The organism is Pseudotabrizicola sp. (assembly GCF_030656345.1).
Lineage (GTDB): Bacteria > Pseudomonadota > Alphaproteobacteria > Rhodobacterales > Rhodobacteraceae > Pseudotabrizicola.
Map to the genome: position 1 here is coordinate 282,553 of NZ_JAUSNR010000015.1, position 57,671 is coordinate 340,223.

The window sequence follows — 57,671 nt, forward strand, 5'->3', positions numbered from 1 at the left end:
AGTTGCGCTTGACGGTAAAGCTGACCAGATCCTCCAGCGTGAACCCGTCATGCGCGGTCAGAAAATTCACCGAACTGGTCGCCGACCGCCCGGAATGGTCAAACCGTTCAGCGCTGCCCAACAGCCGCTTGGCCAGATCCGGCGTCATCCCCGGATCGCCGCGCCAGAACCGGCGCACCCCGTCGCGAAAGCGGTCGTTCCATTCATGGAACGGATGCGGATACCCGCCCAGCTGATAGCCGCCGGGGCCGATATCCCACGGCTCGGCAATCAGCTTGACGCGGCTCAGCACCGGGTCTTGCCTTATCGCATCGAAGAACCCGCCATTGGGGTCAAACCCATGCGGCTCGCGCCCCAGCACGGTGGCCAGATCGAAGCGGAAGCCGTCAACATGGGCCACCTCCACCCAGTAACGCAGGGAATCCATCACCATGCGCAACACCATCGGATGCGTCAGGTTCAGCGTATTGCCGGTGCCGGTGTCATTGACATAATGCCGCCCGCCATCGGCCAGCCGGTAGTAGCTGGCGTTGTCGAGGCCCCGGTAGCACAGCGTTGGCCCCCACTGGTCGCCCTCGGCGGTATGGTTGTAGACCACGTCCAGAATAACCTCGATGCCCGCCACATGCAGGCGGCGCACCATGGTCTGGAATTCCCACAGCGCCCCCTTTGTCATATAGCGCGGCTCGGGCGCGAAAAACGCCAGCGTGTTGTAACCCCAATGGTTGCGCAGCCCCTTGGCCACCAGAAAGCGATCGTCGGGAAAGGCCTGCACCGGCAGCAGCTCGATCGCCGTCACCCCCAGCTTTTGCAGATGCGCGATCACCGGATCAGAGGCCAGCGCCAGATAGCTGCCGCGCAACGGCTTGTCGACGCCGGGGTGCAGCTGGGTCAGCGCCTTGACATGCGCCTCATAGATCACCGTCTCTGATCGCGGGGTGCGCGGCGCGGCATCATCGCCCCAGGTGAACGAGGTGTCGGTCACCACCGCCTTGGGCACGGCAAAGGCACTGTCACGCGTGTCAAACGACAGATCGCCGCGCGACGAGCCGATCTTGTAGCCCATCACCGCATCAGACCAGCGCAGCCGCCCTTCCAGCGCGCGGGCGTAAGGGTCGAGCAGCAGCTTGTGCGGGTTGAAGCGATGCCCCCGTTCGGGCGCATAAGGCCCATGCGCGCGAAAGCCGTACACCGTTCCCGGCGTCAGCCCGCCGACATGCATGTGCCAGATATCACCGTCGCGCTCCCGGAACGGCAGCCGCGCCATCTCCTTGCGCCCGTCGGATGAGAACAGGCACAGCTCAATCAGCTCGGCATGGGCCGAGAACACCGCGAAGTTGACGCCATCGCCGTCCAGCGTGGCCCCCATCGGCCAGGGCCTGCCCGCCGACAGCGCATGGCCCGGCAGGCGCGCCGCCAGCGGTGCCAGCCCCGGTGTCACCCGCGCACCTTGTCATAGAGCGCCGCATAGGCCGCGGCCGAGGTTTCCCAGCCGACCGGATGGCTCATGGCGTTCTGTCGCATCCGCGCCCACAGCTTGGGCTGGGCGTAGATCTCGACCAGCTTGGTCAGGGCTTGGCCAAAGGCCAGCGCATCGGTGGGCTGGAACACCACCCCCGTCGCGACACCCGCCGCCAGCGTGGCAGGCGAGGCCCCGATCACCGTATCGGCCAGACCCCCGGTGGCCGCGACCACCGGCAAGGTGCCATAGCGCAAGCCGTACATCTGGGTCAGCCCGCAGGGTTCGAACCGCGACGGCACCAGCACGGCATCGGCCCCGGAAAACAAAAGGTGGCTCAGCTCCTCGTCATAGCCGATCTTCACCGCGACCCGGCCCGGATGCGCGTCGGCCAGCCAACGCATCGCGTCTTCCATCTCCGGATCGCCCGTCCCCAGCACCACCAGCCCGCCACCGGCGGCGACAAAATCGGGCACCACCTGCGGCAGCAGGTCAATACCCTTCTGATGGGTCAACCGGCTGACGACAATGGCCAGCGGCCCGGGCACATCAACCCCAAAGGCCGCGCAAAGCGCCGCCCGCGCCTTGGTCTTGCCGCCGGGCTGCTTTGCGCTGAACGGCACCGGCTCGGTTTCCGGCGACCAGACCCCGGTATCCACCCCGTTCAGAATGCCGCAGACCCGCGCGGCGCGCGTCGCGATCACCCCCTGCAGCCCCATGCCGAATTCAGCGCGCATCAGCTCGGCCGCATAGGTCGGCGATACGGTGGTGATCCAGTCCGCCGTGACCAGCCCGGCCTTCAGGCTGGACAGCCCGCCGTAATATTCCAGCCCGTCGGGATAAAACTGCTCTCCCGGCAGGCGCAATTCATTGAGCAGATGCACCGGCGCCCAGCCCTGAAAGGCAATGTTGTGCACCGTCATCACCGATCTGACCGCCCCCTTGCCACCATAGGCAAGGTAAGCCGGGGCAAAGCCCGCCTGCCAGTCATGCGCGTGCAGGATATCGGGGTGCCAGCCGGCAATCCCCTCCTGTGCCAGCCGCGCGGCCACCCAGGACAGGGCGGCAAAGCGCTGCGGATTGTCCCACCACTCGCCCCCCGGCCCGCCATAGGGCGTGCCCTCACGGTCATACAGATGCGGCGCGTCCAGCAGCAGCAGCTCCACGCCCTCCACCGTGCCCGCATAGACAACGCCCTCACCGCCGAACAAGCCATGCTCGGTCCAGACCGGGGTCATCTGCGCGCACAAGGGGCGCAAGGCGCGGTAGGCCGGGATCAGCACCCGCATGTCCCAGCCGACAGCGGCCAGCGCCGAGGGCAGCGCCCCCACCACATCGGCCAGACCGCCGGTCTTGACAAAGGGCACGCACTCCGACGCGACTGACAGAACCCGACCCTTCATCTGTGCCCCTTCATCTTGACTTAAATACTCTCGGGGGGTCCGGGGGGCAGACAGCCCCCCGGCGGTTCCCGAAAAACCGCCCTATCCCAGCTTGTTCGCCCGCACATCCAGCATATCCTGCGTGATCAGCACGATCCCGCTTTCCGTCCGGCGGAACCACTTGCCATCTTCCTCCGGGTCCTGCCCGACCACAAGTCCCTCCGGGATGATAACCCCCCGGTCGATCACACAATTTTTCAGCTCCACCTTGCGGTTCACGCAAACCTGCGGCAGCGCCACCACATGGTCCAGCGTGCTCCACGAATGGGTGCGGCAGCCGGTGAACAGCAGTGAATTCCGCACCTCTGAGCCTGAGACGATGCAATCGCCCGACACCAGCGACGAAATCGCCGTGCCGCGCCGGCCATCGGTGTCATGGATGAACTTGGCGGGTGGCAGGATCTCGGCATAGGTCCAGATCGGCCAGCTTTTTTCATACAGATCCAGCTTTGGCACAAAATCGGTCAGGTCGATATTGGCCTGCCAGAACGCATCAATGGTGCCGACATCGCGCCAATAGGGTTCATCCTCCAACCCCGCCGTCACGCAGCTGTCGGCGAATTTATGCGCCACCGCTTTGCCGTTCTTCACGATCTGCGGAATGATGTCATTGCCGAAATCATGGCTGGAATTGCTGTCCTCGGCATCGCGGATCAGCAGTTCGCGCAGCAGATCCCAGTTGAAGACATAAATCCCCATCGAGGCCAGTGCATGATCAGGATCACCCGGAATGCCGGGCGGATCGGCGGGCTTTTCCAAAAACTGGGTGATGGTCATCTGGTCATCGACATGCATCACGCCAAAGGCCACAGCTTCCATCCGGGGCACCGTCAGACAGCCGATGGTGACATCTGCCCCGGAGGAGACATGCTGTTGCAGCATGATCTCGTAATCCATCTTGTAGATATGGTCACCAGCCAGGATGATCACATATTTGACCTTGTAATCATCCACGATATCAATGTTCTGCGTGACCGCATCGGCAGTGCCCAGGTACCATTTCGTCTCGTCCACCCGCTGGCTGGCGGGCAGGATATCAAGGTATTCGTTGCGCTCGGCCCGGAAAAACCCCCAGCCGCGCTGCATATGGCGGATCAGGCTGTGCGCCTTGTATTGCGTGGCAATCGCCATCTTGCGGATGCCGGAATTGAGCGCGTTTGACAGCGCAAAATCGATGATCCGCGTCTTGCCGCCAAAATAGACCGCCGGTTTGGCGCGCCGGTCGGTCAGTTCCTTCAGGCGGCTCCCCCGGCCCCCCGCCAGAACAAAGGCCATGGCCTGCGACGACAGCCTTGTATTCGGTTTCGCCTTCATCTTCCCCCCTTTTCTTGCGGTTTACGCAAGACCCCCCTGTTTCAGATAGACCGCCGACAGCGGCGGCAGTGTGACAACCGCCGACCATGGCCTGCCGTGGCACTGCACCTCCTCTGCAGTGACCCCGCCCAGATTGCCGCGATTGCCCCCACCATAGGCAACGGAATCCGTGTTCAGAAGTTCCGCCCAATCGCCGCCCGCAGGCAGGCCGACACGGTAGCGCCGGTCGACCGGCGTCATGTTGACCAGCGCCACCACCATCGCATCGCCTTCCGAACCCTTGCGGATCCAAGCGTAGACGCTGGCCTCGGCATCACTGGACTCGATCCACTCAAACCCCTCGGGCCGTGTGTCATTCACATGCAACGCAGGCGTGTCGCGGTAGACCCGGTTCAGGTCGCGCACCAAAGCCTGCATCCCGGAATGCTGTGGGTTTTCAAGCTGATGCCAATCAAGGCTCTGATTATGGTTCCACTCTGCGCCTTGGGCAAATTCGCAGCCCATGAAGAGCAGTTTCTTGCCCGGATGCGCCCACATGAACCCGTAATAGGCGCGCAGGTTGGCGAATTTTTCATCGCCGTCGCCGGGCATCTTGGTCAGCATAGACCCCTTGCCATGCACCACCTCATCATGGCTGATCGGCAGGATGTAATTTTCCGACCACGCATAATGCAGGCCAAAGGTCATCTTGTGGTGGTGATATTTCCGGTGAATCGGGTCTTTTTCCATGTAGGACAGGGTGTCATTCATCCAGCCCATGTTCCATTTGAACCCGAAGCCCAGCCCGCCATGGTTGACCGGACGGCTGACGCCGGGGAATGCGGTGCTTTCTTCGGCCACGGTCATCACGCCGGGGGATTCGCCATAGGACACGATGTTCATGCGTTTGAGCATGGCAATCGCTTCATAATTCTCGCGCCCGCCATCGCGGTTGGGCACCCATTCACCCGGCTCGCGGCTGTAATCGCGGTAGAGCATGGAGGCCACGGCATCGACGCGCAACCCGTCGATGTGAAATTCCTCCAGCCAATACAGCGCGTTAGAGACCAGATAGTTCTGCACCTCATTGCGCCCGTAATTGTAGATCAGGGTGTTCCAGTCATTGTGGAACCCTTCGCGCGGATCGGCATGTTCATAAAGCGGGGTGCCGTCAAACTGGCCCAAGCCATGCGCATCGGTCGGAAAATGCCCCGGCACCCAGTCGAGCAGCACGCCAAGGCCCTTTTTATGCGCCGCATCAACAAAGGCCCGGAACTCCGGCGGGGTGCCGTGGCGGATGGTGGGGGCGAACAGGCCGACCGGCTGATACCCCCATGACCCGTCAAACGGATATTCGCTGACCGGCATCAGCTCGATGTGGGTGAAGCCCATATCAACAGCATAATCAACGAGTTGCTCGGCCAACTCAATGTAGGACAGCATCCGGTCGCCCGGGGCGCGGCGCCATGACGCCAGATGCACTTCGTAGACCGAGATCGGGGCGTCGATGGTCTGGCGGGCGTGGCGGGTCTGCATCCACTGCGCATCATCAAAGCCGCCCGAAATTGTCCTGACAACAGAAGCATTTGCAGGCGGATGTTCAGACCCGAAGCCAACCGGATCGGCCTTGAGCGGCAACAGCTGCCCCCACGGGCCGCGCAACTCGTATTTATAGGTCGCCCCTTCGCCCAGATCGGGCACAAAGGTTTCCCAAACGCCGGTAGCACCCCGTCGGCGCATCGGGTGGCGGCGGCCGTCCCAGATGTTGAAATCGCCCACCACCGAAACCCGCTCGGCATTCGGGGCCCAGACCGCAAAATGCGTGCCCGAAACACCTTCATGGTCAATCACATGCGCGCCCAGCACCTGCCACAACCGTTTGTGGGTGCCCTCGCCAAGCAGGTATTCATCCAGCTCGCCCAGCACCGGGCCAAAGCGGAACGGATCTTCAAATTCCCATGTGGTGCCATGGCCGGTGGCGCGCAGCCGGTACGCCCCCTTGCGCGGCAGTGTGGCGATGAAAAGCCCCTGCCCCCAATGGGTTGCCTGCACATCCTGACCTGATTTCCCGGTCAGGACCCACAGCTCGTCTGCGCCCGGCACAAAGGCTGTCACCACCCATTTGCCACCGCGTTTGTGCTGGCCCAGGACTGAGAACGGGTCGCCGTGCCGCGCCTCGACGATGGCAAAAGCCACGCCGTCGTCGATCAGGTGTTCGGCCATGCTGGCTCCTCCCAAAGTCAGCGCGCCCGGACCGGCCCCGGCGCTAAAGCGCCGATGACAGGTTCCAGACGTCTTTCATATAGCTGCGGATGGTGCGGTCAGAAGAAAAGAACCCTGACCGCGCCGTGTTCAGGGCCGCCATTTTCACCCAGTTGTCGCGGTCGGCATAGGCGGTATCAACCCGCGCCTGCGCAGCATCAAAGGCGTCGAAGTCACTGGCAACAAGGAAATAATCGTGATGCCAGACCCGGTGGACCAAATCATGATAGCGCCCTTTGTCCTGCGGGCAGAACCGACCTTCGGCGATCATCTGCAGCACATCCTGCAAGGTCTGGCTTGCCTCAATCGCCTTGCGGGCGTGGTCGGGGTCTTGCCGGCGGGCCATCGCCTGTTCGGTGGTCATGCCGAACAGGAAGAAGTTCTCTTCCCCAACCTCTTGCAAAATCTCGACATTCGCGCCGTCCAGCGTGCCGATGGTGGGGGCGCCGTTGATCATGAACTTCATGTTGCCGGTGCCCGACGCCTCTTTCCCGGCGGTCGAGATCTGTTCGGACAGATCCGCCGCAGGGATCAGCCGTTCGGCCATCGAGACGTTGTAATTGGCCGGATAGACGATTTTCAAAAGGTCCCCACTGATGGGGTCGTTGTTAATAACCTCGGCCACATCATTGATAAGGCGGATGATTTCCTTGGCCACCGCATAACCGGGCGCGGCCTTGCCGCCAAAGATCTTGACCCGCGGCACCCAAGGTGCATTGGGGTTCTGCTTGATCGCTTCCCAATGACCGATGGTCTGCAGGATGTTCAGCAGCTGGCGCTTGTATTCGTGAATCCGCTTGATCTGCACATCGAACAGCGCATCGGGGCTGACGGTGATGCCTTCGTGGCTGGCCAGCCAGTTCGACAGCGCCACCTTGTTCGCCCGTTTGGCTGCATCAAAGTCGGCTCGGAAGGCTTTGGTCTTGATGGGTTTTTCCAGACCTTTCAACAGATCCAGATCGGCTTCCCAGCCAGACCCGATGGTATCGGTGATCAGACCCGACAGCGGCTTGTTGCACATTTTCAGCCAGCGGCGCGGGGTCACGCCATTGGTCTGGTTCACGATGCGGTCAGGGTGCAGGGCGTGCAGTTCGGGGAACAGGTTCTTCTTGATCAGGTCGGAATGCAGCGCCGAGACGCCGTTCACCTTATGCGCCATGATGAACGCCAGCTCACCCATCCGCACCTCGTGGTGCTTGACGATGCCGACGTAATGCGGGCGGCTGTGGTGTTCGGTTTTGTGCCAGTGGTCGATCTGTTCTACGATCTGCATATGGCGCGGCAGGACGTTGCCGAAGGTGAAGGTGGCCCACCGCTCCAGCGCTTCGGGCAGCAGGGTGTGGTTGGTATAGCCAAGGCAGGCCCGCGCCACCGGCAGCGCCTGATCAAACGGCATGTCATGTTCATCGACCAGCAGGCGGATCAGCTCCGGCCCGGCAATCGCCGGGTGGGTGTCGTTCATCTGGATCGCCACATGATCGGGCAGCTTGCGCAGGTCGGTTTCCGAGGCGAGAAAGCGGCGCAGGATGTCCTGCAGCGCGGCAGAAGTCAGGAAAAATTCCTGCTTCAGCCGCAGCTCTTTGCCCTGATAGGTGGTGTCATCGGGATAGAGCACGCGCGACAGCGTGCGGGCCAACGCTTCGGGTTCCGCCGCCGCCGCGTAATCGCCCCGGTTGAAACGGTCGAGGTCGAACATCGCGGTGGGCAGCGCGCCCCACAGCCGCAGCGTGTTGGCCCATTTGCCCTGCCAGCCGACAACCGGCGTATCATGCGCCGAGGCAACCACGGTTTCGCCCGGCACCCACAGATCGCGGCCGCCCTTGTGTTCCACGTGGCCCTTGAACGGGATCACATAGGCGGCTTCGGGCCGGGTAAATTCCCAAGGGTGGTCCTGCTTGAGCCAGTCTTCCGGCGCTTCGACCTGACGCCCGCCTTCAAAGCGCTGGCGGAACAGCCCGTGTTCGTAGCGGATGCCGTAGCCATAGGCCGGGCAGCCCAGTGTGGCCATCGATTCCATGAAACAGGCCGCCAGCCGCCCCAGCCCGCCGTTGCCAAGGGCGGCGTCCGGCTCATCCTCGATGATGGTGCGGAAATCCTGCCCGAACCCGGCCATCACCTCTTCGGCCTGATCGCGCAGGCCCAGGTTGACGGTGGCATCTTCCAGAATCCGCCCGATCAGGAATTCCATCGACAGATAATACACCCGCTTGTGCCCGGTGGCCCAGGTCTTGCGGGTCGAGGCGAACCACGGTTCGACAATCTGATCACGGATCGCGAAAGACAGCGCCATCCGCCAGTCGTAGGTGCTGGCGTGATCTGCGTCCTTGCCCAGCGTAAAGGCCAGATGCCGCAGGATATTGGCTTTCAACGAGGTCGGAGCGGAGCTGAGATCGTTCATCGGGTTCCACAGGTTTGGGTTGCGGCAGATCAGGTTCAGGCTAGACCCATGACAGCCGGGGTCAAGCGCCCGCAGTTTGCCATTGGCCGTCCCCCGGCGCTGTGTCGCAAAGACTGTCCTGAGAATTAGCGCAAAGAGCGGGTGAAAGCACGGGTTTAAAACGCTTTGCTTTCAAGTATTTAATTTTCTCAAAGCGCTTTGAAGGCGCAGGCCCGGGCCGGAGTCCATTGCCTGCGGGCAAACCGCTGCAACCGCAGCACCGCTCAAACGATGGGCAAAAGGTCTGTTTGCGCAGCACAGTCCATGCGCGACAGAACCCCTTGCGCCGTTAACGAATTGATCTGGATCATGGCCCGCAGTGCTGCGTCTGCGCATCCTCCGGCACACCCTCAGCCCCCACAGGCCCGCAGATGCGACTGACCACCCGCACCAATCTTGCCATGCGCACGCTGATGTTCTGCGCCGCCAATCCCGACCGCATCGTGCGCAAGCGCGAAATTGCGCTGGCCTGCAACGCCAGCGAGAACCATCTGGCGCAGGTGATCCATCTGCTGGCACAGACCGGCTATCTGCGCACGGTGCGGGGCCGGACCGGGGGGTTGATGCTGGGGTGCAGCGCGGACGACATCACCGTGGGGGCCGTGTTTCGCCGGTTCGAATCCGGCCTGCCCTTTGCCGAATGTTTCTCGCCCGGCGAATGTGCCTGCCCTCTGGTCGGGTCCTGCCGGTTGAAGACAACCCTCAGCACGGCGCTGGATGCGTTCTATGCCGGGCTGGACAGCGTGACGCTGACCGACCTGATGCGCGACAATGCGGATCTGAACCGCCTGCTGCAGGTCTGCTGACCGGCCCGGTTAGTGCGCGGGTTTGCCGGTGAGCGCCGCCCAAAGCGGCGCGATGACACGGGTGACGACCGGAATCAGCACCAGCCCCAGTGCCAGCCCGAAGATCCCGTCCATCACCGCCTTGGCGATCCATGTCACGGCCGCACCGGCCTGCGGCAGCATGGCCCCGGCGATGGCCGCAAGGTCGTGGATATGGTGGCCCAGCCAGCCGAACCCCAGCTCCTCCATCCCGTGAATCACAATCGAGCCACCGACCCACAGCATGGCCAGCGTGCCCACCAGTGACAGCACGGAGAGCAGGTTCGGCATCAGCCGCACCAATCCGCGCCCGATGCTGCGCAGGGTGCCGCTGCGCCCCGTGGTGGCCATGTGCAGCCCGACATCATCCATCTTCACGATCAGCGCCACCGCGCCATAGACCGCGATGGTGATCACGATGCCGACCACGGCCAGCGTGATCGCCTCAAGCCAGATCGTGCTGTCGGGTATGGCGGCAAGCGCAATGGTCATGATCTCGGCGGACAGGATGAAATCGGTCTTGATCGCCCCGGCAACATTCGCCTCTTCCAGCTGCGCCGGGGTGCCGGTGGCGAAATCCGCCTCAACCTCTGCATCGGCGTGCGGAAACAGCGCGTGGAACACCTTTTCCGCGCCTTCAAAGCACAGATAGGCCCCGCCCAGCATCAACAGCGGCGTGATTGCCTGCGGCAGAAACGCCTGCAACAAAAGCAAGCCCGGCAGCAGGATCACGATCTTGTTGCGCACAGACCCCAGCGCGATGCGCCAGATCATCGGCAATTCGCGGTCGGCGGAAAAGCCGGTGACATATTTCGGCGTCACCGCCGCATCGTCGATCACCACCCCGGCGGCCTTTGCCCCCGCCTTGGCCGCCGCCGCCGCGATATCATCGACTGACGCCGCCGCCACCTTGGCGATGGCGGCCACATCATCCAGCAAGGCCAGCAAACCGCTCATCATCGCACCCCGTACCAATGGTGCATGCTTATCCGATTCCATGGCCGCCGCAATCGCCCCGATGCAAAGGCAGCTGAAGTGCAGACGTTACAAAACCTTCAGCAAACCAGTGCGTTGCCGTCATGAAACCGAGGCAAGTGTCCTTGCGTGAAACATCCGGCCGCAATGGCGGCCATTTGCCCTGTTATCAAGGAGATCGCGATGATCCGACTGACCGCCCTGTCTACCACCGCCCTTGTGCTGCTGGCCCTGCCACAGGCCGGTTTTGCCGCGCCCTGCACCTTTGGCCTTGATCCGCTGGCCCCCACCATCACCTGCAGCGCGCCGGACAGCAATCCTGTCAGCGCGTCGCAAAGCAATCTTGCCATTGCGGTCACCCCGACCGGCAGCGTCACCAGCACCAACCGCAGCACATCGCCCTTTTCCGTTTCCGGCACCGATGTCAGCATCGTCAACCAAGGCACCATCGCCAACACCGACACCCGCAACAACACCAATGCCATTGAGGCGACCGGCACCGGGCTGACCATTGAGAATTCGGGCACGATTTCCAGCGGCGACCGCGCCATCCATGCGCTGATCGGATTTGGCGGCGGGCTGGTCGTGACCAACACGGCAGACGGCGTGATCGAGTCGCGTCGCCAGACCATCCGCACCGAAGACAATGCACCGGGGTCTGTGGTGACGAACTACGGCACCATTTCCTCGCTGGAAGGCCGGGCGCTGCAATTGCGCGGTCAGGGCACCACCGTGACCAATTACGGCACGATGACCGGCGGCGAAGAGGTGATCGAGGCGCGCGATGATTTCACGCTGACCAATTATGGCACCATCATCCTGCGCGATGGCATCTATGATGAAGATGGCGTGCAGTTCGCCTCGGGCACCGTGAACAACCATGGCACCATTCAGGGCAGCGATGACGGCATCGACATCGACGAAGGCTTCATCCACAACCACGCCACCGGCCGCATCATCTCGACCGGAACCACCGGCCATGGCATCGACATCGACCCGGTGTTCGACAATGGCCGGGATGCGATCCGCCCGTCGGGCACGGTGACCATCGTCAACGAAGGCTATATTGAGGGCCCCGCCGCCATCGGCTCAGACGAAGCGGCGGCCAACAGTGTTCATGTCACCAACAGCGGCACCCTTGTGGGGCGCGATGGATACGCCATCAAGTTCGCGCCGGTTCAGGGCGACAGCTTTGTGTCGCTGACCGGCAACAGCGTGGTGACCGGCGGCATCCTGTTCGGTGCGGGCAATGATGTGCTGGAGATCAGGTCGCTGACCTCTGGCCTGCTGTTTGACGGGCTGGCCGATGGTGGTGCGGGGCAGAACACGTTGCGTTTTTCCGATTATCTGCTGGGCGATCTGGCCACCTTCAAGGTGCTTGATGGCATCGTGTCCTTTGGCCTGAACACCGTTGCGGGTCAGGTCTTTGCGCAGGTCACCAACTTTGACAACTGGATCTTTGGCAATGGCCAGAGCTTCGCCACCGCCGAACTGGCAGGCACCTTTGCCCCGGTCCCGGTTCCGGTGCCGGCCAGTCTGCCGCTGTTGCTGGGCGCTTTGGCGGGTCTGACTGCCCTGCGCCGCCGCAAGCGCTAGGCTCGCACTGGCTGCCCCCGGATCGCCCCCGGGGGCAGACTGCCGCCCAAACCCGCAGCATCGTTAGCGCAAACACCGCAGGTTTGCGCTAACATCATGATAGTAATGTGTTTTTGATCTTTGCACGCCCTGCCCTGCCCTGTATCCCACCCAAGGATCGTTCAGTCAGGAGAGTGCCATGACCATCACCGTCGCCATCAATGGCTTTGGCCGCATCGGGCGTTGCACACTGGCGCATATCGCGGAATCGAACCGCAACGATGTGCAGGTGGTGGCGATCAACGCCACCGGGCCGATTGAAACCAATGCGCATCTGCTGAAATACGACTCGGTGCATGGCCGCTTTCCGGGTGTGATCAAGGTCAGCGGCAATACGCTGGATCTGGGCCGTGGCCCGATCCGGGTGCAAAGCACCTATGAGCCGTCGGAACTGGACTGGGACGGGGTGGATGTGGTGCTGGAATGCACCGGCAAGTTCAATGACCGCGACCGCGCCGCCGTGCACCTGACGCGCGGGGCAAAGCGGGTGCTGATCAGCGCGCCTGCGAAACGTGCCGATATGACCGTGGTCTACGGCGTCAACCACCGCGCGCTGACGCCCGATCATCACGTCGTGTCGAACGGGTCGTGCACCACCAATTGCCTTGCCCCGCTGGCCAAGGTTTTGAACGACGCCATCGGCATCGAATCCGGCATCATGACCACGATTCACAGCTATACCGGCGACCAGCCCACGCTGGACCGCCGCCACAAAGACCTGTACCGCGCCCGCGCCGCCAGCATGGCGATGATCCCCACCACCACCGGCGCTGCCAAGGCACTGGGCGAGGTGTTGCCGGAACTGGCGGGCAAGCTGGACGGCACCAGCCTGCGGGTGCCCACGCCCAATGTCAGCGCGGTCGATCTGACCTTCATCGCCGCGAAATCGGTGAGCGTGGACGAGGTGAACCAGATCGTACGCGACGCCTGTTCCGGCTATATGGGCATGGTGATGGCTTATGACCCGGAACCCAAAGTCTCTATCGACTTCAATCACACGCCGCATTCGTCTATCTTCGCCCCGGATCAGACCCGCGTGGTCGGGCGTTCGGTGCGCGTTCTGGCGTGGTATGACAATGAATGGGGCTTTTCCTGCCGCATGGCCGATGTGGCCGGGGTGATGGGACGGCTGTTGCATTAAGCGGGGTCTGCATCCCCGGATGGGGACACGTTTGACCGACCGCATAGCCCTGAGCCTTGGCCTGATCATCCTTGCCGCCCTTGTGGCCGATATTGCGCTGAATGAAGCAAGCGCGATCATGTTTCTTCTGATGAAATTTGCCGATATGGTCGAATGGCTGGCATTCTGGCGCTGACAGCGGCACTCTGCCGTTGATTTTTGCCCTCGACTGGTGATGTTAGCGCTAAACGTGACATCCGAGTCGCTATACAGAAGGAAGATTGCCATGACGGTCAAGGTTGCCATCAACGGGTTCGGGCGCATCGGGCGCAATGTGCTGCGCGCCATCATCGAATCCGGGCGCACGGATATTGAGGTCATCGCGATCAATGATCTGGGCCCGGTCGAAACCAACGCACACCTGCTGCGCTTTGATTCCGTCCACGGCCGCTTTCCCGGCACCGTCACCACGGGCGACGACTGGATCGACGCCGGCCGTGGCCGTATCCGCGTGACCGCGCTGCGCAACCCTGCCGACCTGCCGTGGTCGGATGTGGATGTGGTGATGGAATGCACCGGCATTTTCACCAGCAAGGAAAAGTGCCAGGCCCATCTGGAAAACGGCGCCAAACGCGTGCTGATCTCGGCCCCCGGTGACGGCGCGGACAAGACCATCGTCTACGGTGTGAACCACGACACGCTGACATCGGATGATCTGATCGTTTCCAACGCATCGTGCACCACCAACTGCCTGTCGCCGGTGGCTTATGTGCTGAACGAGGTGATCGGCATCGAAAAAGGCATGATGACCACGATCCACAGCTATACCGGCGACCAGCCGACGCTGGACACCATGCACAAGGATCTGTACCGGGGCCGCGCCGCGGCGCTGTCGATGATCCCGACCAGCACCGGGGCCGCCAAGGCCGTGGGTCTGGTCCTGCCGGACCTGAAGGGCCGGATGGATGGCTTTGCCATCCGCGTGCCGACCCCGAATGTGAGCGTGGTTGACCTGAAATTCATCGCCAAGCGCGATACCTCGGTGGAAGAGATCAACGCGGCGATCAAATCTGCGGCGGATGGAAAGCTGAAAGGCATTCTGGGCTATACTGAGTTCAAGAACGTGTCTTCCGACTTCAACCACGACCCGCATTCGTCGGTGTTCCATATGGATCAGACCAAGGTGATGGATGGCACCTTCTGTTCGATCCTGACCTGGTACGACAATGAATGGGGCTTTTCGAACCGGATGGCCGATACGGCTGTTGCGATGGGCAAACTGATTTAAGCATCAGCCCCCCTCGCGCGCATGTTTCGGGCCGGTCACGAATTGTGACCGGCCCTTCCTTTTTCTCGGGCGACCAAGAGGTTATCACTGCGGCATGGACCTGATTGTTTTTCTCGCCATTTTGTCCGGCCTGTTTCTGGCCATCGCTTTGTCCGAGCCGCTTGCGGCCCGGCTGCGCCTGCCTGTCACGGTGATTCTGGCCGCTGTCGGCAGTGCGATCGGGGCGGCGGCGGCGTGGTTTTTCCGCACTGACATTACCGATGCGCTGAACCCGCTGGCACTGGCGATTCTGTCGCTGCCGATCTCGTCCGATCTGTTCATCTATATTTTCCTGCCGGTGCTGATCTTTCAGGTCTCGCTGACGCTGAACCTGCGGCGGCTGCTGGATGACTGGGTGCCGGTGCTGGTGATGGCGGTGGTCGCGGTGGTGGTGGCGACCTTTGTGATCGGCATGGCGCTGAAGCCCTTTACCTCGCTGCCGCTGATCGCCTGTCTGCTGATCGGGGCGATTGTGTCGACCACCGATCCTTCGGCGGTGGTCAGCATCTTCCGCGCGACGCCCGCGCCGCAACGGCTGGCCCGGATTGTCGAAGGCGAAAGCCTGCTGAACGACGCCGCCGCCATTGCGCTGACCTCGGTGTTTCTGGTCGCCGTTGCCGCCCGCGATGCCGAGCCGAACATCGGGCTGGCGCTGCTGGAACTGCCCTGGCTGATCGCGGCCGGGGGCTTTTTCGGCTGGTTTACCGGGCGGCTGGCGGTGCAGGTGATGGGCTGGATGAACCCCTGGCCGCTGGCGCAGGTGTCGATCAGCTTTGTCACGCCGTTTGCGACCTTTCTGTTCACCGATCAGGTGATCGGTGCGTCCGGCGTGGTGGCGGTTGTGGTGGCGGGGATGACGGTGAACTTTTCCGCGCCGGGCCGGATCTCGCCGCCCGCTTTGGCACAGTTGCGCGACGCATGGGCGCTGATCGCCTATTGGGCGGGCGGGCTGATCTTTGTGCTGGCGGCTTTGCTGGTGCCGCGCGTGCTGGCTGATCTGCGCCCCACCGATATCGGGCTCATTCTGGTGACGGTCATCGCCGCCTTTGTGGCCCGCGCCATCGTGCTTTACGGCATCCTGCCGCTGCTTACTGCGGCACGCCTGTCACCGCAGGTGGATTCGCCCTACCGCATTGCCATTCTTTGGGGGGGCCTGCGCGGGGCGGTTACGCTGGCACTGGCACTTGCCGTCACCGAAAACCCCGGCATCTTTGTCGAAACCAAGCGTCAGGTCGGGATCATCGCCACCGGCTTTGTGCTGTTCACCCTGCTGGTGCAGGGCACCACGCTGCGCTGGGTGATCTCTAAACTGGGGCTGGACCGGCTGTCGCCGCTGGACCGGGCGCTGTCGGATCAGGTGGTCGCGGTGTCCTTGCAAGAGGTGCGCGAAACCGTCTCGGAAACCGCGCGCGAAATGGACCTGACCCCGGCGATTGTGCGCGATGAGGCGGTGCGCTTTGGCGAACGCCTGAACCTTGCGGTCGAACGCGCGGATGAGGCGCGCGACATTCTGGAAAAAGACCGGGTGACGCTGGGCCTGCTGGCGCTTGCCGGTCATGAGCGCGACTTGATCCTCGAGGCGTTTCAGGAAAACCTGATGTCGGCGCGTCTGGCCGACCGGATGCTGGCCGATGCCGACCGTCTGATCGAGGCCACGCTGACCGAAGGCCGCGCAGGTTACCGCGCGCAGGCCCGCCGGGCGCTGATCGCCACCCGCACCCTGCGGGCGGCGGAATGGCTGCACAACCGCTTCCGCATCAAGCTGCCGCTGGCCCGCCTGACCGAAGACAGGTTTGAGGCGCTGGTCGCCCACCGGCAGATGCTGCGCCAACTGACCGGCTTTATCGAAACCCGCATCCTGCGCATCCATAGCCGCCGGGTGGCGGGCCTGCTGCACGACCTGATCCGGCGCCGGATTGAAGACACCAACCGCGAGATGGAGGGGCTGCGCACCCAGTTCCCCGGTTATGCCGAAGAGCTGGAGCGCCGTCTGATCCGCCGTCTGGTGATGCAGCGCGAAGAGGCGGAATATGATCAGATGACCGCCGACGGGCTGATCGGGCCAGAGCTGCGGATGTCCTTGCGTGACCAGACCGCGGGCGAACGCGATGCGCTTGCCATCCGCCCCCGGCTGGATCTGCGCCTGCAACGCAGCGACATCGTGCGCAGCTTTCCGCTGTTTTCCGATCTGGATGCCGCGTCTTTGTCGCAACTGGCCAAGCATATGAAGACGGTCTACGCCAAACCCGGCGACATTCTGATGCGCAAGGATGACAAGCCCGACCGGGTCTGGTTCATCGCCTCCGGCGCGGTCGAGGCTGAACAGGCCGGCAGCCGGTTCCTGCTGGGCCGGGGTGAGATGTTTGGCCAGCTGTCGCTGCTGCTGCGCCGTTCGCGCCGCGCGCGGGTTACGGCGATCAGCCACACCACCCTGCTGTCGCTGGAAGAGGCGCGGTTTCTGGAGCTGTTGCGCCGCGCGCCGCAGCTGTGCACCGCCGTTCAGACCAGCGCCGAAAAGCGCGGCGTGGCGCTGGATGCCAGCCAGTTGCCGCTTGCCGGGACGCCTGCTCCGGCCAGACCGGGCTGGCTGCGCCGGGTCACCAGCCCGGCCAGATAGCCATGCATGCGGTGCATGGCGCGACGGCGGTTCTGCAGGTTGTTAGCGCTATCCTCCTCCCCCATTTTCAGGGGGGCGGCACGGATAGTCCGGCTGCCTTGAGAGGAAAGGAGAGACCATGGTGTCTGTCTACGCAATGATCCGCGACGCCGCTGTCACCTATGCGCGCTTTCGCAAGACCCGTGCCCAGATTGCCAATCTGCCGCTGGATGTGGCGCTTGATCTCGATCTGTATCCCGGCGACGCCGACCGCATCGCCCGCCGTGCCGTCTATGGTCAGGCGGCCTGAGCCAACATCAGATCCGCGTGCCGAACCTGTTGCGCAGGGCGGCATCCACGGGCGGGGTCACGAACTTTGACACGTCGCCCCCCAGCCGCGCGATTTCCTTCACCAGTTTGGACGCGATGGCCTGCCGCCGGGCGTCCGCCATCAGGAACACCGTCTCGATGCTGGAATCCAGCGCGCGGTTCATGCCGACCATCTGAAACTCATACTCAAAATCCGCAACCGCCCGCAGCCCGCGCACAATCACCGATGCCCCCACATCACGGGCACAGTCGATCAGCAGGTTCTCAAACGGATGCACGATGATTTCGCCCCCGGTGATCGCGGTGATGGCGGCACATTCGGCCTGCACCATCCTGACCCGGTCTTCCAGACTGAACATCGGCCCCTTGTCGCGGTTGATCGCCACCCCGATCACCAGACGGTCCACCAGCGCCATCGCGCGCTGGATGATATCGACATGACCCAAGGTGATCGGATCAAAGGTGCCGGGATAAAGGCCGATGCGCATAGGAGGGTTTTTTTCCGCTGTTCAGATGTCGGGAACGCAACAATAAAGGGCACCGGATTGCAAGCGTGAAAGCGCCTGCAACAAGGCTCATAAAGGTAGCGGGCGGCGGTTCAGAAGCCTTTGATCATGCCTTCCAGCGCGTCTTTTTCGGCCGAAAGCTCCATCAACCGGGCCTTGACCACATCACCGATGGAAATCAGCCCGACCATCTGGTCGCCGTCCTGCACCGGCATGTGGCGGAACCGGCCTGCGGTCATCCGCTCCAGCACAGAATCCGCGCTTTCCGCCGCTTCGCAGCACTGCACCACCTTTGTCATGATCGTATCAACCGGCTGGGTCAGACAGGCGGCACCATTCTGCGCCACCTCTTTCACGACATCCCGCTCTGACACGATGCCCAGAATGGTCTTGCCATCATTGGTCACCACCACGGTGCCAATCTTGCGCGAGGCCAGAATTTCGGCCACGTGGCGGACATCGGTGCCGGTGGGCACGGTGGTGACATCGTTGCTGGCTTTCAGTTTCAGAATTTGCTGAACAATCATCCTCATCCTCCCTGGACGCGTGCCTCAAGGGTCGGCTGGCTGTGGCGGTCTGTCAAGCATCCTGTGCCGGCACCGGGACAAAGGTCCTGCCCTCAAGCCGTTGAACTTCGCGGCGGATACCCTGTGCCAACCCGCCTGCAAACCGTGCCAGCCGGGCGGAATGGGCGTCCCCCTCATGCCGGATCAGCCAGAAGGCGCGGGTCAGGGACAGCGCATCGGGCAGCACTTTGACCAGTTCCGGCGCGAAGGGCAGCGCGAAATCATGCGCGACGCCCACGCCCGCACCGGCGCGCAGCAGGTTCAGCTGGACTGAGACGGAATTGGAGGCCATCGCGGGTGAGGCCGCGCCCAGCCCGGTCAGATAATCCAGTTCTTTGTCAAAGATCATGTCGGCGATATACCCCACCACCCTATGGTTCGGCAGGTCGGCCAGTGTGTGCAACGGGGGTGCCTTGGCCAGATAATCCGGATGCGCCGCCAGATGCAGCCGGTAATCGGTCAGCTTTTGCACCGTCAGCCGCCCGGCCTGTGGGCGGCTGACGCCGATGGCCAGATCCGCCTCGCGCCGCGACAGGTTGAACACGCGTGGCAGGGCCACGATCTGCACCTCCAGCCCCGGGTTTTCATCACAGATCGTGCGGATCACCTGCGGCAGGATGTAATTGGCGCAGCCATCGGGCGCGCCCAGCCGGATCTGCCCCGACAGCCCCGCCCCCGCGCCGCCTTTGATCGCCTCCTCCGCGCCCATCAGCGCCGCCTCTGCCGCTTCGGCATGCGGCACCAGCCGGGCACCCTCTTCGGTCAGCGCATAGCCCAGCGGGGATTTCAGGAACAACCGCGCCCCTGCCCCCGCCTCCAGCCGCGCCACCCGCCGCCCCACCGTGGCCGGGTCCAGCGCCAGTTGCTTGCCCGCGCCCGACAGGCTTTCCGCCCGCGCGACGGCCAGAAACACCCGCAGATCATCCCAGTCCATATTGCAATCCTGCAAAACCCTTTTGGGATATTGCCGCTTTATCCTGCTTTTGTGCAAGGCTATCCTGCGGCCAAACCAAAGGGAGACGACGATGAAAGAAATCGGTCACTGGATCAACGGCAAGCATGTACCGGGCACCTCGGGCCGCTTTGCCGATGTCTTCAACCCCGCCACCGGCGAAGTGCAGGCCCGCGTGGCGCTTGCCTCAAAGGCCGAACTGGACAGCGCCACCGCTGACGCGGCGCGCGCACAGGTCAAATGGGGTGCCACCAACCCGCAGCGCCGCGCGCGGGTGATCATGAAGTTCGTGGACCTTTTGAACCGCGACATGGACAAACTGGCCGAGGCGCTGTCGTCTGAACACGGCAAGACCATCCCCGACGCCAAGGGCGATATCCAGCGCGGGCTGGAGGTGATGGAATTCTGCATCGGCGCGCCGCATCTGCTGAAAGGTGAATTCACCGATAGCGCAGGCCCCGGCATCGACATGTATTCCATGCGCCAACCCATTGGTGTGGCAGCCGGAATCACCCCGTTCAACTTCCCCGCCATGATCCCGATGTGGAAGATGGGCCCGGCGCTTGCCTGTGGCAACGCCTTCATCCTGAAACCATCGGAACGTGACCCGTCAGTGCCGATGATGCTGGCCGAACTGATGCAAGAGGCTGGCCTGCCCGATGGCGTGTTGCAGGTGATCAACGGCGACAAGGACGCGGTGGATGCCATTCTGGACAACCCGGAAATTGCAGGCATCGGCTTTGTCGGCTCGACCCCGATTGCCGAATACATCTACGGGCGTGGCTGCGCCAATGGCAAGCGCGTGCAATGCTTTGGCGGTGCCAAGAACCACATGATCATCATGCCCGACGCCGATCTGGATCAGGCTGCCGATGCGCTGATCGGCGCAGGCTATGGCGCGGCTGGCGAGCGTTGCATGGCGATTTCCGTCGCGGTGCCGGTGGGGGATGAAACCGCCGACCGCCTGATCGAAAAGCTGATCCCGCGGATCGAGGCGCTGAAGGTCGGCCCCTACACGGGCGGCAATGATGTGGATTACGGCCCCGTCGTGACTGCTGCGGCCAAGGCCAATATCCTGAAACTGGTGGAATCGGGCATTGCCCAAGGGGCGAAACTGGTGGTCGATGGCCGCAATTTCAATCTGCAAGGCTATGAGGACGGCTTCTTCGTCGGCCCGCACCTGTTTGACCATGTGACCACCGACATGGACATCTACCGCAAGGAGATTTTCGGCCCGGTGCTGTCAACCGTGCGCGCCAAAACTTATGAGGAGGCCATCGGCTATGCGATGGACCACGAATACGGCAACGGCATCGCGCTCTATACCCGCGACGGCGACACCGCGCGCGATTTTGCGCACCGGATCAATGTCGGCATGATCGGCATCAACGTGCCGATCCCGGTGCCGCTGGCCTATCACACCTTTGGCGGCTGGAAGAAATCGTCCTTCGGGGACCTGAACCAGCACGGGCCGGATGCGTTCCGGTTCTACACCCGGACCAAGACCATCACCTCGCGGTGGCCGTCCGGCATCAAGGAAGGGGCCAGCCTGAACTTCCGCCAGATGGAATGATGCAAAAAGGGGTGGTCGCAAGACCACCCCTTTCCCATTCAGCGCCGCGTTTCAGGGGCGTTGCAGCTCAGGCCGCCTTGCGGCGGCGTTTCAGCGCGGCAATGCCACCCATCGCGGTCAGCAACAGCAAGCCAGCGGCTGGCAGTGGCACCGGCGTCGGCACATCCACGGGGGCTGGCCCATCGACGGGGCCCGGCGCATCGGCGGTCTGTGGGATTTGGCCGGCGCTCAGACCAGCGGTCCTGAACGCGTCTTGCCTGCCCGACGCCCCACCGGCCGCGGACCGCACCGACGGCAGATTGGCGAAGGCAACCGCAGGGCCGACCGTCTCGGTCGGCGCATAGGCGTCGCTCAGAAACAGGTCGAACATGTCGGGGATGCTTTCCGACGGGGCAACCAGATCATAGCCGTAGTTCCAGACCTTGCAGTCACCGTTGACGGAAAGCCAACATGGCGTTTTCTTGTATTCATATCTGGCAGGCACAACAGCACTGTCATCAGTCGCAAAAGAGACCGAGGTGATCTGCATCGCCTTTTCAAGCGCAAAGATCGCCAGTTCTTTGATACCGTTTCCGGCAACCCGGTCGTTGTGGGTTCCGGCATGGGTCATCAGCTTGAAAGACGAATTCTCCACCGATGCGAACGTGATGGTTTCCAGCCAGCTCTGAGTGGATTTTGTGAAATCAAAGGTATAGCTCGCCGCCTGCGCGGTGCCCGTCGTCAGACAAAAGACAACCGCAGCGGTGGCAACCCATCTGCTGGAAATCGCGACCCATTTTGTGGACATCATTGTCAGCTCCGGTACATTTTCAATTGTTAAAAAGTCATGATCCGACAACGCCCACTACCCCAGTCCGATCCGTGCCATCGTTATGCCACAAAATTGATGCAAACGCTATGGACCGTCAGCGCTGAAGTCCCGGCGGTTTGCCAACACAGTGTTTCCAAAAATAGGGTTAAGACTCCATACCGCGCGGTCATGATCGTTTTTCGGACCGGGAGTTTGTAAGATCCGGTCCTGCCGCATAAAAAAGGGCGACCCAAAGGGCCGCCCGATCTTCATAAAATACGGAGGTTTCAGGCGCGCTTGCGACGACGCAGGGCAGCAAGCCCACCCAGACCCGCGATCATCAGCCAACCTGCGGCCGGCAGCGGAACCGGGGAAGGTGTATCACCCGGCACGCCATAAACAGAGATGTGGCTGATCTCGCCCGTCACCGTTTTGCCAGCACCGTTGAGCTTTGTGAAGATCGACGCATACTCGAACGACGTTGTTCCGGCGACTGCCTTATAGGCAACCCAGAACTCCGGATCGAACCCGCCGCCAGCTTTCAGAACAATCACGATATCGCTGTAAGTCGAATACAGCGACGCCGCGAGTGTCAGGAATCCAGAAGTGAGGCTGCCAGAGACCGTCAGTGCCGACGCATCGCCTGTGTCTGTGCCGTTCAGGTCATTGTCGCGCGCAATCAGCTCCCATCCGGTCAGACCGAACAGACCCGATGGCATAACGCTGTTGAGAAGCGCGGCGCTGTCATTTCCAGACCCGCCGATGCCTGCCTCACCCACGTAGCAGTCTGACGCAGGGGTAACGCCCGTCAGAACGAGCGAGCTGCAGGTCGCAGCTGTGGCCGTGGTTGCAGCCAAGGCCATAGCCAGTCCTGCCAACGCGCCCATGGCGTAAGTTTTGATGTCCAAATTCATATCCTCCAAAATTGGCTACACGCCGGGACCCCGGTAAAGGTGTCTGGCACTGGCTCTCGGACCATAAATTTGCCTCAATTCGTGCAACTTGCCCAAGGAAATCGATGAAGCTGGTCGTTTTGCAAGCAGAGGTAGCATTCCGACCCTGTAAACACTGGGAAATACACGTTGCGGTAATGAATTGTTAACTTATACGAAACACTCGTTTTTTGCCAGAAAACGAATCACCCACAGGTCCGCCCGTCACAAGCCTGATCTTGGGGTGCGAAATGGGACTGTTGCCAGCCTGCGAACACCCCATGCGCGCGGGAAAAGCCAGCAGCGCAAGCGCATTCCGGCTGTCTCCATTCGTGTCCACGGATCGCAGCCGCCCGATCGCAAACCACTATTCAGCCGCGACCCGCCGGGGTTTGAGCATGTCTTTCAGATAGCGCCCGGTGTGGCTGGCCTCTGCCAGTGCCACATCTTCGGGCGTGCCCTCGGCCACCACCTGCCCGCCGCCATCGCCGCCCTCGGGGCCGATGTCGATGATCCAGTCAGCGGTCTTGATCACGTCAAGGTTGTGCTCGATCACCACCACCGTATTGCCCTGCTCCACCAATTCGTGCAGCACTTCCAGCAGTTTGCGCACGTCTTCAAAGTGCAGACCTGTCGTCGGCTCATCCAGAATATACAGCGTCCGCCCGGTTGCGCGGCGCGACAACTCTTTCGACAGCTTCACCCGCTGCGCCTCGCCACCAGACAGCGTGGTCGCCTGCTGGCCGACCTTGATATAGCCAAGCCCCACCTGACACAGCGCATCCATCTTGTCACGAATGCTGGGAACCGCCTGGAAAAAGCCAAGCGCTTCTTCACACGTCATATCAAGAACGTCTGATATGCTCTTGTCTTTGAACTTTATTTCCAAAGTCTCACGGTTGTAGCGCTTGCCCTTGCAGGTTTCACAGGTGACGTAGACATCGGGCAGGAAATTCATCTCGATCTTCAGCACGCCATCGCCCTGACAGGCCTCACACCGCCCGCCCTTGACGTTGAACGAAAAACGCCCCGGCTGGTAACCGCGCGCCTTTGACTCGGGCAGCCCGGCAAACCAGTCGCGGATCGGCCCGAAGGCCCCGGTATAGGTGGCGGGGTTGGAACGCGGCGTGCGGCCAATTGCGCGCTGGTCAATGTCGATCACCTTGTCAAGGTGTTCAAACCCGGTGATCGTCTCGCAGGGTGCCGGCGTTTCGCGCGCGCCGTTCAGCTTGCCGGCGGCGGTTTTGAACAGCGTCTCAATGGTCAGCGTTGATTTGCCACCGCCCGACACGCCCGTGACGCAGACAAACCGACCCAAGGGAAAAGTCACGGTGACATTCTGCAGATTGTTGCCGGTCGCACCCACCACGGTCAGCTTCTTGCCACTGCCCTTGCGCCGCACCTTCGGCACCGCAATTTCGCGCGCGCCGGACAGGTATTGCCCGGTCAGACTGGCCGGATCGGCGGCCACCTGCGCCGGTGTGCCGTGTGAGATCACACGGCCGCCATGAATCCCCGCCCCCGGCCCGATGTCGAAGACATAATCCGCCTCGCGGATGGCATCCTCGTCATGTTCGACCACCAGCACGGTATTGCCCTGATCGCGCAGGTTTTTCAGCGTGGTCAGCAAGCGGTCATTGTCGCGCTGGTGCAGGCCGATAGATGGCTCATCCAGCACATAGAGCACCCCGGTCAGCCCCGACCCGATCTGGCTGGCAAGCCGGATGCGCTGCGATTCCCCGCCCGAAAGCGTGCCCGCATTGCGCGACAGGGTCAGGTAATTCAGGCCGACATTGACCAGAAACCCCAGCCGTTCGCGAATTTCCTTCAGGATCGCGCGGGCGATTTCATTCTTCTGTCCGGTCAGCGCCTCTGGCACGGTCTGAATCCAGGCATACGCCTCGCTGATCGACATGCGGACCACCTGCCCCACATGCAATCCGCCGATCTTGACCGCCAAAGCCTCGGGACGCAGGCGATAGCCGCCACAGGCCCCGCAATCGCGGTTGTTCTGAAACCGCTCCATATCCTCGCGCGACCAGGCGGAATCGGTCTCCTTGTAGCGGCGTTCCATATTCGGGATCACGCCCTCGAACACCCGGCGCACCTTGTAGACCCGGCCGCCTTCGTCATAGGAAAAGTCGATCTCCTCACCGTGTGAGCCGTGCAGGAACAGCTGGTGCACATGGGCGGGCAGATCTTTCCACTTCTTCTTCTTGTCGAATTCATAGTGCTTGGCCAAGGCATCGATGGTCTGGGTGAAATAGGGGCTTTTCGACTTTGACCACGGCGCAATCGCGCCCTGCATCAGGGTCAGCCCCTGATCGGGCACCACAAGGCGCTCGTCAAAAAACAGCTCCACCCCCAAACCATCACAGACCGGGCAGGCGCCAAAAGGTGCGTTGAACGAAAACAGCCGGGGTTCGATCTCGGCAATGGTGAAGCCGGAAACCGGGCAGGCGAATTTCTCGGAATAGGTGGTGCGCTTGCCCTCCGCCCCCTCTTCGGCAGGCGCGGTTTCCACCACGGCAATGCCATCGGCAAGGTTCAGCGCGGTGCGGAACGAATCCGCCAGCCGGGTCTCCAGCCCTTCACGCACCACAATCCGGTCGACCACCACGTCGATGTTGTGGCGGAACTTCTTGTCCAACACGGGCGGCTCTTCCAGCTCATAGAACGCGCCATTGACCTTCACCCGCTGAAAGCCCTGCTTGCGCAGATCGAGGAACTCTTTTTTATACTCGCCCTTGCGGTCGCGCACGATCGGGGCCAGCAGATAGGCGCGGCTGCCCTCGGGCATCGCCATCACCGCATCCACCATATCCTGCACCTGCATCGCGGTGATCGGCAGGCCGGTGGCGGGGGAATAGGGGGTGCCGACGCGGGCGAACAGCAGGCGCAGATAATCGTAGATCTCGGTCACCGTGCCGACGGTCGACCGCGGGTTCTTGCTGGTGGTCTTCTGCTCGATGGATATGGCGGGCGACAGGCCCGAGATGTGATCCACATCCGGCTTGCCCATCATGTCGAGAAACTGCCGCGCATAGGCGCTCAGGCTCTCGACATAGCGCCGCTGCCCTTCGGCATAGATCGTATCAAAGGCGAGGGAGGATTTGCCCGACCCCGACAGCCCGGTGATCACCACCAGCTGATCGCGGGGAATATCCACGTTAATGTTCTTGAGGTTGTGTTCGCGCGCGCCGCGCACCTCGATGAACTTCTGCTCAGCCATGATCTACCCCGCAATGCCGCATCACAGATAGGGGCTTTCGCCTGAGTCTCCAAGGTCAAATTAAGAACAGATTAAGAACACGCGAAAAAGCCGCTCAGATCCCCCGCGCCCGTCGCCGCGCCTGCACGCTGTGCAGCGCAATGCCAAGCCCGCAGGCCAGCACCGCCACCAGCCCCAGCCCCCAAGGCCCGGCCCCGGTCAGCAGCGCGGCCAGCACCGGCGTGCCGGTGGTGGTGCCCAGATTGCCCAGTTGCGCAATCGCCCCCGCTGCCTGCGCCCGGTCTTCCGGCGTGGCATTCAGCTCGGGGATCGACGCAAAGCTCGCGCCCTGCACGATGCCCAGTGCCGCCGCCACCCACAGCGCACTCAGCACCATGCCCACGCCCTGCCCCCAGAACAGCGCCAGCCCCACAAACCCCGGCACCGCCACAAGATAGCCCCACTGCACCAGCCGCACCGCTGGCATCCGGCCCAGCAGCCAGACCCCCAGCGTCAGCGACAGCGCAATCGAGATCAGCGGCATTCCCGCCGCCGCCACCGCCCGCTGCGCCACAGGCACCTCGGGCGGCAGCAGCGTCAGGACGGCAACATACAGAAACGTATAGCAAAAGAACCCCAGCGCCGGGGCCGACAACCGGGGCGAGGTATAGATCGCCAGATGCTGCCGCACCAGACTGTGCCGCACCGCCTGCGGCGCGGCAGGGTCAGGCGGCAACAGCAGCGCAAGACAGCCGCCGATGGCCACCATCCAGCCGGCATGCGCCACAAACACGCCCGCCGCGCCATACTCCGCCATCAAAGCCGGGGCCAGCAGTGCCAGCACCGCATAGGTCACGCCAAAGAAACTGGACCACAGCGTCATCGCAAGCGCCCGGAACCGCTCTGCCGCCATCCCGGCAATCAGCGTCGGCCCGACCACCACAATCGCCAGATGCGACACGCCTTCGACCACGCGGCTGGCCATCATCACCGGGTAAGACAGCCCCAGCGCTTGCAGCGCGCTCATCGCCGCCCCCATCAGCAGCGCCGCCACAATCGCCCGGCGCGGCCCGATCCGGGCGACAAACAGCCCTGCTGTGGTGCCAAACACCAGCCCGACCAGGCCGACCACCGAAACGATCAGCCCCAGCGCCACCGGCGAGGCCCCGGCGTACTGATCCGCCAGCCCGTCATACAGCACCGATATCTTGCCAAATTGCGCCGCAGCCCCCAGCCCGGCACACCAGACCGCCAGCACCGTCATCACAGCCCGCATGACCCACCCCTCATCTGTTCACAAATATCCTCGGGGGGTGAGGCCAAAGGCCGAGGGGGGCCGAGGCCCCCCTGATTTTTCGCGGAAAAATCGTGCCTCACATATGCAGGGCGCGACCATAGGCGTCCAGCACCGCCTCATGCATCATCTCCGACAGGGTCGGATGCGGGAAGACCGTGTTCATCAGTTCCACTTCCGTGGTCTCCAGCGTGCGGCCGATCACATAGCCCTGAATCAGCTCGGTCACTTCCGCGCCGATCATATGCGCGCCCAGCAGTTCGCCGGTTTTCGCATCGAAAATGGTCTTGATCATGCCTTCCGACTCGCCAAGCGCAATCGCCTTGCCATTGCCGATAAAAGGGAAGCGCCCGACCTTGATCTCATGCCCGGCCTCTTTCGCCTTCGCCTCGGTCATGCCGACGCTGGCGATCTGCGGCTGGCAATAGGTGCAGCCCGCGATGCTGCCCGGCTTGATGGCATGCGGATGGCCGCCTGCGATCAGTTCGGCTACCATCACACCTTCGTGGCTGGCCTTATGCGCCAGCCATGGCGCCCCGGCGATATCGCCGATGGCAAACAGGCCCGGCACGCCGGTGCGGCAGAATTCATCCGTCACCACATGGGTGCGGTCGATCTTGACGCCCAAAGCCTCCAGCCCCAGATTTTCCACATTGCCGACAATGCCGACGGCAGAGATCACGGTGTCAAACTCATGCGTCTCAACCTTGCCGCCGACCTCGATATGCGCGGTCACACCCACGCCCGGCTTGCGGTCCAGTTTCTTGACCGCCGCCTTTTCCATGATCTTCATGCCCTGCTTGACGAATTGCTTTTTCGCAAAAGCCGCGATTTCGGCATCCTCAACCGGCAGAATACGGTCCATCACCTCAACCACAGTCGTATCCGCGCCAAGCGTGTTGAAGAACGATGCAAATTCGATGCCGATGGCCCCCGAGCCGATCACCAGCAGCTTTTTCGGCATCCGGGATGCCACCAGCGCATGCCGGTAGGACCAGACCAGATCGCCATCCGCCTCCAGCCCCGGCAGTTCGCGGGCGCGCGCGCCGGTGGCAAGCACGATGTTCTTCGCCGTCAATTCCTCGGTGCCCTTGTCGGTCTTCACCGACACCACACCCGGTTTGGGCAGGGTCGCGGCCCCCATGAACACGGTGACCTTGTTCTTCTTCATCAGATGCCCGATGCCGCCCGACAGCTGCTTGGCCACCGCACGGCTGCGCGCCACGACGGCGGGCAGGTCATAGCCGATGCCGTCGGCTTTCAGGCCGAATTCCTTGGCCCGCTCCATCAGGTGGAACACCTCGGCGCTGCGCAGCATGGCCTTGGTCGGGATACAGCCCCAGTTCAGACAGATGCCGCCCAGATGCTCGCGTTCGACGATTGCCACCTTCAGGCCCAACTGGCTGGCGCGGATTGCCGCCACATAGCCGCCGGGGCCTGCGCCCACCACGATCAGATCAAAGCTGGAAACTGCCATTCGTCCCTCCCTGGAAAAAGTGGTTTACCCTTAAACTATTCCTGAAATTCAAGCAACGAAGCTGACGCCTATGGCCTATGCGTCAGACGCATGGCTATCGCGCAGGGCACTGACCACCGAAGCATAGGCCCCATCGTCCATGAACGCCTGCTCTTCCGGCGTGGTTTCGCGGCCCAAAGCCGCATTGCGGAACGGAAACCGGCCAAAGCGCAGGATGATCTCGCGGTGCGCGCGGGCGTGCAGCAAAAGCTCGGCGTCGCCCTCCATCCGGGTGGCCATCAGGCTGACCGCCAGATCCTGATCGGCGATGTCTTCGGAATGCTCCAGCGGCATGTAGAAGAACTGCCGCTCCGGCACCGGGGCCTCCATATCCCACCCCGCATCGATGGCGCGGCGGGCGGCGTCACGGGCGCGCGGGTCATTGGCGAAGGCTTCCGCCTTGCCACGATGGATGTTGCGCGAAAACTGATCGGCCACGATCAGATAGGCCAGCGTGCCCACCACGCCATCCACCCAATGCTCCAGCCCCTCTTCGTTCAACGCGTCCCACAGCGCGCCGAAACGCACTGCGCAGGCGTCGTCGATCTCCTCAGAGCCTTTGTACCAGCCCTCCGGCCCGATCTCGCCCAGCCAGAAATCCAGAACCTCTACCGGATCAGACATGCCGTCCCCCTGTTTTATGTCAGCCTGACAGGCCAATCCCGGAAACGCAAATCAGTTCCGGTCAACGCCCTGCCGCGCATCTTCGGCCTCGACCATGGCGGCGGTCTCTACCGCCACAATCGACGCGGTGGGTGACACCGGCGTGTAGCCCGAGGTGACTTGCGGCGTTTCGCGGCGCTGGGTCATCCGCCAGCCGGCATAGGCCGCCAGAACCGCAAACAGGATGCCCATGAACAAAAAGAACCCCGACGACCCGATCACACCCATCATCCAGCCGGTGATGACCGGGCCAGAGATTGCCCCCAAGCCGTTGATGAACATCAACCCGGCCGAGGCGGCGGCCATATCGGTCTTGTCCAGATAATCGTTCACATAGGCCAGCAGCAGCGAATAGAGCGGGTTCGACACCCCGCCGCAGACCGCGCCAACCCCGACCAGAACCCAGAACGGCGGATCGAAGATCACCGGAATCATCAGCACCACCGCGCCAAGAACCGCCAACCACAAGACAACAATGCGGCGGTCGATCCGGTCGGACAGCCAGCCTATGGGATATTGCAGCACCAGCCCGCCGACATAGATCGCCGAGACAAAGATCGTCAGATCCGCAATGCTCAACCCCGCCTGCGTGCCCCAGACCGCCGCCATGCCGAATTGCGCCGAAAACACCCCGCCCAGCAGGAACATGCCGACACAGCCCAGGGGCGATGCCTCGTACAACCGGCGGAACGACATCGGTTTGGTCGATTCAAACGCGGGTGCCGGGCTGGCCGACAGCAGGATCGGGGTAAAGGCCAGCGACACCAGAACGGACGGAATGACAAACAGGATATAGCCCGAAGGGTCACCGACATTCAGCAAAAGTTGCGCCGCGATGATCCCGATCATCTGCACGATCAGGTACAAAGACAGCGCCTGTCCGCGGTTTTCATTGGTCGACGCGTTGTTCAGCCAGCTTTCGGTGGCGATATAGACGCCGGAAAACGAAAACCCGATCACCACCCGCAGCGCCGCCCAGGCCATCCAGTCGGGGGCTGCGGCATACAGGATCAGCACCGCCGAGATCATCGACCCGAGTGCCGCAAACACCCGCACATGCCCGACCCGACGGATCATGTCCGGGGCCAGACGGCTGCCGAACAAAAAGCCCACAAAATAGGCCGACATCACCAAAGACATCTGAAACGTGGTGAAATTCTCGATCCCGCCCCGGATGCCCAGCAATGTGCCCTGCATCCCATTGCCCAGCATCAGAAGACCAAGCCCCAGCAAAAGCGCCCAGGTGTTGCGCAGAACAGTCAGCATGGTGCAGGTATCCTTTGGTCAGTCCGGTCAGTCTAGGCGGGTCGCGTAAAAAAAGTCATGTCGGAGGTATTCTCCGGACAGAACGCGGCCTTTGCGACGCCAGCCACCGGAACGCAAGAGACAATCCCGTGTGCCTCCCTTCCCCCTTATGGAAGACGGATGGAATGGGGGGCGGCGCTGCCCGCCACCGTTACGGGATCAGCAAAGATGCATCGCCATAGCTGAAGAACCGATAGCCTTGCCCGATGGCATGGGCGTAGATGCGGTCCATCCTGTCTTTGCCCATCAGGGCGGACACCAGCATCAGCAGGGTCGATTTCGGCAGGTGGAAATTGGTCATCAGCGCATCGGTGGCGTGGAAAGTGAAGCCGGGGTAGATGAAGATATCCGTCGGGCCCTCCCACGGCTCCACCCGGCCCGACCGCGCCGCGGTTTCGATCAGGCGCAACGCGGTGGTGCCGACCGGGATCACCCGCCCGCCCGCCGCCTTTGTCGCGTTGATCTGCGCCGCCGCCTGTGGCGTCACCTGCCCCCATTCGGCATGCATCTTATGCGTCGCCACATCCTCGACCTTGACCGGCAGGAAGGTGCCCGCGCCGACATGCAGGGTCACTTCGGTGACCTCCACGCCCTTGGCGCGCAATGCTTCCAGCAAGGCGGCATCGAAATGCAAAGACGCGGTCGGGGCCGCAACGGCCCCTTTGTGGCGGGCGAAAACCGTCTGGTAATCGTCCTCATCCTGCGCATCGGGGGCGCGTTTGGCGGCGATATAGGGCGGCAAGGGCATTGCCCCCGCCTGCGCGAGGGCTGCATCAAAATCATCGCCCGCAAGGTTGAACTCCAGCCGCAGATCGGTGTCGGATTTCTCCGCCACCACTGCCGACAGCGCGGGGGAAAACACAATCTGTTCCCCCACCGCCAGTTTGCGCAGCGGCTTGGCCATGGCGCGCCAGCCGGTCGCAGCAGGCTCCATCAGCGTGATCTCGACCCGCGCCACAGCCTCGCCACGCCTGCGCTGCCCGGTCAGGCGTGCCGGGATCACCCGTGTGTTGTTCAGCACCAGAAGGTCGCCCGCGCGCAGCAGATCCACCAGATCACGCACATGCAGGTCAGCGATGCCATCGCCTTCGGCCAGCAGCAACCGCGCCGCCGTGCGCGGGCGGGCGGGCCGGGTGGCGATCAGCGCCTCGGGCAGATCGAAATCAAAATCAGACAGCTTCATCCGGACCCCGTGATCAGTTGGTGCGCCGCAGCATGGGGGCCGGGCTGCGGAAAATTTCGCGGAACATCCCCGGCGTCAGGATCGACAGCGGATTGACGCTGACCTGCAGCGCATCCGCCGTACCGCCAAGCGCATAATTGAACCCGAACAGCCCTTCGCCCCGCCGCGTCAGCAACGCGCCGATGCCATTGACCAGATAGATCGGCGACACAACCCCCTGCATCGCCAGACGTTTGGTCTGGGTGCCATAAAGCCCCGCCAGCGACACCCCCAGACTGGCCCCCATGGCCGACCCGCGGGTGATCTCTATCGCCTGCGGGGTGATGACGAAATCGGCCTCCGCCTGATTGAACACGATGCCGTCGCCGTTCAGCTGTTCCAGCAGACCAACGACCGAGATTGCCGACAGCAGTTCCGCCAGCACGCTGGCATTGCGCACCCGGAAGGCCCCGATTTCGGCCCGCCCGTCGTAAACCCCCTTTTGCGCGCGCGGGGTCAGTTGCAGATCCAGCCGGCCGCCGCTGGCCGAGGCGAAAATCCCCGCCGCGCGCAAGGCCGCCCCGGCATCGCCCGCCTGCAGCCGCACCGCCGTGCCATGGCGCGACGGCACCACCACGCCGTTGACCGGGGCCGCGCCGTTGACGCTGGCGCGGAAGGTGCCGTTCAGCCCGCCGCGCTGCGACAGATCACCCCGGAACCCGGTCAGCGCGATGCCTTCGCTGATGATCAGCCGGTCAAGGCTTAGCGACAGCGCGCCTTGCGTCTGCGCCTGCCCGCCGCCCTGCCCGCCGGTCGGTGCCTCAAACCGGCGCAGATCCACCGTGCCGCCAGTGACCGCGACATCGGGCGCGCGCCCTGCGCCGCGCCCGGTCAGCGTGACCGGCCCGTTCAGCCAGCCGTTCAGCCGGACCGCGTTAAATCGCGCCCGTTGCAGCCCGCCGCCGTCCAGCAGCGTGATATCGCCCGTCGCCTCCAGCCCGCCGCCCTGCACCGCCAGCCGGGTGATCTGCGGCACAGGGCCCAGAATCGCCTCGACCTCCAGCCGCCCGCTGCCGCCCGTGGTCTTGGTCCAGCCGACGGCGGGCAGGGTCAGCCCGATGCCGGCCAGATCAGAGGTCAGCCGCAACCGCCCCGGTGCATCGCGAGTCAGATCAATCGCCACATTCGCCGTGCCCGCGCCGCTGACCATGCCCTGCGGCAGGCCCAGCCCGAATTCGGCCACCGTTGCGGGCGACAGGCTGGCCGTGCCCTCGACCCGGCTTTTGCCGCGCTGATCGGGGCTGAAGCTTTGGGTGAAGGCCACATCAAACGGCACCTGCCCGATGCGCCCCGGCCCTTCGATCCGCAGGCCGGCCGGGTTGGCGGTCAGGGTCAGCCCCTCGGCCGTAATCGTCCGGCCAGGCACCAGCTCATCAGACGACAGGCCAAGGATCTGGCCGCGCACCGCATAATCCACATCCTCCAGCTCAACCCGCCGCACGAGCGGCAAGGAAAGCTGCGTGTCCATCACCGCCCGGCCCTGCCCCAGATCGGGCGCGCGCCCGGCCTTGGTCATGAAGCCAAAGGGCGGCAGATCGAGTAGCGACAGCGCGGCGGTCAGTGAGCTTTCGGTGCGCAACCGGATATCCGCCCGCGCCGGTTTCGCCGTCACATCCGGCACCGAAAACACCGATCCCGCCGCATCAATCTGCCCGCCCAAGGGCGCATCCACCGTGCCGCCATCCAGCACCACCGTATAGGCCGTACCCTCGATCGACGACCGCCCCCGCCCGTTGCGGATCGGCGGCAGGGTGCGTAAAAACCGCACCTCGGCGCCGTCAAATTCATAACCAAGCGCCAGACGCGGCTCTGCCCCCGGAGTGATGCGCAGCGCCGCCTTTACATTGGTCAGCAGGCCCTGTGCCACATTCTGCCCGACCCAGTCACGGGTGCGGGGCACAGCGCTTTTGGGCCAGATCTGCAGCAATCGGTCATGCGCGATAGCATCCAGCGTCAGATCCAACGCCAGCTGCCAGCCGTCTGACAAAGCCTCGACCCCGCCCGCGAGGGTCAGCCGCCGCCCGGTTTCCTCGATCAATGACACCTGCCCGATCTCCAGCCGGAACGGGTCCAGCGTCAGCCGCGCATCCATCGCACCGGCGGAAAACCGCAAGGGGCGCTCGAACAATCCTTCGGGGTCGATCTGCGCCTCGGAAATCCGGATCTGACCCAGAAACCCGGCGGGCAGGCGCTGCCCCAGCGGGCCGGTCAGAATCTCCCCCGCATCGCCCAGCAGATAGGAATGCCCCGCCGCCTTCAGCCGCAGCGTCGGGCCTTCGACCGACAGATCGCTGATCATCACCCGACCCTGCGCCGGGTCATAGCCAAGGGTCAGCGCGGCCCCGTCAAAGCCGATGGCCTGCGTCGCCGGATCGGGCTGCAACGCCCCTGCCCCCAGCGCCATCTGCGCGCTTAGGGCTGTCAGCCCGTCATTGGTCAGTTCCGCCGTGATCTGCCCCGAAATCGGCGCGTCCAGCACGGCAAACACCCCCAGCACCGGGGTTTGCGCCGCAATATCCGCCGCCGCCACGCCATCCACCGTGGCCGTTACCCGCAACACCGCCTGCCCCTTCGGGCGCACCAGCGTGACCAGAGCCTGTGCCGGGTCTTTGCCCTCTGATGTCAGCGTCAGCCCAAGTTCGGCCGCCAGCACATCGTCGCGGTTGTCCAGCGTGATCCTGCCGTCGCCCACCGTCCATGTCCGGTTCAGGCGGGCGTCAATCAGCGTCAGACTGGCCCCCTGTGCCTCAATCCGGTCCAGCTGCGACAGCAGCGGCGCGTCCAGCGCGCGGTCGATCTGCGCAAACAGGTCGTTCAGGCTGTTGATCGGCGGCACCGCCCCCGCCGCGCCGATCTGCAGATCCAGACTGCCATCGGCCCGCCGTTTCAGCGTGACCGCCCCGCCGATGATGCGCAAGGATGCCGGGCGCAGCGCGCGCTCGGTCAGAAACGCCCGCGCGTCAAAGCTCAGCCGCAGATCGGGCAGCGCCAGCAATGTGCTGCCCGGCCCCTGCAGCAGCCGCAGATCCTCCAGCCGGAGGCGGGGGGTCCAGTCCGGGTCCAGCATGATCTCGATGCCGCCGACAGACACCGCAGCCCCCGGCAGCACCTCCTGCAGGGCGGCATTGGCGCGGGTTTCAATCTCGGCCACAGTCCAGACCGGCAGGCGGATCGGCTTGCCGGTCAGCGCCAGCACCGCCAGCACCGCCAAGGCCGCCGCCACCCCCAACGCCAGCACCGTCGCCAGCCCCAAGCGCCCGGCCCGGCGCATGTGCGAGCGTGGTAGAGATCTGGGCACAGCTTTGGGCACCGGCGCGCGCTCCGCGCCCGGGTTACCACCGGCAACCGGCTTGTCCTGCGCTGACAGGTCCGTCATCGCGCCTGTGCCCTTTTGCCCAATTCCGGTCCCTCATACCCTTTGTCAGCATGGGCTTGCCTTTATCTTCGCGGATCGGCAACTAAAACGCAAAGAATAGTGACTCGCACAGCAAGGAGCCGCTGAGATGACCGCACAGATCCCGGAAACCGGAACACCCGCCCCCGATTTCACCCTGCCGCGCGATGGGGGTGAGACGGTCACGCTGTCCGCTTTCCGCCCCGGCAAGGTGGTGCTGTACTTCTATCCCAAGGATGACACCCCCGGCTGCACGCTGGAAGCGCAGGATTTCACCGCCCGCGCCGCCGAATTTGCAAGCGCCGGCACCACCGTCATCGGCATCAGCAAAGACAGCGTGAAAGCCCATGACAAGTTTACCAAAAAGCACGGGCTGCAGATCATCCTTGCCAGTGATGAGAACGGCCAGACCTGCGAAGATTACGGCGTCTGGGCGGAAAAAAGCATGTATGGCAAAACCTATATGGGCATCACCCGCGCCACCTTTCTGATCGACGGTGAGGGAAAGATTGCGAGAGCCTGGCCCAAGGTCAGCGTCAAGGGCCATGCCGATGAGGTGCTGGCGGCGGCACAGGCACTGTGATGCTTTCCCTTGCCGAACGGGCCGTGCAGGTGCTGACCACCGCCGACGGGCGCGCGAAAGCGGCGCTGTCGCGCGCGCATGCCGCCGACTGGGGGACGGCGCGGGCGGCGGGCACGCCCTTGCCCATTGGCACCGCCACCCCGCCGGATGCCCCCGCACGGCCCGCAAAGCCAGATCTGCTCGACCCGCGTGACGTGCCGCGCCGCCGCCCCGGATCGCCGACCGGGCGCATCGCCCTGCTGCATGCGGTCGCGCATATCGAGCTGAACGCGGTCGATCTGCACTGGGATATCATCGCGCGGTTCACGGGTCACCCGATGCCCTTGGGGTTCTATGATGACTGGGTGAAAGCGGCGGATGAGGAATCAAAGCATTTCAACCTGATGGCCGATTGTCTTGAGGCGCTTGGCAGCCATTACGGTGCCATGCCCGCCCATGCCGGCATGTGGCGCGCGGCATCGGACACCGCGCATGACCTGCATGGCCGCCTGGCCGTGGTGCCGATGGTGCTCGAAGCACGGGGTCTGGACGTGACGCCGGGCATGATCGAGCTGTTCCGCAAGGCCGGTGAGGCCGGGCCGGTGGCAGCACTTGAGGTGATCTATGCCGAAGAGGTGGGCCATGTCGCCTCTGGCTCCAAATGGTTCAACTGGCTGTGTGGCCGCGAAGGGTCTGACCCAAAGGACGTGTTCCACCGCCTTGTGCGCCAGTATTTCCATGGCAGTCTGAAGCCGCCCTTCAATGAGGAAAAGCGCGCCGATGCCGGTCTGCCGCCTGATTTCTACTGGCCGCTGACCGGGACCCAGCCCGGGCCCCTGCCCGACCCGACTTGACCAAACCGGCCGGAAATAGGCGGGAACTCGCCGATTGACCCTCTCAACCGGCGGGTTAGCGGCTCCCCCCGGTCAAAATTGTTGCGGTACTGAAAAGCGATGGCTAATCAGAAGGCGCTTGCCCCCCGCATGGGAGGTGCGGGCATTCGCCCTTCCCGTGTCTCACGAACGGAACGCCAGCAGTGCTCACGCGACTGACCTATCGCATCAATCTTGGACTTGAGCGGTACTTTCCCGAACAACGTCTCTTTCTGAAATCCGACACCGAAACCCGCTTCATCCGGCTGCGCCCCACCACGCAGGCCGTGGCCCTGACCGGCGGCGCGCTGGTGCTGGGCTGGACCATCCTTGCCACCGCGATCATCCTGATGGATTCGATCAGCGCCGGATCGGGCCGCGATCAGGCCCTGCGCCAGCAGACGCTGTATGAACAACGGCTCAACGCGCTCAGCCTCGACCGTGATGCCCGCGCCGACGAAGCCGCCGGTGCGCAGGAACGGTTCAACCTGGCGCTGACGCAAGTGGCCGAAATGCAGGGCCGCCTGCTGGCATCCGAAGACAGCCGGCGCGAGCTGGAAACCGGGATCGACGTGATCCAGAACACCCTGCGCCGCACCATCAAGGAACGCGATGAGGCGCGCGCGCAGGCGCAGGCCGCAGGCGTTGCGCAGGTCGCCGAAAACGGCACCACCAAATCTGACGCCGGACGCGCCCGCGATGCGATGGCCACGGTCGGCATCCTGGCCGAAGCGCTGTCCTCGACCGCGCAGGAACGCGACCTGATGGAAGGTGCCGCCACCAAATCGGCCGAACGGGTTGAAACGGTGATGGCCGAGAAAAAGGCCCTGCAACTGCGCAACAACGAAATTTTCGCCAAGCTGGAAGAAGCCGTCAGCGTCTCGATGGAACCGCTCGACAAGATGTTCCGCGCGGCCGGCATGTCGCCCGATGATATGCTCGCGCAGGTGCGGCGCGGCTATTCCGGTCAGGGCGGCCCGCTGTCGCCGCTGACCCTGTCGACCAGTGGCTCTGCCTCCAACGCGGATGAACAGCGCGCCAATGCGATTCTGCAAGGACTGGACCGGATGAACCTGTATCGTCTGGCAGCCTTCAAAGCGCCGTTTGCGATGCCGGTCAAAGGCAATTTCCGCTGGACCAGCGGCTTTGGCACCCGCAACGACCCCAAGGGCATGGGCCGCCGCATGCATGAGGGCACAGATATGGCCGGCCCGCACGGCATGCCGATCATGGCCACCGGCGATGGCGTGATCACCTTTGCCGGCTGGTCTTCGGGCTATGGCCGCCTGGTCAAGATCAAGCATGAGTTCGGAATCGAAACGCGCTATGCTCACATGTCTGCGATCCGGGTGAAGGTCGGCGATAGGGTATCGCGCGGCGACCGGATCGGTGATATGGGCAACACGGGCCGGTCCACCGGGACCCACCTCCATTACGAAATCCGCATCGGCGGCAGAGCCGTGAATCCGATGACCTTCATAAAGGCAGCGAACCATGTTTTCTAAGAGCCGAATCAATGAACCCGGGCCAAAGGCAGACGACAAGTCGAAGGCCCCCGAATCCCAGGCTTCGAAACCCAACATGGACTTCACGCCGTCCGCCCCCAAGGGCAAAGTTTCCGCATCCGTCCTGTCGTCGGATCTGACGATCGTGGGCAATCTGCGCACCACTGGTGACATTCAGGTCGAAGGCACGGTTGAAGGTGATATCCGCGCCCACCTGCTGACCATCGGCGAAAGCGCCACCATCCGCGGCGAAATCGTTGCCGATGACATTGTGGTCAATGGCCGCGTGATCGGCCGCGTGCGCGGGCTCAAGGTCCGCCTGACCGCCACCGCGCGCGTCGAGGGCGATATCATCCACAAGACCATCGCCATCGAATCCGGTGCCCATTTCGAAGGCTCGGTCCAGCGTCAGGAAGACCCGCTGGCACAGGGCCGCATTTCGGCCCCGGTGCCGCAGGCGCAGCTGGCCCCGCCGCTGGGGGCCAACGCCCAAGCGCAAAAGCCCGGCGACGGCGTCTGAGCTTTTCCACCTTGGCAATGACAAAAGCGCGCCCCACCCGGGCGCGCTTTTTCTTTGCGATACCGCCTCAGCGCTCACGCCGCATCAAACAGCAGCGCCCGGCGATACAGGTGCCAGGTCGCATGGCCCAGCACCGGCAGCACCACAAACAGCCCCAGAAACCCCAGCGCCATTCCGGCAAACAGCAGCGCCGAAATCAACAGCCCCCAGACCAGCATCACACCCGGATTCTGCGTCACCACCGAAAAGCTGGTGATCATCGCGGTGATGAAATCGACCTCGCGGTCCAGCAGATACGGCAGGCTCACCACGGTCAGCGCAAACAATGTACCTGCAAACCCTGCGCCCACGGCTGTGCCCACCACCAGCATCATCATCCCTTCAGCGGTCTGGAACACCGCAAGGCTGCTGCTGATGTTGGTCATCGTGGCATTGCCCAGAAACACCGCAAAGATCATGTGGCCCAGGAAATTCCAGAACAGGAAGAACACCACCACCACCGCCGCCATCGACGGGATCTGCCGGTCTTTCTGGTTGAAGATCACCCCCGCCACCCCGGCAGGGTCCAGCGTCTGCCCGGCCTCCAGCCGCCGCGACACCTCATAAAACCCGCAGGCGATGAACGGCCCCAGTATCGGAAAGCCTGCCCCGGCGATGATGGTCCACCACACCTGCCCCTTGGCCAGCAGCGCGTAGGATATCAGCCAGCCCGCCGCGACATAGACCGATGCAAACATCAGCCCGTACAGCGGTGCCGTGCGGAAATCGCGCCAGCCCGCCGCCAGTGCCGCACGCAGATCCGACAGGTCCAGCTCTGCAATCTCACTGGCCGGATCTGCCGCCGCCCTTACCTCACCTGCGCTCATATTCCCTCCTGCGTTGCGGCAAAGCTACGCGCAAACCGCAGGCGGCTCAAAGATGTATCTCAGGGGTGGAATTCCGGCTGGCTCAGTCCGCATTCGCCTCGGCGCGGCTTTTGCCCGAGACGTCCAGCGCCAGCGTGGCGGCCATGAACTGATCCAGATCGCCGTCCAGCACGCCCTGCGTGTCGGATGTCTCCACACTGGTGCGCAGGTCTTTGACCATCTGATAGGGTTGCAGCACGTAAGACCGGATCTGGTTGCCCCAGCCCGCCTCACCCTTGTTGTCATAGGCGGCGTTGATGGCGGCGTTGCGCTTGTCCAGCTCCATCTGGTACAGGCGCGAGCGCAGGGCGTTCATCGCAATCTCGCGGTTCTGGTGCTGCGATTTCATGCTGGAGGTCACAACGATATTGGTCGGCAAGTGGGTGATCCGCACCGCCGAGTCGGTGGTGTTCACGTGCTGCCCACCGGCACCGGATGAGCGGTAGGTGTCGATCCGGATGTCGCGGTCGGGGATGTCGATCTCGATATTCTCATCCACCACCGGATAGACCCAGACCGATGAAAACGAGGTATGCCGCCGCGCCGCCGAGTCATAAGGGCTGATGCGCACCAGACGGTGCACGCCGGATTCCGACTTCAGCCAGCCATAGGCATTGTGCCCGGTGATCTTGTAAGACACCGACCGGATGCCCGCCTCTTCGCCCGCCGTTTCGGACTGCAACTCAACCGTGTAGCCCTTTTTCTCGGCCCAGCGGACATACATCCGCGCCAGCATCGACGCCCAGTCGCAGGATTCGGTGCCGCCCGCGCCCGCGTTCACCTCAAGGAAGGTGTCATTGCTGTCGGCCTCACCATCCAGCAGAGCCTCCAGCTCTTTGGCGGCGGCGGTTTTGGTCAGATCTCGCAGGGCGTTTTCCGCCTCGGTCACGATTTCGGCGTCGCCTTCGGCCTCGCCCATCTCGATCAGCTCGACATTGTCGCGCAGACCAGAGGCGATCATGTCATATGTCGAGATCGATTCCATCAGCCCCTGACGCTCGCGCATCAGTTTCTGCGCCTTGGCCGGATCGTTCCACAGGTTCGGGTCTTCGATCATCGCGTTGAATTCTTCCAACCGATGCGGCGCGGTTTCCCGGTCCATCCGCTGGGCCAGAAGCTTCAGCGATTTCTCGATGGCGTTCACGTTGTTCTGCGTCTCGGCGCGCATGGGTCTTATCCTTCGGGCTGGTGCCCGGCACATAGCGAAAACGGCGCGGCGCGGCAAGGGTGCGCCCCTGCCCTACCCCGCCCTTTGCGTCAGGGTTAATACAATCCGCCGGAACTCAGCGTGCCGAAATCGGCCTTGGCGGGCACCGACCTGCGTTCGCCTGTCGCGGTGGTGACGGTGGCCGAACTGCCCCCCCCGCCGCCATCGGTTTCGCCGTAAGCAAACAGGGGCAGGTTGCCCCCCATGGTAAAGCCGCCATCCACCATCGCGCCCAGACCGAAGATCGGCTCTTCACCGATCCGGAAGTATTCCGCGACCACATTGTCACCGCTGGCATCATCGGGCAGGCGTGCCCCGCTGAACCTGTCGATGTTGATGAAATAGCCGCCCGGCGGCACCTTGAACTTTGCGCCGCCGTATTTCTTGATGGCGGTCCGCATGAACTGTTCAAACACCGGGCCGCAGAACCCGCCCCCCGAGGCGCCGTTCATCGTGCGCGGCTGGTCATAGCCGATGTAGCACCCCGCCACGATATTGCTGGTATAGCCGATGAACCACACATCCTTGTTGTCGTTCGTGGTGCCGGTCTTGCCCGCCACCGGCACCGGCAGATTGATGCCGCGCGCGGTGCCGCGCTGCACCACACCTTCCATCATAGATGTCAGCTGATAGGCGGTGATCGCATTCATCACCCGTTCCCGCTTGGACGTCACCCGCAGCGCATCGCCGGGGTTCAGGCTGGCAAGCTGGCAATCTTCGCAGACCCGCTGGTCATGGCGGTACACCGTGCGCCCAAAGCGGTCCTGCACCCGGTCGACCAGCGTCGGCTCCACCCGCTCCCCCCCGTTGGCGAACATGGCATAGGCCGCAACCATCTTGAACAGCGTGGTTTCCTGCGAGCCGAGCGCATTGGCCAGAAAAGCCGGCAACCGGTCATAAACGCCAAAGCGTTCGGCATAGCCCGCAACCGTATCCATCCCGATCTCTTCGGCAATCCGCACGGTCATCAGGTTGCGCGACTGCTCAATCCCGGTGCGGATCGTGGTCGGCCCGTAAAACCGGTTCGACGCGTTCTTGGGCCGCCATATCCCCTGCGGCGTGTTCACCTCGATCGGGGCGTCCACGACGATGGTGGCGGGGGTAAAGCCCGAATCCAGCGCTGCGGCATAGACAAAGGGCTTGAAGCTCGACCCCGGCTGGCGTGTGGCCTGCGTGGCGCGGTTGAACACCGAATCCTCATAGGAAAAGCCGCCCTGCATTGCCAGCACGCGCCCGGTGTTCACGTCCATCGCCATGAAACCGCCCTGCACCTCGGGCACCTGCCGCAAGGACCAGCGCACAAAGCTGCCATCAGAGTCACTGGTGACGGCGCGCACCAGCACCACATCGCCAACCGACACCAGATCGCTGGCACGCTGCGCCTTTGGCCCCAGACGCCCGTCGTCCTGCCGCTTGCGCGCCCAGGTCACGTCATCGGCGGGGATGAAATGGCCGTCTTCATCTTCGGGCTGGCCTTCAATGCCGATCCGGGCCGAACGGTCGCCGGTTTCCAGCACCACCGCCGGGAACCAGCCGGCAATGTCGCGCGGCACCGCAACTTCGGCCAAAGCCGCGCGCCAGCTGTCTTCCGATGTCAGCTGATCCACCGGCACCACCTGCCCGGTGCCGCGCCAGACGCCCTGGCTGCGGTCATACCGCTCCAGCCCCCGGCGCAGCGCTTCGGCTGCGGCGCTTTGCATTTCAGGGTCTGCGGTGGCGCGGATCGACAAGCCGCCGCCAAAGAACTCTTCCTCGCCAAAGCTGCCCGACAGCTGGCGGCGGATTTCGTCGGTGAAATAATCGCGCGGCGGCAGCGCATCGCGGAAGGCGGGAAAATCGCCGTTCTGCACCGATTTCAGCGGCAGGACCCGCTCTGCCTCATAGGTTGCCTCGGTGATGAACCCGTTCTGCCACATCTCGCGCAGCACATAGTTGCGCCGCTGCGTTACCCGCTCTCTGGCGCGCACCGGGTGGTACTGGCTGGGGGCCTGGGGCATCGCGGCCAGCATCGCCGCTTCATGCGGGGCCAGATCGGTCAGCGGTTTGTTGAAATAGGTCTGCGCCGCCGCCGCCACGCCATAGCTGTTCTGGCCGAGGAAAATCTCGTTCATGTACAGCTCAAGGATCTTGTCCTTGCTCAGCGTCTCTTCCAGCCGGCTGGCCAGGATCAGCTCCTTGATCTTGCGCTCGCCTGTCCGGTCGCTCGACAGCAGGAAGTTCTTCATCACCTGCTGGGTGATGGTCGACGCGCCGCGCACATTCTGCCCCCGGCTGACCACCGCATCACGCAAGGCGCTTGCCATGCCGGTGACGTCATAGCCGCCATGGGTGTAGAAGTTCTTGTCCTCGGCACTGATGAACGCCTGTTTCACCAGATCGGGAATCTCCTCGACCGGCACAAACAGCCGCCGCTCTTTGGCGAATTCGTCGATGATCTGGCCTTCACCGGAATAGATTCGGCTGATGGTGGGCGGCGCATATTGCGCCAGCCGCTCATGACTGGGCAAGTCACGGGAATACATATAGAAAACCGCACCAACCGACAGGGCTGCAAACAGCACCCCCATGGTGATCATGGTGAAAATGCCACCAAGGAATGAGCCTATGAAGCGGATCAACCGATAACTCCTGTAACCTGTGCGCGCCTTATACATGGGCAGCGCCCCCCGGTCAAAACGAACGCCCCGGCACAGGCACCGCCTCGCGCAATCGTCACCGGCTAGCGCTGCAACGCCGACAGCGCCGCATCCTCTGCCGCCCAGGCTTTCAGCCCGTCGCGCAGCGCCAGTGCCATCGTGGCCCGCCACTCAGGATCGGTCAGCCGCGCCAGATCGCGCGAGGATGACATAAACCCAAGCTCCACCAGCAGCGACGGGATATCGGGCGATTTCAGCACCGAAAACCCGGCGGTCTGGCGCGGATGCCGGTGCATCCGCAGCCCGGCCGCCTTGATCGCGCCTTCCAGCGCCAGCGCCAGCCGTTCGATGCGCGGCCCGGTCTCGGTCCGCGCCATATCCATCAGGATCGTCGCCACCAGATCATCCTGCGCGGTCAGATCCACACCCGACAAAAGGTCCGCCCGGTCATGCCGTTCGGCCAAGGCCTGCGAGGCCGCATCACTCGCCTCATCCGACAGGGTATACAGCGTCGCCCCCACCGCTTCGCCTTCCGCAATGGCATCGGCGTGCAGCGACAAAAACACATGCGCGCCCGCCGCCCGCGCGATGGAAATCCGCGCCTCCAACGGCACGAACACATCTTCTTCCCGGGTCAGGATCACAATAAACCCGCCATCGCGCAGCAACAGGTCCTTCAGCTCGCGGGCAAAGGTCAGCATCAGCCCGGCCTCGGTCAGCCCATCGCGCTCGGCTCCGGGGTCAATGCCGCCATGGCCGGGGTCCAGCACCACCACCAGCGGCCCGGTGCCGCGCGGGGCCGCCGCGCGCGGCAGATCGGCCCCCACCGGCAAGGCCCAGCCCTCCGGCTCGGGCAGCGCCGCCGCCGCCGCAAATTCCGCCGCCCCCGCAGGCTCCAGCATCAGCCGCACCTGTGCGCCGCCCTCGCCGGTCACCATCCCGGCCTGCGTCACCAGATGCGGCCCGGACAGTTCCATCACCAGCCGCGACCAGCCCTGCCGCACCACCCCGGCCCGCATGTCCACCACCGCATCCGTGCGCCGCACCACCCCGGAAAGCCCGGTCCAGTCCACCTCGCGCATGTCCAGCACCAGACGCGGCGGCGCGTCCAGCACCCGCACCCGCCAGGGCACCGGCTGGCTCAGCGCCAGATCCACCGCCACACCGCCCTGCCGGTCCACAATCCCCGATTGCCCCGGCACCAGCCGCGCCAGCGCCGACAGCTCCTGCGCAGGCGCCGCGCCCGCCCCGGCCCAGACCAGCAGCCCAACCACCAGCGCCCAGAATCTCATCTGGGCGCCCCCCGCATTTTCTGTCCAAAAACATCCCCGCCGGAGGCGCATATCAGCCCCGCACGTTCCCGCCAGCATTCTGAACACCGCACCCCTCATCTGTTCCCAAATATCCCCGCCGGAGGCGCACATCAGCCCCGCACGATCCCGCCCGAACGTGCAGCCATGAACGTCCGCAACCGCGCCAGCCCCTCGACAACATCCGCCGTCCCCCGCGCATAGGAAAACCGCAAGGTCTGCCGCCCGCGATGGGGGTCGAAATCCACCCCCGGCGTCACCGCCACTCCGGCCCCGTGCAGGATCTCGCGCGCTAAGCTCAGCGAGTCCGTGGTCAGCTCCGACACATCGGCATAGACGTAGAACGCCCCGTCCGGCGGCGCAATGCGGGTAAAGCCTGCCAGCGGCAGGCCCTCCAGCATCAGCTGGCGGTTGGTCGCATAGGTGGCGCGGTTGGCCTCCAGCTCATCAATACAGTCCAGCGCGGCCAGCGCCACGATCTGGCTGGCATGGGGCGGGCAGATGAACATGTTCTGCGCCAGCCGCTCCACTTTGCGCACATGGTCCGGCGGCACCACCATCCAGCCGACGCGCCATCCGGTCATGCTGAAGTATTTGGAAAACGAGTTGATCACATAGCAATCATCCGTGATCTCCAGCGCCGACACCGCGCGCGCGCCGTAATGCAGCCCGTGGTAAATCTCGTCCGAGACAAAGGCAATCCCCCGCGCCACGCAATGGTCGATCAGCGCTTTCAGCGCCGCATGGTCCAGCATCGTGCCGGTCGGGTTGCCGGGCGACGCGACAATCAGCCCCGCCATCTCCACGCCGTCCAGATCGGCAGGCACCGGCTGCAGCCGGTTCTCCGCCTGCGTCTGAAGGCCCACCGGCTGCAAGGACAGCGCCCGCAGGATCTGGCGATAACTCGGATAGCCCGGCTCGCCCAGGCCCACCCGGTCGCCCGCGTCAAACAGCGCGGTAAAGGCCAGCAGGAAGGCGGCGGAAGACCCCGATGTCACCACCACCCGCGCGGGGTCCAGCTCCACCCCGTACCAGCGCCAGTACAGCGCCGCGATCCCCGCGCGCAGTTCCGGCAGCCCCAGCGCCACGGTATAGCCCAAAGACCCCGCCGCCATCGCCTGCACCAGTGCGGCCCGCGCCGCCGCCGGGGCCGGGGTGCCGGGCTGGCCCACCTCCATATGGATCACCGACCGCCCCGCCGCCTCCAGACTGCGTGCATCTTCCATCACATCCATCACAATAAAGGGATCGACATCACCCCGTCTTGAACTCTTCATGCCTGCCCCTCTATGGTCTGGCCGAAGTGTCCCGGTTCGCGGGGCAAGGTCAAGCCCGACCCCGTTCAAACCTGCGCGCCGCCGCAGACACCATAGCCAGAGACAGCCCATGATCCTCAGAACCCTGATCGGCATCACCGCGATGATGATGACAACCACCGTGGCGCTGGCCGAGATGACCCCGGCCGAGCGTGAGGCGTTCCGGGCCGAGGTGCGGGCCTTCCTGCTGGAAGAACCCGAAGTGCTGGTCGAAGCGATGGAGGTGCTGCAGGGCCAGCACGAAATGCAATCGGTCGAACGCGATCTGGCCATGCTGCGCGACAATGCCGATCTGATCTACCGCGATCCGAACTCCTGGGCCGGTGGCAATCTTGAGGCGGATCTGACCATCGTGGAATTCGTCGATTACCGCTGCGGCTATTGCCGCAAGGCGCATGACGAGGTGGCGGATCTGGTCCAGTCGGATGGCAATATCCGTCTGGTGCTCAAGGAATTCCCGATCCTTGGCGAACAGTCGCTGCTGTCATCGCAATTCGCCATCGCGGTGCGCCAGCTGCATGGCGATGACGCCTACAAAGCCGCCCATGACGCGCTGATCGCCCTGCGCGGCGATGCCAATGCCGAAACCCTTGCCCGTCTGGCCACCGATCTGGGCCATGACCCGGCGGCGATTGCGGCCCGGATGCGCGCTCCGGAAGTGCAGGCGGTGATCGACACCAACCACGCGCTTGGCGGATTGATGGAGATCAACGGCACCCCGACCTTTGTGATTGATGAGACCATGGTGCGCGGCTACGTGCCACTGGAAGGCATGCGCCAGATCGTCGCCGGCCAGCGCGAAGGCTGATCCGCGGACAGGGCCCGGCACCCCTTGCCCTTCATCTTGACAAAAATACTCGCGGGGGTCCAAGGGGGCGGCAGCCCCCTTGTCACGCTCATCCCCGCGCGCCGAGGAACGCCAGCACAGACTCCGCCGCCCGCTGGCCCGGAGGTGCGCCACCCTGCCCCAGCCGCTGCATCGTCAGCCGCATCGCGTCGCGCTGTGACGCGCCCTGCTCTGCCAGCAGTCGCAGCACCGCAGGCGCGATCAGACCGGCCCGGCAGTCCGGCCCGATGAATTCCGGCACCACGCGGGTGTCCGACACAAGGTTCACCAGCGTCACCGTGTCAATCAGCGCCGCGCGGCGCATCAGCCACAGCGTCAACGGGTTCATGTCATAGGCGATCACCATCGGGCACCCGTTGGCGGCCAGTTCCAGACTGACCGTCCCCGACGCGGCAATCGCCACATCCGCCGCGGCAAAGGCCGCGCGTTTGGTGGGGGCATCCTGAATGATCCGGGGCGGGATCGCCCAATCCGCCGTCAGATCCTGCACCAGCCCGGCCACACCGCGCACCGTCGGCAAGGCCACCCGCGCATCGGGATGCACCGCCTTGATCTGTGCCACCACTTGCCCAAGCACCGGGGCCAGCCGCGAAACCTCACCCTTGCGCGAGCCCGGCAGGGCCAGGATCAGCGGGCCATGGCCGCGCATGGTTTCGGCCTCCGCCTCGGTGGCCAAAGTCTCTGCCACCACCGGATGCCCGACGAAATCACAGCTCATCCCGGCGGCGGTCATAAGCGGGGGCTCGAACGGCAACAGCGCCAGCACATGATCGACCACGCGGGCCATCTTTGCCGCCCGCCCGGGCCGCCAGGCCCAGACCGAGGGGGCGACATAGTGGATCACGGGGAAATCGGGCCGCGCGGCCTTGACGATGGCCGCCACCCGCAAACAAAAATCAGGCGAGTCGATCGTGATCAGCGCCTGCGCGCCCGACGCCAGAACCGCCTGCGCCGCCTGCGCGATCCGGCGTTTGAGCGCGAAATACTTCGGCAGCACCTCGACCAGACCCATCACCGACAGCTCTTCCATCGGGAACAGGCTGTCCAGCCCCTGCGCCTGCATCATCGGCCCGCCGATCCCGGCAAACTGCACTCCGGGCGACAGATCCACCAGCCCCGCCATCAGGGCAGCGCCCAGCCGGTCGCCCGAAGGCTCGCCCGCGATCAGGAAAAGCGTCAGCGCGCCCACAGGAACAGGCCCGCATCCGCAGCGGCAGCGATCATCGCGTCAAGGTCAAGGCAGATCACCCCGCCCGCCTGCCACGCAATGCCCCCCAGACCGGCCTGCGCCACAAGCGCCACCGTGTCCGGCCCCAGGGTCGGCAGATCGACGCGGCTGTCCTGCCCCGGCTTGGGCGCCTTGTAAAACAGCCCGCGCGTGCCCGCTGGCCGCAACCCCGGCGGCAGTGCCGTAACTCCCGCCAGCATCGCATCGGTGCCCGGCAACGCTTCGACCGCCAGACACAGGCCCTGCGCCACCACGCAGCCCTGCCCCACATCTACCGCACCAAGGGCGGCGACAATCTCTGCCGCGCGTGTGGCATCCGCCTCATCCGCAGCGCTCAGGGTGCCGCACAGCACGCCAGCCCCCGGCACCAGATCCGGCGCGATCTGCGCCGTGCCTGCCACCGTGAACCCGGCCTCTTCAAACAGCAGGACCACCGCGCGCAAGGTGGCGTCATCGCCCTGCGCCATCGCCGCCATCAGGCGCGGCACCAGCCCTGCCGTGCCCGCATCAAACAGCGCCGGGTCCAGCCTTGGCCGCTGCACGGCACCGGCAAAGGTGACGCGGGTGACACCGGCATCTTCCAGCGCATGGAAAAACGGCACCAGCCGTTCGACCCGGAACACCATATCCACCGCCAAGCCCTCTGGCACAAAGCCATCCAGCGCGCAGATCAGCGGGGCCTTTAGCGCGGCCGCCACAGCGGCAGGCAGGTGCCCCGACCCGGCAATCACGGCGGTGCGGGTCATTTGGGGGTCAGAAAGCTGCGGTCGCTGGCCGACAGGATGAAATCGGTCATCTCGCGCACATGGGCGGACTCGGTTTCTTCCGACAGCCGCCGGGCGCGGTCCACGAAAGACCCCTCACCCTGCGCCAGCATCTGATAGCCCGCGCGCAAGGCGGTGATTTCCGACCGTTCCACCCCGCGCCGCTTCAGCCCCACAAGGTTCAGCCCGTCAAGCACCCCGCGCGGCCCCTGCACCAGACCATGCGGCAGCACATCATTGGTGACCATGGTCACAGCCCCGATGATCGCCCCGCGTCCGACCCGCACCCATTGGTGCACGCCCGACAACCCACCGACGATCACATCATCGCCGATCTGGCAATGCCCGGCAATCGCCGCCTGATTGGCCAGGATCACCCGGTTGCCCATGCTGGCGTCGTGGCCGACATGCGCGCCGGTCATCAAAAGGCAGTCGTCGCCAATCCGCGTGACCCCGCCGCCGCCTTCCGTGCCGGTGTTCAGCGTCGCGCCTTCGCGGATGCGGCAACGCGCACCGATGATCAGCCTTGTGCGTTCGCCCTTGAACTTCAGATCCTGCGGCACCTCGCCGACACAGGCGAAGGGGAAAATCACCGTGCCCTCACCCACCTGCGTCCAGCCGGTCACCACGGCATGCGATTTCACCACCACGCCCGCCGCCAGCGTCACCTCGGCCCCGATCACCGCAAAGGGGCCAACCTCGGCCCCCGCACCGATCACGGCACCGGGGTCTACCACGGCCATCGGGTGAATGCGGGCGGATGCGTCAACGCTCATCGCTCAGGCCTTTTTCGGCACGTCGAACATCGCGGTGAATTCGGCCTCGCAGGCCAGTTCATCCCCCACCATGGCGCGGCCCGAGAACTTCCAGACCCGGCCACCGCCGCGCAGCGCCTTGACATGCAGCTCCAGCACATCGCCCGGCACCACCTTGCGGCGGAATTTCACCCCATCGACGCCCATGAAGAACACATTGGCGTTCTTGTCGACCAGATCCATCGACAGGCCGACCAGAATGCCGCTGGTCTGCGCCATCGCCTCGATGATCATCACGCCGGGGAAAATCGGCACGCCGGGGAAATGGCCGGTGAACTGCGGTTCATTCATGGTGATGCATTTGATGCCGACGCAGCTTTTGTCGACGTGGATGTCGACCACCTTGTCGACCAGCAGGAACGGGTAGCGGTGCGGCAGGATGCGCTGGATCAGCGCGATATCGGCCGTCTGGCCTGCGGTCACGGTGGTTTCGGTCATTCACGTTCCCCGTCTTGTCCTTGCATGCGTTCCACATGACTGTTGTGACTTTGCTACCAATTGCGTCCCGCCGGGGCAAGGCATCGCCGCAACGCACCGTGTCAGGGTTGTGGCGCGGCGGGTTGTGGCGTGCCAGCGTCCGGCGCGACTGGCATGTCCGGCGCGTCTGGTGGGCTGGCAGGCGGCTCCGCCTCCGGTCCGGTCAGCACTGCGGTCCCGTCGCCCAACCGGGCATCCAGCCGCGCAATCGCCTGTTCGGTGATGTCGATGCGGTCAAAGCTCAGGATCACGGCGGATCGGTCGATGATCGCCACCGCCCCCAGATCCTGCATCAGCTCTGCCAGCACCGGAATTGCGGCCTCAAAAAACCGCTGTTGTTCGATGTCGCGGGCGCGGGTCACCGAACGGCTTTTGGATTCCTGTGCCACCCGCAATTCCTCGACCCGTTTGTCAAACTCGCGGGCGATGATGCGGAACTGGTCCACCGGCAGGGTCGCGCGCCGTTGGGTCAGCGCCCGCTCTTCCGCCTCCAGCGCGGCTTCCAGCCGGCGGTTTTCGGCGATCAGATCGGCCGAAGCCGCCTCTATCCGGGCCTGAATGGCCTGACCCATCAGCGTGTCTTCAAACAGGCGGCCCCGGTCCAGAGTCACCACAGCCGATTGCATGGCGGGCGCAGGTGCCTCTGCCGGTGCTTCCGTCTGCGCCATTGTCGGCCCGGCGCAGGCCAGGGCCAGCAGAACAGCCGCGCGCAGCCCGGCGCCGGTCATCAGAACCGGGTCGAGATCGTCAGATCGAACGACCGTTCCTTGTCGTAGTCTTCTTTCTTCAGCGCTTTCGAGAAGTTGAAGCGCAACGGCCCGATCGGCGCGTCCCACAGCACCGACACGCCGACCGCCGCACGCGGGTTGAACCCGGTGTCAATCGCGTTGTTGTCGGCGTCAAGCACATCGCCCTTCAGACCCCAGACCGAGCCCACGTCCATGAACATGCCGCCACTGATCCCGTATTCCTCGGGCAGGCCAAGCGGGAAATCAGCCTCGAACCGGGCGACGGCATAGAAATTGCCCCCCAGCGCATCATCCGTCACCAGATCGCGCGGGCCGATGCCGTTGCCTTCAAAGCCGCGGATCTTGCCATTGCCGAAATAGCGTTCGGTGACGCGGGTGCTGTACCCGCTGATCGGTGAAATCGCCCCGGCCTCGAAAATCGCGCGCAGGGTGACATCTTCGTTCAGGATCTTGCGTTCGGCCAGTGCCTGCACTTCGTTGGAAATATACTTAGCATCGCCGCCAAGCCCGGCAAAATCCTGACTGAAGCGGAACACAACGCCACGATCCGGGCTCAGCCCGCCGACGCGTGTGTCATAGCTGTAGGTGTAGCCGACGGCCGAGGTGAACTCACCGTCACGGGCAGATTCGGCCTCCAGTGTCGGGTTCACTTCTATCGTGCCGCCAACGTCCTTGCCTTCATACCCTTTGATTGTGTTCTTCGACAGACCATAGCGCAGTTCCAGACGGCTGACCTCCCCCACCGGGAAAGACAGCGCGACCCGCGTGCCGACATTGGCGGTGTCATAAATCGCGTTCTTCTGGCTGGTGACGTTGTAGAACGCCCCCAGAGACAGGGACAGATCCCGCCCCAGAAACGCCGGTTCGGTGATCGAGATTGACGACGACGTGCTGTCGGTCCCGGTTGAAATCGCCACAGACAGGGCCTGCCCGCGCCCCAGGAAGTTCGCTTCCGAAAAGCCGATGTTCACCCCGACGCCGGATTCCACCCCATAGCTTGCGCCAAAGGACAGCGACCCGGTGGGCTGCTCTTCCACGTTCACATCGACGATCACCTGATCCGATGCCGACCCCGGCCGCGCATTGACCTGCGCGTCCGAGAAGAAGCCAAGCGCGCGGATGCGTTCCGCCGACTGGCGCACTTCACGCGGGTTGAAGGGGTCGCCTTCGGCGCTGCGGAACTGACGGCGGATCACCTGATCCAGCGTCGTGGTATTGCCTTCGATGTCGATGCGTTCGACGAACACCCGTTCGCCCCGCACCAGCGCAAATTCCAGATCCAGCGTGCCGGTCCGGTCATTGCGGGTGACGCGCGGATCGACGCGCACAAAGGTCAGCCCCTTGCGCAGCGCCAGATTTTCCATCCGTGCAATGGTGTTTTCGACCACCACCGGCGAATAGGGCACGCCCGAGCGTACACGCGACAGCGCCCCGAATTCCGCAGCATCCAGGCCCGGAATTTCCGACACGGTCGTCACGCCGCCAAAGCGGTATTGCCGGCCTTCGCGGATGGCAAAGCTGACGAACACCGCGTCCCGCTCGCGCGCAACTTCGGCCGAGGCATCGGTGACCTGAATGTCGACATAACCGCGCGCCAGATAGAAATCGCGCAGCAATTGCTTGTCCAGCTCCAGCCGTTCGGCCACGAAGGTGTCACGCTGGATCAGAGTGCGCAACAGCCCGGCCTGCTTGGTTTCCAGCACCTGCCGCAAGCGGCGGTCGCTGAAGGCGCGGTTGCCGATGAAGGACAGACGTTCAATTTCCGTCACGCGGCCTTCGGTAATCTCGAACGCGAGGTCAACCCGGCCGCCGCTGCGGCGGATCAGTTTTGGTGTCACGGTGGCGGCAATCCGGCCCCGGGCGCGGTAGGCTTCGGCAATCGACGCCGCATCTGCCTCGGCCACGCTGGGCGAATAGACCCTGCGCTGCTGCGACTGGATGATGCTGGCCAGATCCTCATCTTTCAGGCGTTTGTTGCCCTCAAAATTGATGACGTTGACGATGGGGTATTCCTTGACGCGGATCACCAGCTGACCGCCCTGCGGCACGATCTCCACCGTCTCGAACAGGCCCGACCGGACCAGCCCCTGATAGGCATCGTTCAACCCGCCCTGCGACAGGGCCTGCCCGCGCCTGATTCCGGCAAAGCCTAAGATTGTGGCATTGTCCACGCGCTGGTTGCCTTCGATCACCACCTGATTGAACGCATATTGCTGCGCAGAGGCGGGTGCGAAGATCGCCGCCGAAGCCGTTGCGGTGGAAAGGAAAAGCGCGGTCAGAATGCGTTTGCGAACGCCTGCCTTGCCATGCGCCACGCGTTGTGCGGCACCCGCTGTATCGTGCATGACAATGCCCCATATCAACAAACTGTTGTGTCTTCACTAGACGGAAGTGCGGGGCTTGTCAAAGCGTTGGAAGCAGGTTTGCGGCAGCAATTGCCATGCGTTGCGTGCGTGCAGCAGGTCGGGCGCCGCGGCAAAGAACGCTTCAGGGTTCAGGCCTGCGCCTGACCCCGCCCGCCGGTCTGCCGTGGCAGAGGCGTAAAGGTTAATGCTCTACCAGAGTGCTGCCCAGAAATGCGCCGGCCAGCAGCCCCGCCACGACCGTGCCGATGGTGAAGATCCGGTCGGCGTTCAGCCAGACCAGAAATGACAGTCCACGATAGCCTTGCACGACCATTTGCATGATGAACCCCTTTCAGACACCCGCATGGCGTAGCATCTGAATATGGCCCGATTATGGCGTCACGCGGGGGGCTTACGGGCAGAACAGGTCATTGGTCAGCGCAAACACCATCAGGGACAGCAGCAGCGCCAGACCCACCGTCATCATCACCTGCAACGCCCTGTCCGATGGTGGCTTGCCCGCCACCGCCTCATAGGCGTGAAACACCAGATGCCCGCCATCCAGCACCGGAATCGGGAACAGGTTCATCAGCCCAACGGCCACCGACAAAAGTGCGATGAACTGGATGAAGGTCTCCACCCCTTGGCTCGCCGCAGCCCCCGAGCTTTCGGCAATGCCGATCGGTCCGCGCAGGTTGCAGCTGGAGATTTTGCCCGCCACCATGTGCCACAGCCCGGAAAGCGAGGTGGTGGCGATGCGCCAGGTCTGCTCGCCCGCGATGCCCACCGCCTCGAACATGCCCGGATGCCGGGTCTCCGGCTCGAACCCCAGCCCGCCGTTCAGCCCGATCAGCCAGCGGGTCTCAAACCCGCCTTCGCGCTTTGGCAGATCCATCTGGCGCGGGGTCAGCGTGGTCTCGAACGTTTCCCCGGCGCGCCAGACGGTCAGGTTCAGCGGGCGGCCCTCGGCCCCGGCCACCAGTGCCGGCAGCTCCGCAAACACCGTCACCGGCACCGCATCAACCGCCAGAATGACATCGCCGGGCAGAAGCCCTGCGTAGAACGCCGCACTTTGCGGCTGCACGCCCGATGCCAGCGCGGGCAGCGGATGCGGGCCGTCAAAGCTCATTACCCGCCCCTCACGCTCTACCGTGTAGGACACCGAAGGCCCCGCAGGCAGATCGCCCGACACCGCGACCAGACGGGTCAGATCGGGCGTGTCGGTGCCGTTGATCGACAGGATGCGGTCGCCTGCGCGCAATTGCTGGCCTTCAAACGGCAGCGGCGTGACTTTGCCGACCACGGTATCGTCGCTGTACACGCCAGACCACAGCACCAGCCCGGTCAGGATCAATAGCGCAGAAATGAAGTTGAACACCGGCCCCGCCGCCACCGTCAGCGACCGTGCCCACAGCGGCGCGCCATGCATCGTGCGCCGCCGCTCAGCCTCCGACAGGGTCGAGATCACCTCGCCATCCTTGCCCGATGCGGCATTGCTGTCGCCCAGAAACTTCACATAGCCGCCAAACGGCAGCGCCGCGATCTGCCAGCGTGTGCCCCGGTTGTCGACGCGCGAATACAGGATCGGCCCAAAGCCAAGGCTGAACACCTCGGCATGAATGCCGGTCCAGCGGCCCACGATGTAATGGCCATATTCATGGATCGCCACAATGATCGACAGGGCGACGACAAAGGCGATCACGGTCCAGACAAGACCGCCAAAGCTGGGAACAAGACCAATCAGATCCAAGGGCTTTCCTTTGTGTCGATGCCGCCTGCGGCACTTCTTTTATCATACCCGGCCACGGGGGGCCGAAAATTCAGTAGGCACGGCGTCCGGCCAGCACGGTCGCGGCCTCACCTGCCCGCACCCGCGCAAGATGATCCGCGTTCTGGATGTCCTCAAGGGTCATCACGTCAGTTTCAAGGCACATCTCCGGCATAACGCTGGCAAGGGTATCCTCGACCACGCCCGCCATGTCCATAAAGCCGATGCCGCCATCGAGAAAGCGGTCGAGCGCGATTTCCTTGGCGGCGTTGAACACCGCCCCCGAAAGCCCGCGCGCCGCCATCACCTCACGGCACAGCCGCAGCGCGGGATAGCGGGCAAGATCGGGCGCGCGAAAGCTGAGCGTGGCAATCTGCGCAAGGTCCAGCCGCGCGATGGGCAGGCGCGCACGGTCGGGCCAGTTCAGCGCATAGCCGATGGCATGGCGCATATCGGGCGCACCCAGATGCGCCATGATGGCACCGTCCTGAAAACCAACCATGGAATGGATCAGGGATTCGGGGTGGATGATGACCTCGATCTGGTCTGGCGCAACACCGAAAAACTCACGTGTTTCAATGACTTCCAGCGCCTTGTTAAACATGGACGCCGAATCGATGGTGATCCGCTGGCCCATGGCCCAGTTCGGATGCGCCAGCGCTTCCTTGACCGTGGCCTGCGCCAGCGCCGCCAGCGGCCAGTCGCGCAAGGCCCCGCCCGATGCGGTCAGGATGATCCGTTCGACGCAAGCAATGTCTTCGCCCACCAGCGCCTGAAAGATCGCGGAATGTTCCGAATCCACCGGCAGAATCCGCGCGCCATGCGCCACCGCCGTCGCCATCAACAAGGGCCCCGCCGTTACCAGACTTTCCTTGTTGGCCAGCGCCAGCGTGGCCCCATGGCGCAGGGCGCGCAGGCCCGGCACAAGGCCAGCCGCGCCGACAATCGCGCTCATCACCCAATCGGCGGGGCGGTCGGCGGCTTCGGCAATCGCAGTGTCGCCTGCCGCCGCCTGCACGCCCGATCCGGCCAGCGCCTCGCGCAATGCGGGCAGACACGCCTCATCGGCGCAGACCGCCACCTCGGCCCGCAGGGCAATCGCCATTTCCGCCAGCCGCGCCACATTGCGAGCGCCGGTCAGGGCGACGGTGCGGAACGCCTCCGCCCCGCCTGCCCGGCAGATCAGGTCATAGGTGCTTTCCCCCACCGACCCGGTGGCACCGAAAATCGAGATGCTGCGCACGCGCCTCAGCCCCCCAACGGCGCGGGCATCGGCAGCGAGGTGAACAGACCCAGCAGCATCACCAGCACCACCGCCCCGATCAGCGCGTCAAAACGGTCGAGAAACCCGCCATGGCCGGGAATCAGGGTCGACGAATCCTTCACCCCCGACCGCCGCTTGATCCAGCTTTCGGCAATGTCGCCCAACTGCCCGGCAAAGGCGACAAACGGGGCCAAAGCCACCGCCAGCCAGGGCGCATGGCCAGTGGCGACAAAAATCAAAGACACCGCAACCGCGCCGACCCAGCCCGCCACGGTGCCGGACCATGTTTTCTTCGGGCTGATCGCGGGCCAGAACTTCGGCCCGCCCATGACGCGCCCGACGAAATAGCCCATCACATCCGAGGCGATGACAATCGCTACGATCCACAGGATCGCCGGCACACCGGGGCTGCGCAGCTCGATCAACCCGTAGCCCGCCACCATGATGGCAATGCCGTAAGCGGTCGCAATGCGCCGGTCACGGCGCGGCGACAGAGCCAGTGCCAGCCCCGGCAGGATCAGCAATGTGGTGGCCAGATCATCACGGAACAGCTCGGCCCCGGCCAGACAGGCGGCGGCGAACAGCCCGACCGCCAGCGGCGTGCGTTTGCGGCCCGGCGCGGTCATATTGGCCAGTTCCCAGAACATCACCCCGGTCAGCGCCACCACCAGCAGCGAAAACGGCGTGCCGCCCAGCCACAGCTCGCCTGCCCCCACAGCCAGCATGAAACCCGCGGAAATCGCCCGCTTTTTCAGATCTCCCCAGCGGGCGATGGCATCCGTCATCCGGTGGCAACCCCGCCAAAGCGCCGCTCGCGGTTGCCAAAGCGCGACACGATCTGCGCCAGTTCAGCGGGCGAGAAATCGGGCCACAGCGTCGGGGTAAACTCATATTCGGCATAAGCCGTCTGCCACAGCAGGTAATTCGAGGTCCGGGTCTCACCGCTGGTGCGGATCA

General features: G+C 63.9%; 47 protein-coding genes (2 of these 47 only partly in view). 13 read left to right on the top strand and 34 right to left on the bottom strand.

Annotation, left to right across the window (positions count from 1 at the left end; all coding sequences use genetic code 11):
• From glgX to Q7J44_RS09330, 5 genes are all read right to left on the bottom strand, one after another.
• Window positions 1-1,441, bottom strand: partial view of a glycogen debranching protein GlgX gene (gene glgX / locus Q7J44_RS09310; RefSeq protein ID WP_304879142.1) — the 5' portion only. 686 nt of this gene lie to the left of the window's left edge; only the first 1,441 of its 2,127 coding nucleotides appear in the window; its start codon is at window positions 1,439-1,441; its stop codon lies beyond the left edge, outside the window.
• Window positions 1,438-2,862: a glycogen synthase GlgA gene (glgA, locus tag Q7J44_RS09315; protein ID WP_304879144.1), complete on the bottom strand. Its 1,425-nt coding sequence runs from the start codon at window positions 2,860-2,862 to the stop codon at window positions 1,438-1,440. The genes glgX and glgA overlap by 4 nt, the downstream gene beginning before the upstream one ends.
• Window positions 2,863-2,943: 81 nt before the next feature.
• Window positions 2,944-4,215: a glucose-1-phosphate adenylyltransferase gene (gene glgC, locus Q7J44_RS09320; RefSeq protein ID WP_304879146.1), complete on the bottom strand. Its 1,272-nt coding sequence runs from the start codon at window positions 4,213-4,215 to the stop codon at window positions 2,944-2,946.
• 21 nt (window positions 4,216-4,236) lie between these two features.
• Window positions 4,237-6,417, bottom strand: a complete 2,181-nt coding sequence (glgB, locus tag Q7J44_RS09325) for a 1,4-alpha-glucan branching protein GlgB (protein WP_304879148.1) — start codon at window positions 6,415-6,417, stop codon at window positions 4,237-4,239.
• Window positions 6,418-6,460: 43 nt separating this feature from the next.
• Window positions 6,461-8,854, bottom strand: a complete 2,394-nt coding sequence (locus tag Q7J44_RS09330) for a glycogen/starch/alpha-glucan phosphorylase (RefSeq protein WP_304879149.1) — start codon at window positions 8,852-8,854, stop codon at window positions 6,461-6,463.
• Between the two features lie 410 nt (window positions 8,855-9,264).
• Between Q7J44_RS09330 and Q7J44_RS09335 the strand changes: the two genes are divergently transcribed.
• Window positions 9,265-9,699, top strand: a complete 435-nt coding sequence (locus tag Q7J44_RS09335) for an Rrf2 family transcriptional regulator (RefSeq protein WP_304879151.1) — start codon at window positions 9,265-9,267, stop codon at window positions 9,697-9,699.
• Window positions 9,700-9,708: 9 nt separating this feature from the next.
• Here Q7J44_RS09335 and Q7J44_RS09340 read toward each other — a convergent pair whose 3' ends face one another.
• Window positions 9,709-10,674: a DUF808 domain-containing protein gene (locus Q7J44_RS09340; RefSeq protein ID WP_304879153.1), complete on the bottom strand. Its 966-nt coding sequence runs from the start codon at window positions 10,672-10,674 to the stop codon at window positions 9,709-9,711.
• 201 nt (window positions 10,675-10,875) lie between these two features.
• On the opposite strand from Q7J44_RS09340, the gene Q7J44_RS09345 reads away from it, so the two are divergent.
• From Q7J44_RS09345 to Q7J44_RS09370, 6 genes are all read left to right on the top strand, one after another.
• Window positions 10,876-12,288 carry a VPLPA-CTERM sorting domain-containing protein gene (locus tag Q7J44_RS09345; RefSeq protein ID WP_304879154.1) on the top strand — a complete coding sequence of 471 codons (1,413 nt, stop codon included), beginning with the start codon at window positions 10,876-10,878 and terminating at the stop codon, window positions 12,286-12,288.
• Between the two features lie 178 nt (window positions 12,289-12,466).
• Window positions 12,467-13,468, top strand: a complete 1,002-nt coding sequence (gap, locus tag Q7J44_RS09350) for a type I glyceraldehyde-3-phosphate dehydrogenase (RefSeq protein ID WP_304879157.1) — start codon at window positions 12,467-12,469, stop codon at window positions 13,466-13,468.
• 31 nt (window positions 13,469-13,499) lie between these two features.
• Window positions 13,500-13,643, top strand: a complete 144-nt coding sequence (locus Q7J44_RS09355) for a hypothetical protein (protein WP_304879159.1) — start codon at window positions 13,500-13,502, stop codon at window positions 13,641-13,643.
• 90 nt (window positions 13,644-13,733) lie between these two features.
• Entirely contained in the window at window positions 13,734-14,735 is a 1,002-nt protein-coding gene (gene gap / locus Q7J44_RS09360) for a type I glyceraldehyde-3-phosphate dehydrogenase (protein WP_304879161.1), read from the top strand.
• Between the two features lie 94 nt (window positions 14,736-14,829).
• Window positions 14,830-17,391: a cation:proton antiporter gene (locus Q7J44_RS09365; RefSeq protein WP_304879163.1), complete on the top strand. Its 2,562-nt coding sequence runs from the start codon at window positions 14,830-14,832 to the stop codon at window positions 17,389-17,391.
• A 118-nt stretch (window positions 17,392-17,509) separates the two neighbouring features.
• The gene (locus Q7J44_RS09370) at window positions 17,510-17,680 is read left to right on the top strand and encodes a hypothetical protein (protein ID WP_304879165.1); all 171 of its coding nucleotides are present in this window, start codon (window positions 17,510-17,512) and stop codon (window positions 17,678-17,680) included.
• Window positions 17,681-17,687: 7 nt separating this feature from the next.
• Here Q7J44_RS09370 and coaD read toward each other — a convergent pair whose 3' ends face one another.
• The 3 genes from coaD to Q7J44_RS09385 all read right to left on the bottom strand — a co-directional run bounded on the left by coaD (window position 17,688) and on the right by Q7J44_RS09385 (window position 19,706).
• A complete protein-coding gene (gene coaD / locus Q7J44_RS09375; RefSeq protein WP_304879167.1) occupies window positions 17,688-18,188 on the bottom strand; it encodes a pantetheine-phosphate adenylyltransferase in 501 nt (166 codons plus the stop codon).
• Window positions 18,189-18,298: 110 nt separating this feature from the next.
• Window positions 18,299-18,733, bottom strand: coding sequence for a CBS domain-containing protein (locus tag Q7J44_RS09380; RefSeq protein ID WP_304879169.1), 435 nt, complete (start codon window positions 18,731-18,733; stop codon window positions 18,299-18,301).
• Between the two features lie 52 nt (window positions 18,734-18,785).
• A complete protein-coding gene (locus Q7J44_RS09385; RefSeq protein WP_304879172.1) occupies window positions 18,786-19,706 on the bottom strand; it encodes a LysR family transcriptional regulator in 921 nt (306 codons plus the stop codon).
• A gap of 91 nt (window positions 19,707-19,797) precedes the next feature.
• On the opposite strand from Q7J44_RS09385, the gene Q7J44_RS09390 reads away from it, so the two are divergent.
• A complete protein-coding gene (locus tag Q7J44_RS09390) occupies window positions 19,798-21,297 on the top strand; it encodes a CoA-acylating methylmalonate-semialdehyde dehydrogenase (RefSeq protein ID WP_304879173.1) in 1,500 nt (499 codons plus the stop codon).
• 67 nt (window positions 21,298-21,364) lie between these two features.
• On the opposite strand, the gene Q7J44_RS09395 is transcribed toward Q7J44_RS09390, so the two are convergent.
• The 9 genes from Q7J44_RS09395 to Q7J44_RS09435 form a co-directional block, all read right to left on the bottom strand.
• The gene (locus Q7J44_RS09395; protein WP_304879175.1) at window positions 21,365-22,087 is read right to left on the bottom strand and encodes a VPLPA-CTERM sorting domain-containing protein; all 723 of its coding nucleotides are present in this window, start codon (window positions 22,085-22,087) and stop codon (window positions 21,365-21,367) included.
• A 287-nt stretch (window positions 22,088-22,374) separates the two neighbouring features.
• A complete protein-coding gene (locus tag Q7J44_RS09400) occupies window positions 22,375-23,001 on the bottom strand; it encodes a VPLPA-CTERM sorting domain-containing protein (protein WP_370692982.1) in 627 nt (208 codons plus the stop codon).
• Window positions 23,002-23,386: 385 nt separating this feature from the next.
• On the bottom strand, window positions 23,387-26,251 hold the full coding sequence (gene uvrA, locus Q7J44_RS09405; protein ID WP_304879179.1) for an excinuclease ABC subunit UvrA: 2,865 nt from the start codon (window positions 26,249-26,251) through the stop codon (window positions 23,387-23,389).
• Between the two features lie 94 nt (window positions 26,252-26,345).
• Window positions 26,346-27,506: an MFS transporter gene (locus Q7J44_RS09410; protein ID WP_304879181.1), complete on the bottom strand. Its 1,161-nt coding sequence runs from the start codon at window positions 27,504-27,506 to the stop codon at window positions 26,346-26,348.
• Between the two features lie 97 nt (window positions 27,507-27,603).
• The gene (gene lpdA, locus Q7J44_RS09415; protein ID WP_304879183.1) at window positions 27,604-29,001 is read right to left on the bottom strand and encodes a dihydrolipoyl dehydrogenase; all 1,398 of its coding nucleotides are present in this window, start codon (window positions 28,999-29,001) and stop codon (window positions 27,604-27,606) included.
• Window positions 29,002-29,076: 75 nt separating this feature from the next.
• On the bottom strand, window positions 29,077-29,664 hold the full coding sequence (locus tag Q7J44_RS09420; protein ID WP_304879185.1) for a DUF924 family protein: 588 nt from the start codon (window positions 29,662-29,664) through the stop codon (window positions 29,077-29,079).
• A 51-nt stretch (window positions 29,665-29,715) separates the two neighbouring features.
• Complete coding sequence (locus tag Q7J44_RS09425; RefSeq protein ID WP_304879187.1) at window positions 29,716-30,969, bottom strand: MFS transporter; 1,254 nt, start codon at window positions 30,967-30,969, stop codon at window positions 29,716-29,718.
• 190 nt (window positions 30,970-31,159) lie between these two features.
• The gene (queA, locus tag Q7J44_RS09430) at window positions 31,160-32,191 is read right to left on the bottom strand and encodes a tRNA preQ1(34) S-adenosylmethionine ribosyltransferase-isomerase QueA (protein ID WP_304879189.1); all 1,032 of its coding nucleotides are present in this window, start codon (window positions 32,189-32,191) and stop codon (window positions 31,160-31,162) included.
• 13 nt (window positions 32,192-32,204) lie between these two features.
• Window positions 32,205-35,606 (bottom strand): hypothetical protein, encoded by a 3,402-nt coding sequence (locus Q7J44_RS09435; protein ID WP_304879191.1) that lies wholly within the window; start codon window positions 35,604-35,606, stop codon window positions 32,205-32,207.
• Window positions 35,607-35,733: 127 nt separating this feature from the next.
• Between Q7J44_RS09435 and bcp the strand changes: the two genes are divergently transcribed.
• From bcp to Q7J44_RS09455, 4 genes are all read left to right on the top strand, one after another.
• Window positions 35,734-36,207, top strand: a complete 474-nt coding sequence (gene bcp, locus Q7J44_RS09440; protein ID WP_304879193.1) for a thioredoxin-dependent thiol peroxidase — start codon at window positions 35,734-35,736, stop codon at window positions 36,205-36,207.
• Window positions 36,207-37,040 carry a ferritin-like domain-containing protein gene (locus tag Q7J44_RS09445; protein WP_304879195.1) on the top strand — a complete coding sequence of 278 codons (834 nt, stop codon included), beginning with the start codon at window positions 36,207-36,209 and terminating at the stop codon, window positions 37,038-37,040. The genes bcp and Q7J44_RS09445 overlap by 1 nt, the downstream gene beginning before the upstream one ends.
• A gap of 182 nt (window positions 37,041-37,222) precedes the next feature.
• Window positions 37,223-38,563, top strand: coding sequence for a M23 family metallopeptidase (locus Q7J44_RS09450; RefSeq protein WP_304879197.1), 1,341 nt, complete (start codon window positions 37,223-37,225; stop codon window positions 38,561-38,563).
• Window positions 38,553-39,083, top strand: a complete 531-nt coding sequence (locus Q7J44_RS09455) for a polymer-forming cytoskeletal protein (protein ID WP_304879199.1) — start codon at window positions 38,553-38,555, stop codon at window positions 39,081-39,083. The genes Q7J44_RS09450 and Q7J44_RS09455 overlap by 11 nt, the downstream gene beginning before the upstream one ends.
• A gap of 74 nt (window positions 39,084-39,157) precedes the next feature.
• On the opposite strand, the gene Q7J44_RS09460 is transcribed toward Q7J44_RS09455, so the two are convergent.
• The 5 genes from Q7J44_RS09460 to Q7J44_RS09480 form a co-directional block, all read right to left on the bottom strand.
• The gene (locus tag Q7J44_RS09460; protein ID WP_304879200.1) at window positions 39,158-39,949 is read right to left on the bottom strand and encodes a DUF2189 domain-containing protein; all 792 of its coding nucleotides are present in this window, start codon (window positions 39,947-39,949) and stop codon (window positions 39,158-39,160) included.
• 82 nt (window positions 39,950-40,031) lie between these two features.
• On the bottom strand, window positions 40,032-41,156 hold the full coding sequence (gene prfB / locus Q7J44_RS09465) for a peptide chain release factor 2 (RefSeq protein WP_304879202.1): 1,125 nt from the start codon (window positions 41,154-41,156) through the stop codon (window positions 40,032-40,034).
• 95 nt (window positions 41,157-41,251) lie between these two features.
• Entirely contained in the window at window positions 41,252-43,813 is a 2,562-nt protein-coding gene (locus Q7J44_RS09470) for a penicillin-binding protein 1A (protein ID WP_304879204.1), read from the bottom strand.
• A gap of 101 nt (window positions 43,814-43,914) precedes the next feature.
• The gene (locus Q7J44_RS09475) at window positions 43,915-45,123 is read right to left on the bottom strand and encodes an N-acetylmuramoyl-L-alanine amidase (protein WP_304879206.1); all 1,209 of its coding nucleotides are present in this window, start codon (window positions 45,121-45,123) and stop codon (window positions 43,915-43,917) included.
• Between the two features lie 131 nt (window positions 45,124-45,254).
• Complete coding sequence (locus tag Q7J44_RS09480) at window positions 45,255-46,418, bottom strand: pyridoxal phosphate-dependent aminotransferase (RefSeq protein ID WP_304879208.1); 1,164 nt, start codon at window positions 46,416-46,418, stop codon at window positions 45,255-45,257.
• A 109-nt stretch (window positions 46,419-46,527) separates the two neighbouring features.
• On the opposite strand from Q7J44_RS09480, the gene Q7J44_RS09485 reads away from it, so the two are divergent.
• Entirely contained in the window at window positions 46,528-47,265 is a 738-nt protein-coding gene (locus tag Q7J44_RS09485) for a DsbA family protein (RefSeq protein WP_304879210.1), read from the top strand.
• A gap of 88 nt (window positions 47,266-47,353) precedes the next feature.
• On the opposite strand, the gene lpxB is transcribed toward Q7J44_RS09485, so the two are convergent.
• The 11 genes from lpxB to uppS all read right to left on the bottom strand — a co-directional run.
• Complete coding sequence (gene lpxB / locus Q7J44_RS09490) at window positions 47,354-48,484, bottom strand: lipid-A-disaccharide synthase (protein ID WP_304879360.1); 1,131 nt, start codon at window positions 48,482-48,484, stop codon at window positions 47,354-47,356.
• Entirely contained in the window at window positions 48,481-49,278 is a 798-nt protein-coding gene (locus tag Q7J44_RS09495; protein ID WP_304879212.1) for an LpxI family protein, read from the bottom strand. The genes lpxB and Q7J44_RS09495 overlap by 4 nt, the downstream gene beginning before the upstream one ends.
• A complete protein-coding gene (gene lpxA, locus Q7J44_RS09500; protein ID WP_304879214.1) occupies window positions 49,275-50,072 on the bottom strand; it encodes an acyl-ACP--UDP-N-acetylglucosamine O-acyltransferase in 798 nt (265 codons plus the stop codon). Before lpxA ends, Q7J44_RS09495 begins: the two co-directional genes overlap by 4 nt.
• Before the next feature lie 3 nt (window positions 50,073-50,075).
• Window positions 50,076-50,549 carry a 3-hydroxyacyl-ACP dehydratase FabZ gene (fabZ, locus tag Q7J44_RS09505; RefSeq protein WP_304879217.1) on the bottom strand — a complete coding sequence of 158 codons (474 nt, stop codon included), beginning with the start codon at window positions 50,547-50,549 and terminating at the stop codon, window positions 50,076-50,078.
• Between the two features lie 101 nt (window positions 50,550-50,650).
• Window positions 50,651-51,316, bottom strand: coding sequence for an OmpH family outer membrane protein (locus Q7J44_RS09510; protein ID WP_304879219.1), 666 nt, complete (start codon window positions 51,314-51,316; stop codon window positions 50,651-50,653).
• Window positions 51,316-53,682: an outer membrane protein assembly factor BamA gene (bamA, locus tag Q7J44_RS09515; RefSeq protein ID WP_304879221.1), complete on the bottom strand. Its 2,367-nt coding sequence runs from the start codon at window positions 53,680-53,682 to the stop codon at window positions 51,316-51,318. The genes Q7J44_RS09510 and bamA overlap by 1 nt, the downstream gene beginning before the upstream one ends.
• 202 nt (window positions 53,683-53,884) lie before the next feature.
• On the bottom strand, window positions 53,885-54,022 hold the full coding sequence (locus Q7J44_RS09520) for a hypothetical protein (RefSeq protein WP_304879223.1): 138 nt from the start codon (window positions 54,020-54,022) through the stop codon (window positions 53,885-53,887).
• Between the two features lie 72 nt (window positions 54,023-54,094).
• Entirely contained in the window at window positions 54,095-55,432 is a 1,338-nt protein-coding gene (gene rseP, locus Q7J44_RS09525) for an RIP metalloprotease RseP (RefSeq protein ID WP_304879225.1), read from the bottom strand.
• A gap of 70 nt (window positions 55,433-55,502) precedes the next feature.
• Window positions 55,503-56,693 (bottom strand): 1-deoxy-D-xylulose-5-phosphate reductoisomerase, encoded by a 1,191-nt coding sequence (dxr, locus tag Q7J44_RS09530; RefSeq protein WP_304879227.1) that lies wholly within the window; start codon window positions 56,691-56,693, stop codon window positions 55,503-55,505.
• A 5-nt stretch (window positions 56,694-56,698) separates the two neighbouring features.
• Window positions 56,699-57,499: a phosphatidate cytidylyltransferase gene (locus Q7J44_RS09535; RefSeq protein ID WP_304879229.1), complete on the bottom strand. Its 801-nt coding sequence runs from the start codon at window positions 57,497-57,499 to the stop codon at window positions 56,699-56,701.
• Window positions 57,496-57,671: the end of a polyprenyl diphosphate synthase gene (gene uppS, locus Q7J44_RS09540; RefSeq protein WP_370692983.1), read on the bottom strand. 502 nt of this gene lie beyond the right edge of the window; only the last 176 of its 678 coding nucleotides appear in the window; the start codon falls outside the window, past its right edge; its stop codon occupies window positions 57,496-57,498. The genes Q7J44_RS09535 and uppS overlap by 4 nt, the downstream gene beginning before the upstream one ends.

Coding starts and splice junctions, on each gene's coding strand:
- Q7J44_RS09495 (WP_304879212.1), bottom strand. CDS start 49,278: ATGACCCGCACCGCCGTGATTGCCGGGTCGGGGCACCTGCCTGCCGCT.
- Q7J44_RS09370 (WP_304879165.1), top strand. CDS start 17,510: ATGGTGTCTGTCTACGCAATGATCCGCGACGCCGCTGTCACCTATGCG.
- Q7J44_RS09510 (WP_304879219.1), bottom strand. CDS start 51,316: ATGACCGGCGCCGGGCTGCGCGCGGCTGTTCTGCTGGCCCTGGCCTGC.
- Q7J44_RS09485 (WP_304879210.1), top strand. CDS start 46,528: ATGATCCTCAGAACCCTGATCGGCATCACCGCGATGATGATGACAACC.
- gap (WP_304879161.1), top strand. CDS start 13,734: ATGACGGTCAAGGTTGCCATCAACGGGTTCGGGCGCATCGGGCGCAAT.
- glgC (WP_304879146.1), bottom strand. CDS start 4,215: ATGAAGGCGAAACCGAATACAAGGCTGTCGTCGCAGGCCATGGCCTTT.
- Q7J44_RS09460 (WP_304879200.1), bottom strand. CDS start 39,949: ATGAGCGCAGGTGAGGTAAGGGCGGCGGCAGATCCGGCCAGTGAGATT.
- glgA (WP_304879144.1), bottom strand. CDS start 2,862: ATGAAGGGTCGGGTTCTGTCAGTCGCGTCGGAGTGCGTGCCCTTTGTC.
- lpxA (WP_304879214.1), bottom strand. CDS start 50,072: ATGAGCGTTGACGCATCCGCCCGCATTCACCCGATGGCCGTGGTAGAC.
- uvrA (WP_304879179.1), bottom strand. CDS start 26,251: ATGGCTGAGCAGAAGTTCATCGAGGTGCGCGGCGCGCGCGAACACAAC.
- gap (WP_304879157.1), top strand. CDS start 12,467: ATGACCATCACCGTCGCCATCAATGGCTTTGGCCGCATCGGGCGTTGC.
- Q7J44_RS09335 (WP_304879151.1), top strand. CDS start 9,265: ATGCGACTGACCACCCGCACCAATCTTGCCATGCGCACGCTGATGTTC.
- Q7J44_RS09435 (WP_304879191.1), bottom strand. CDS start 35,606: ATGACGGACCTGTCAGCGCAGGACAAGCCGGTTGCCGGTGGTAACCCG.
- Q7J44_RS09330 (WP_304879149.1), bottom strand. CDS start 8,854: ATGAACGATCTCAGCTCCGCTCCGACCTCGTTGAAAGCCAATATCCTG.
- Q7J44_RS09345 (WP_304879154.1), top strand. CDS start 10,876: ATGATCCGACTGACCGCCCTGTCTACCACCGCCCTTGTGCTGCTGGCC.
- queA (WP_304879189.1), bottom strand. CDS start 32,191: ATGAAGCTGTCTGATTTTGATTTCGATCTGCCCGAGGCGCTGATCGCC.
- Q7J44_RS09420 (WP_304879185.1), bottom strand. CDS start 29,664: ATGTCTGATCCGGTAGAGGTTCTGGATTTCTGGCTGGGCGAGATCGGG.
- lpdA (WP_304879183.1), bottom strand. CDS start 29,001: ATGGCAGTTTCCAGCTTTGATCTGATCGTGGTGGGCGCAGGCCCCGGC.
- Q7J44_RS09535 (WP_304879229.1), bottom strand. CDS start 57,499: ATGACGGATGCCATCGCCCGCTGGGGAGATCTGAAAAAGCGGGCGATT.
- glgB (WP_304879148.1), bottom strand. CDS start 6,417: ATGGCCGAACACCTGATCGACGACGGCGTGGCTTTTGCCATCGTCGAG.
- Q7J44_RS09410 (WP_304879181.1), bottom strand. CDS start 27,506: ATGCGGGCTGTGATGACGGTGCTGGCGGTCTGGTGTGCCGGGCTGGGG.
- Q7J44_RS09365 (WP_304879163.1), top strand. CDS start 14,830: ATGGACCTGATTGTTTTTCTCGCCATTTTGTCCGGCCTGTTTCTGGCC.
- fabZ (WP_304879217.1), bottom strand. CDS start 50,549: ATGACCGAAACCACCGTGACCGCAGGCCAGACGGCCGATATCGCGCTG.
- Q7J44_RS09520 (WP_304879223.1), bottom strand. CDS start 54,022: ATGCAAATGGTCGTGCAAGGCTATCGTGGACTGTCATTTCTGGTCTGG.
- Q7J44_RS09395 (WP_304879175.1), bottom strand. CDS start 22,087: ATGATGTCCACAAAATGGGTCGCGATTTCCAGCAGATGGGTTGCCACC.
- bamA (WP_304879221.1), bottom strand. CDS start 53,682: ATGCACGATACAGCGGGTGCCGCACAACGCGTGGCGCATGGCAAGGCA.
- Q7J44_RS09380 (WP_304879169.1), bottom strand. CDS start 18,733: ATGATTGTTCAGCAAATTCTGAAACTGAAAGCCAGCAACGATGTCACC.
- bcp (WP_304879193.1), top strand. CDS start 35,734: ATGACCGCACAGATCCCGGAAACCGGAACACCCGCCCCCGATTTCACC.
- prfB (WP_304879202.1), bottom strand. CDS start 41,156: ATGCGCGCCGAGACGCAGAACAACGTGAACGCCATCGAGAAATCGCTG.
- Q7J44_RS09390 (WP_304879173.1), top strand. CDS start 19,798: ATGAAAGAAATCGGTCACTGGATCAACGGCAAGCATGTACCGGGCACC.
- Q7J44_RS09385 (WP_304879172.1), bottom strand. CDS start 19,706: ATGGACTGGGATGATCTGCGGGTGTTTCTGGCCGTCGCGCGGGCGGAA.
- Q7J44_RS09455 (WP_304879199.1), top strand. CDS start 38,553: ATGTTTTCTAAGAGCCGAATCAATGAACCCGGGCCAAAGGCAGACGAC.
- coaD (WP_304879167.1), bottom strand. CDS start 18,188: ATGCGCATCGGCCTTTATCCCGGCACCTTTGATCCGATCACCTTGGGT.
- Q7J44_RS09445 (WP_304879195.1), top strand. CDS start 36,207: ATGCTTTCCCTTGCCGAACGGGCCGTGCAGGTGCTGACCACCGCCGAC.
- Q7J44_RS09475 (WP_304879206.1), bottom strand. CDS start 45,123: ATGAGATTCTGGGCGCTGGTGGTTGGGCTGCTGGTCTGGGCCGGGGCG.
- Q7J44_RS09340 (WP_304879153.1), bottom strand. CDS start 10,674: ATGAGCGGTTTGCTGGCCTTGCTGGATGATGTGGCCGCCATCGCCAAG.
- Q7J44_RS09425 (WP_304879187.1), bottom strand. CDS start 30,969: ATGCTGACTGTTCTGCGCAACACCTGGGCGCTTTTGCTGGGGCTTGGT.
- Q7J44_RS09400 (WP_370692982.1), bottom strand. CDS start 23,001: ATGAATTTGGACATCAAAACTTACGCCATGGGCGCGTTGGCAGGACTG.
- Q7J44_RS09480 (WP_304879208.1), bottom strand. CDS start 46,418: ATGAAGAGTTCAAGACGGGGTGATGTCGATCCCTTTATTGTGATGGAT.